Source organism: Streptomyces aidingensis, assembly GCF_900112355.1.
In the GTDB taxonomy this organism is placed as follows: Bacteria; Actinomycetota; Actinomycetes; order Streptomycetales; family Streptomycetaceae; genus Streptomyces; species Streptomyces aidingensis.
Genome location: NZ_FOLM01000018.1, coordinates 1 through 56,326 on the forward strand (window position 1 = coordinate 1; position 56,326 = coordinate 56,326).

Annotated in this window: 31 protein-coding genes and 1 pseudogene; 7 read left to right on the top strand and 25 right to left on the bottom strand. The window is 75.0% G+C overall.

Going from position 1 to position 56,326, the window contains the following annotated elements:
* Positions 1-319: cellulose binding domain-containing protein (locus BM242_RS24210; RefSeq protein WP_175541432.1), on the top strand; the 319-nt coding region annotated here is incomplete at its 5' end.
* A gap of 290 nt (positions 320-609) precedes the next feature.
* Positions 610-2,052 carry an endonuclease/exonuclease/phosphatase family protein gene (locus BM242_RS24215; protein WP_093841055.1) on the top strand — a complete coding sequence of 481 codons (1,443 nt, stop codon included), beginning with the start codon at positions 610-612 and terminating at the stop codon, positions 2,050-2,052.
* Positions 2,053-2,075: 23 nt separating this feature from the next.
* On the opposite strand, the gene BM242_RS24220 is transcribed toward BM242_RS24215, so the two are convergent.
* The 8 genes from BM242_RS24220 to BM242_RS24255 form a co-directional block, all read right to left on the bottom strand.
* Positions 2,076-4,082, bottom strand: a complete 2,007-nt coding sequence (locus BM242_RS24220; protein WP_245834478.1) for a glycoside hydrolase family 127 protein — start codon at positions 4,080-4,082, stop codon at positions 2,076-2,078.
* Positions 4,079-6,082, bottom strand: coding sequence for a glycoside hydrolase family 31 protein (locus tag BM242_RS24225; RefSeq protein WP_093841057.1), 2,004 nt, complete (start codon positions 6,080-6,082; stop codon positions 4,079-4,081). The genes BM242_RS24220 and BM242_RS24225 overlap by 4 nt, the downstream gene beginning before the upstream one ends.
* A gap of 56 nt (positions 6,083-6,138) precedes the next feature.
* Positions 6,139-6,981, bottom strand: a complete 843-nt coding sequence (locus BM242_RS24230; protein WP_093841058.1) for a carbohydrate ABC transporter permease — start codon at positions 6,979-6,981, stop codon at positions 6,139-6,141.
* Positions 6,978-7,958 carry a carbohydrate ABC transporter permease gene (locus BM242_RS24235; RefSeq protein WP_093841059.1) on the bottom strand — a complete coding sequence of 327 codons (981 nt, stop codon included), beginning with the start codon at positions 7,956-7,958 and terminating at the stop codon, positions 6,978-6,980. The genes BM242_RS24230 and BM242_RS24235 overlap by 4 nt, the downstream gene beginning before the upstream one ends.
* 24 nt (positions 7,959-7,982) lie before the next feature.
* Positions 7,983-9,248, bottom strand: a complete 1,266-nt coding sequence (locus BM242_RS24240) for a sugar ABC transporter substrate-binding protein (RefSeq protein WP_093841060.1) — start codon at positions 9,246-9,248, stop codon at positions 7,983-7,985.
* 26 nt (positions 9,249-9,274) lie between these two features.
* A complete protein-coding gene (locus BM242_RS24245) occupies positions 9,275-10,306 on the bottom strand; it encodes a LacI family DNA-binding transcriptional regulator (protein ID WP_093841061.1) in 1,032 nt (343 codons plus the stop codon).
* A 56-nt stretch (positions 10,307-10,362) separates the two neighbouring features.
* The gene (locus BM242_RS24250) at positions 10,363-13,983 is read right to left on the bottom strand and encodes a LamG-like jellyroll fold domain-containing protein (protein WP_093841062.1); all 3,621 of its coding nucleotides are present in this window, start codon (positions 13,981-13,983) and stop codon (positions 10,363-10,365) included.
* 566 nt (positions 13,984-14,549) lie between these two features.
* A complete protein-coding gene (locus BM242_RS24255; RefSeq protein WP_093841063.1) occupies positions 14,550-15,803 on the bottom strand; it encodes a cytochrome P450 in 1,254 nt (417 codons plus the stop codon).
* Between the two features lie 218 nt (positions 15,804-16,021).
* Here BM242_RS24255 and BM242_RS24260 point away from each other — a divergent pair, with 218 nt between their 5' ends.
* From BM242_RS24260 to BM242_RS24270, 3 genes are all read left to right on the top strand, one after another.
* The gene (locus tag BM242_RS24260; protein WP_093841064.1) at positions 16,022-16,987 is read left to right on the top strand and encodes an acetylxylan esterase; all 966 of its coding nucleotides are present in this window, start codon (positions 16,022-16,024) and stop codon (positions 16,985-16,987) included.
* 94 nt (positions 16,988-17,081) lie between these two features.
* Complete coding sequence (locus BM242_RS24265; RefSeq protein ID WP_139238428.1) at positions 17,082-17,462, top strand: hypothetical protein; 381 nt, start codon at positions 17,082-17,084, stop codon at positions 17,460-17,462.
* Between the two features lie 101 nt (positions 17,463-17,563).
* Positions 17,564-18,190: a DUF305 domain-containing protein gene (locus BM242_RS24270; RefSeq protein WP_093841066.1), complete on the top strand. Its 627-nt coding sequence runs from the start codon at positions 17,564-17,566 to the stop codon at positions 18,188-18,190.
* A 201-nt stretch (positions 18,191-18,391) separates the two neighbouring features.
* On the opposite strand, the gene BM242_RS24275 is transcribed toward BM242_RS24270, so the two are convergent.
* On the bottom strand, positions 18,392-18,982 hold the full coding sequence (locus tag BM242_RS24275) for a TetR/AcrR family transcriptional regulator (RefSeq protein ID WP_175541556.1): 591 nt from the start codon (positions 18,980-18,982) through the stop codon (positions 18,392-18,394).
* Between the two features lie 79 nt (positions 18,983-19,061).
* On the opposite strand from BM242_RS24275, the gene BM242_RS24280 reads away from it, so the two are divergent.
* Positions 19,062-19,388 (top strand): rhodanese-like domain-containing protein, encoded by a 327-nt coding sequence (locus BM242_RS24280; protein ID WP_093841067.1) that lies wholly within the window; start codon positions 19,062-19,064, stop codon positions 19,386-19,388.
* A 55-nt stretch (positions 19,389-19,443) separates the two neighbouring features.
* Here BM242_RS24280 and BM242_RS24285 read toward each other — a convergent pair whose 3' ends face one another.
* Positions 19,444-20,922, bottom strand: coding sequence for a flavin-containing monooxygenase (locus tag BM242_RS24285; RefSeq protein WP_175541557.1), 1,479 nt, complete (start codon positions 20,920-20,922; stop codon positions 19,444-19,446).
* A 308-nt stretch (positions 20,923-21,230) separates the two neighbouring features.
* Here BM242_RS24285 and BM242_RS24290 point away from each other — a divergent pair, with 308 nt between their 5' ends.
* Positions 21,231-21,803 carry a GNAT family N-acetyltransferase gene (locus BM242_RS24290; protein ID WP_093841069.1) on the top strand — a complete coding sequence of 191 codons (573 nt, stop codon included), beginning with the start codon at positions 21,231-21,233 and terminating at the stop codon, positions 21,801-21,803.
* Between the two features lie 182 nt (positions 21,804-21,985).
* Here BM242_RS24290 and BM242_RS24295 read toward each other — a convergent pair whose 3' ends face one another.
* The 15 genes and pseudogenes from BM242_RS24295 to BM242_RS30580 all read right to left on the bottom strand — a co-directional run.
* Positions 21,986-23,182, bottom strand: a complete 1,197-nt coding sequence (locus BM242_RS24295; RefSeq protein ID WP_093841070.1) for an alpha-hydroxy-acid oxidizing protein — start codon at positions 23,180-23,182, stop codon at positions 21,986-21,988.
* Positions 23,183-23,234: 52 nt separating this feature from the next.
* On the bottom strand, positions 23,235-24,011 hold the full coding sequence (locus BM242_RS24300; protein WP_093841071.1) for a thioesterase II family protein: 777 nt from the start codon (positions 24,009-24,011) through the stop codon (positions 23,235-23,237).
* Complete coding sequence (locus BM242_RS24305) at positions 24,008-30,562, bottom strand: type I polyketide synthase (RefSeq protein WP_425443927.1); 6,555 nt, start codon at positions 30,560-30,562, stop codon at positions 24,008-24,010. Before BM242_RS24305 ends, BM242_RS24300 begins: the two co-directional genes overlap by 4 nt.
* An 84-nt stretch (positions 30,563-30,646) precedes the next feature.
* On the bottom strand, positions 30,647-39,382 hold the full coding sequence (locus BM242_RS30960) for a type I polyketide synthase (protein WP_107365174.1): 8,736 nt from the start codon (positions 39,380-39,382) through the stop codon (positions 30,647-30,649).
* A 61-nt stretch (positions 39,383-39,443) separates the two neighbouring features.
* On the bottom strand, positions 39,444-40,637 hold the full coding sequence (locus BM242_RS24315; RefSeq protein WP_093841073.1) for a cytochrome P450: 1,194 nt from the start codon (positions 40,635-40,637) through the stop codon (positions 39,444-39,446).
* Between the two features lie 144 nt (positions 40,638-40,781).
* Positions 40,782-41,915, bottom strand: coding sequence for a pyridoxal phosphate-dependent aminotransferase (locus BM242_RS24320; protein ID WP_245834480.1), 1,134 nt, complete (start codon positions 41,913-41,915; stop codon positions 40,782-40,784).
* A 103-nt stretch (positions 41,916-42,018) separates the two neighbouring features.
* Entirely contained in the window at positions 42,019-42,681 is a 663-nt protein-coding gene (locus tag BM242_RS24325) for an LOG family protein (protein WP_093841075.1), read from the bottom strand.
* A 59-nt stretch (positions 42,682-42,740) separates the two neighbouring features.
* Positions 42,741-43,916 carry a class-II aminoacyl-tRNA synthetase family protein gene (locus tag BM242_RS24330; protein ID WP_093841076.1) on the bottom strand — a complete coding sequence of 392 codons (1,176 nt, stop codon included), beginning with the start codon at positions 43,914-43,916 and terminating at the stop codon, positions 42,741-42,743.
* A gap of 12 nt (positions 43,917-43,928) precedes the next feature.
* Positions 43,929-44,747 (bottom strand): thioesterase II family protein, encoded by an 819-nt coding sequence (locus BM242_RS24335; protein ID WP_093841077.1) that lies wholly within the window; start codon positions 44,745-44,747, stop codon positions 43,929-43,931.
* A gap of 67 nt (positions 44,748-44,814) precedes the next feature.
* On the bottom strand, positions 44,815-46,149 hold the full coding sequence (locus BM242_RS24340; RefSeq protein ID WP_093841078.1) for an MFS transporter: 1,335 nt from the start codon (positions 46,147-46,149) through the stop codon (positions 44,815-44,817).
* A gap of 99 nt (positions 46,150-46,248) precedes the next feature.
* Complete coding sequence (locus BM242_RS24345) at positions 46,249-46,464, bottom strand: MbtH family protein (protein ID WP_093841079.1); 216 nt, start codon at positions 46,462-46,464, stop codon at positions 46,249-46,251.
* Positions 46,465-46,584: 120 nt separating this feature from the next.
* A complete protein-coding gene (locus tag BM242_RS24350) occupies positions 46,585-49,995 on the bottom strand; it encodes a non-ribosomal peptide synthetase (RefSeq protein WP_175541558.1) in 3,411 nt (1,136 codons plus the stop codon).
* Positions 49,988-51,793, bottom strand: a complete 1,806-nt coding sequence (locus BM242_RS24355) for a carbamoyltransferase family protein (RefSeq protein WP_093841081.1) — start codon at positions 51,791-51,793, stop codon at positions 49,988-49,990. Before BM242_RS24355 ends, BM242_RS24350 begins: the two co-directional genes overlap by 8 nt.
* 1 nt (position 51,794) lies before the next feature.
* A complete protein-coding gene (locus BM242_RS24360; RefSeq protein ID WP_175541559.1) occupies positions 51,795-53,690 on the bottom strand; it encodes a thioesterase domain-containing protein in 1,896 nt (631 codons plus the stop codon).
* Between the two features lie 89 nt (positions 53,691-53,779).
* Positions 53,780-56,314: pseudogene (locus tag BM242_RS30580) on the bottom strand (condensation domain-containing protein); the annotation flags it as partial.
* Positions 56,315-56,326 lie beyond the last annotated feature (12 nt).

Below are 56,326 nucleotides of genomic sequence, written 5' to 3' on the forward strand. Positions count from 1 at the left end.
CACCTGCGGTGTGGACTACCGGGTGGCGGGCGACTGGGGCAGCGGCTTCCAGGGCGAGATCGTCATCCGCAACACCGCCGCCACCGCCCTGACCGGCTGGACCCTGGACTTCGCCTTCCCCGCCGGGCAGAGGGTCACCAACATGTGGGGCGGCACCCCCGCCCAGAACGGGAACACCGTCAGCGTCACCCCCGCGGACTGGACCCGCACCATCCCCGCCGGCGGCTCGGTCACCCTCGGCTTCATCGGCACCAGAGGCACCACCAACCCCGCCCCCACCACCTTCACCCTCAACGGCACCACCTGCACCACCACCTGACCCACCCCCCCGGTCCGTGCGGGAGCCCACCCGGACTCCCGCACGGACCGGCCCTCAGAGCTGCCGGAGGCCGTACATGGTCCGGCTCCGGGTGCCGGTGCAGGTGCAGCCCGGGGGAACCGTGCAGGACCGGAACGCGGCAGCGGCGGAGGCATCCGCCGGGGGCGCGGCCGGCGCGCAGGCCGGATCCGGCCGTCCCCCGGCGTGCCCGGGGACGGATCGTGAGCGCGGTTCACCCCGACGGGGCAGAGCCGGATGCACCCCCCTGCCCCCTGTGTTCCCCTCGTCCCATGACGAATTTCCTCTGTCTGTACGACGGAAGCCCGCTCCGGCTGGGCGGTGAAATAAAGGCGCATTATCAGTCCGAAGCAGCCGACAACTGGATAGGACTTTACCGGGCGGGCAGCGAGAAGTGGCTGGCCTTTGAATACGCACCCGGCAGCAAGGGGGTGGTGTCGTTCTCGGGGAGGACACCACGGACCACAAAATCAAAATTGGCGGGCATTGTCCCCGGCCGTTATGTCCTCAAGCTTTTCTCGGGTCATGACCCGCCCGGACTTCTGGCCGAGTCCGATCCCTTTGTCGTGGAGCAGGCCCCGTACTTCCTGGCCGAGTCGATGACGGCTCCGGCCTGCGAGGCGGGCTCGGAGTGCCGGGTCCCGGTCCGGGGGGTCATCGAGAGTTTCGACGAGGAGGTGACGTTCTTCAAGGCCGGCGGGGACGGCTGGCTGATCGTCTCCGCCGACGGCTGGGTCACCGGCACCGCGCCCCCCGGCCTGGCCGGCGGCAGCGGGAGCGTTGTGGTGGGTGCCCGGGGCCCGCACGGCCACACCGCGGACATGACGGTCGAGGTCCCCGTGGGGCGGCCGGGCACCCCGCCCGTGGCGACCCTCCGGGTCGCGAGCTGGAACGCCTGGTACGACTTCAACCACGTCTGGAGCGCACGGGAGAAGGCCCTGCGGGTGCTGCTGGAACAGCGCGTCGACATCGTCGGCCTCCAGGAGGCGCGCGAGCGGAAGGGCACGGCCCGGGAGCTGGCCACCCGCCTGGGCTGGCACTACCGGGACCACCAGGACCGCGGCGACGTCTGCTTCGTCAGCCGCCACCCGATCGTGGAGGCGGCGGACTTCCCCGGCTTCGTCCTGGTCACGGTCGAGGTGAACGGCCGGCGCCTCACCCTGTGCTCGGTGCACCTGGACTACACGCACTACGGACCGCACCAGGCCCCGGTCGGGGAGAAGAGGTTCACCGCGCGGGTGCAGAAGGAGGAAATGGCCTCGCAGCGCGCCACCGAGATGGGGCGGATCCTGGCCGAGATCGCGCCGCGGCTGTGCACCGCCGACACCGTTCCCGTGATCCTGCTGGGTGACTTCAACAGCCCGTCCCACCGCGACTGGACCACCGCCGTGCAGAAGAGCGGATTCCGCAACTGGCCCGCGACGCTCCTGCTGGAACGGGCCGGGATGCGCGACACCTACCGCACCGCCCACCCCGATCCCCGGACACACCCGGGTGAGACATGGTCACCCACGGACCGCTGGTCGGGCGCCCGCCCGGAGCCGCAGGACCGGATCGACTTCGTCTTCTGCAAGGGCAGCGGCCTGTCCGTGGTGGACTCCCGGACGGTGCTCACGGGCAGGATCACCGTCGACGACGGCCACTGGAACCAGTTCGTCTTCAACGACTGGCCCTCCGACCACGCGATGGTGCTGACCACCTTCCGGCTTCGCTAGCCCGTCCGGCCGCCGGCCGGGGTTCAGGCCCCGGGCGCCGCGGGGAGCCAGACCCGCATCGCCGTGGGGCCGCTCTCGGCCCAGCGGTAGTACGGGGTGAGGGTCAGCGCGGCGGGCTCGCCGCCGGTCCCGCCGGTCTCCGCCGCGCCGCCGTAGGGCCAGGCCGGTTCCGGTCCGGGGCCGCCCGGGGAGGTGAGCAGCGCCCGGACCCGGACCCGGCCGCCGTCCCCTCCGTCCCCGCCGCCGGGTTCCGTGTCCGCCACGGGGGCGACGGAGGTGTCCACCGCCAGGCCGTCCAGAGCGGCCCCGTCGGGCAGATGGACGGACTCGGCGCAGTAGACCAGCGGGCCGCGTTCCACCGCGACGCAGCCGCGCAGCGCGTCGATGCGCGGATCCGGCCAGGTGAAGCGCGGCGCCAGGGGGAGCCGGAGCCGGATCTCCTCGCCCGCGGCGAGTTCCCGGTCGACCACCGCCCAGCCCGGCGCCACCGGGCGCCGCCGGCCGCCCTCCTCCAGCTCGGCGCCGCCGGCCCACGCCGGGATCCGCAGCCGCAGCCGCACCCGGCCCGGCGGCGCCTGCGCGACCCGCACCGTGACCAGCCCGTCGTACGGATAGCCGGTCTCGGTCTCCAGCCCCAGGGCACGCCCGTCGCCGAGCACGGTACGGATCTCGGCGGGGGCGTACTGCAGCAGGGTGAGGCCGTCCTGCCCGGCCGCCGCGAGACAGGTGTGCCAGGTGGCCAGGGTGCGGGCGACATTGGTCGGACAGCAGGAGACGTCGAACCAGGCGGCCCGGGTGCCGCCCTCGGCGCGCGGGCTGACCGCGTCGTCGTCGGACGGCTCCCCGGCCACCCGCTGCTGGAGCGGGTTGGCGTAGAAGAAGGCCCGGCCGTCGGAGCGCGGCGAGGCGGCGATGACGTTGTAGAAGGTGCGCTCCATGAGATCGGCGTAGCGCACCCGGCCGGTGGCCAGGAACAGGCGCCAGCTCACCATGACCGAGGCGACCCCGGCGCAGGTCTCGCAGTAGGCGCGGTCCGGGGGCAGTTCCCAGTCCTCGCCGAAGCCCTCGTCCTGGTGGCGGGAGCCCATGCCGCCGGTCAGATGGGTGCGCCGGGCGACGGTACGGGTCCACTGCCGCTCGATGGCGTCCAGCAGTTCCCGGTCCCGGTGCTCGACGGCGATGTCCACGGCCGCGGCGGACAGGTACAGGGCGCGCACCGCGTGGCCGCGCCATGCCACGGCCTGCCGGACCGGGATGTCGTCCTGGAAGTAGGCGCGGCCCAGCGGGATGTCCTTGAGCGTGCGGTGGCCGCGGCGGTCCAGGAAGAGCCGGGCCTGCGCCAGATAGCGGGGCTCGTCCAGGGCCCGGCCCAGCTCGGCCAGGCCCACCTCGATCTCCGGGTGGCCGCAGATCCCGGGCAGGCCCCGCGGCCCGAACACGGCGCAGACATGGTCGGCCGCCCGGCGGGCTAGCGCCACCAGGGCGTCCTCGCCGGCCGTGCGCAGGCGGGCGACCGCGGCCTGGAGCAGATGGCCGGTGCAGTACAGCTCGTGGCCGAACTCCAGGTCGCTGTAGCGGGGCGGCTGCCCCGGGTGGCCGAAGCAGGTGTTGAGGTAGCCGTCGGGGTCCTGGGCGCGGCCTATGCGGGTGGTCAGGCGGCGGATCGCCGCCTCGTGCCGGGGGTCGCCGGTGCGGCCGTGCTCCCAGGCCAGGGCTTCGAGAAGCTTGTAGACCTCGGAGTCGGAGAAGCACCAGCCGGGCCGGTCCCCGCCCGTGGTGCCCTCGGCCACCCGGTCGAAGTTGGCCAGCCAGCCGACGCGTTCCATCCACCGCTCGCAGTGGTCCAGCGAGGCGGTGGCGTTGGTCCGCTGGAGGGCCGCCCACGGGCCGCCGGTGAGTGCCGCCTCGGCCATGCCCAGGGGCCGCAGCGGGCCCCTGGTCGGCACCACGGGGCTGCCGCCCCGCGGTGCGGCGCCGGGGGTGCGGTGGGGGGCGTGCTCCGCCACGGTCATGTCGGTGTTCTCCCTCATGCGTGCAGCGGGATGTCGGCACCCTCGCGGGTGAGGACGGGGATGCGGTCCAGGGGTGCGGCCATGGTGACGGTGCGTCCGCCCTCGTACCGCCGGCCGGTGGCGGGATCGTGCCAGCGGGTGCCGGCCGGCAGGTAGACCTCCCGGCTGCGCAGCCCGGGCCCGGTCACCGGGGCGACCAGCACGTCCGGGCCGAACAGGAACTGGTCCTCCACCGTCCAGGCGTGTGCGTCGTGCGGGTGGTCCAGGAACAGCGGGCGCATCGGCGGCAGCCCGCTGCGGGCGGCCTCCCGCATCTGCTCGTGCAGATAGGGGCGCAGGCGTTCCCGCAGGTGGAGCAGGCCGGAGAGGATCTGGTACGCCTCCTCGCCGAAGGACCAGACCTCGTTGGGGCCGCCGGTCTGCGCATGGCCGGTGGGGGTGCGCGGTTCCCGGTCGCCGTGCAGCCGGAACAGCGGGCAGAAGACGCCGAACTGGAACCAGCGGATCATCAGCTCCCGGTAGGCCGGGGCGCCGGCGTCGCCGCCGTGGAAGCCGCCGATGTCGGTGGTCCACCACGGGATGCCGGACAGCCCGATGTTCAGCCCGGCGCGGATCTGCTGCCGCAGGGACTCCCAGGTGGCCGGGATGTCGCCGGACCAGACCGCCGCCCCGTACTTCTGCGCCCCGGCCCAGGCCGAGCGGCACAGCAGCACGGTGGGCGGCTCGCCGTCGGCGGCCATGCCCTCGGCGAACAGCCGGGCGTTGTCCCGGGGGTAGACGCAGGCCACTTCGGCGCCCGGACCGGCGTAGAGGGCGAGATTGCCGGGGTGGGCCGGGTTGAGCTCGGGCTCGCAGGCGTCCAGCCAGAAGACCCGGATGCCCAGGCTGCGGTAGTTGCGCCGGATCAGCTCCCAGACGAACTCCCGGGTCTCGGGGTTGGTGGGGTCGTAGAAGGCGACCGGCATGGGGGCCGCCATGCCCTTGTCGCGGATGGTCTGGTGGAACTCCACGCCCTGGTCCGTGCCCACCAGCAGGCCCCGGTCGCGGTAGTCGGCGAAGTGCTCGGACAGCGGGGAGACGGTGGGCCAGACCGAGACCATCAGTTCCACGCCCAGGGCGGCCAGTTCCTCCACCATGGCCCGGGGATCGGGCCATTCGGCCGGGTCGAAGCGGTAGTCGCCCATGGCCGACCAGTGGAAGTAGTCGGTGACGATGACGGACAGCGGCAGGCCGCGGCGCCGGTGCTCCCGGGCCACGGCGAGCAGTTCCTCCTGGTCGCGGTAGCGCAGCTTGGACTGCCAGAAGCCGCTGGCCCAGGCGGGGAGTTCGGGGACATGTCCGGTGGCGTCGGCGTACCGGGCGAGGACGGCCGCCGGGGTCGGGGCGGCGGTGAACCAGTAGTCGATCTCCCGGGCCTGGCCGGCCTGCCAGCGGGTGGCGTTGGCGGCGAACTCCACCCGTCCCACGGCGGGCAGGTTCCACAGCAGGCCGTAGCCGCGGCTGGAGAGCACGAAGGGGATGTTCACCTCGCCGTTGCGCTGCACCAGGTCCAGGGCCAGGCCCTTGAGGTCGAGCCGGCCGTGGGTGCGCTGGCCCATGCCGTACAGCCGCTCCCCGTCGTAGGCGGCGAACTGCTGGTGCACCTCGCCGGCGCCGGAACGGTTGCCGGTGATCACCCGGGCGCCGGGCAGCCAGAAGTGTTCCCGGCTCTCGGCGAGCAGTTCCTCCCCGGTACCGGTGCGCAGAAAGGTCAGCAGCGGCTCGGGGAAGGCCGCTTCGCGGTCGAAGTCCACCCGGACGGTGAGGTCGCCGTGCACCAGGACGGCGTGGTCGGCCGCCGTGGTGATCCGGGGCGGATCGCCCGGCGGCGGCTCGTCGAGCGCGCCGGGGCTGTCCTGCGGTATCCGGAACCGGGCCGCGCGCACCCGGACGCTGTCGGCCCCCCATGGCCGGATGGTCAGCACCTCGTGGCGGTGCCGGACCTCCAGGGCGTCCGGGGTGTGTCGGAAGATCACCATGAAAAGCTTTTCCTCAGTGTTTCTCAGGGTTTCTCGGTGTTGCTCGGGGAGGGGAGCTAGTCCTTGACGGCGCCCGCGACCACGCCGCCGGCGACGTAGCGCTGGGCGACCACCAGAAGCACGGCGGCGGGCACGGAGGCGACGACGGCCGTCGCCATGATCGAGTTCCACTGGGTGGTGTTGTTGCCGATATAGGCGTAGATGCCGAGGGTGACGGGAACCGCGTCGGCGTTGCGGCTGAGGGTGGAGGCGAAGATGAAGTCCGACCAGGCCCACAGGAAGGTGAACAGGGACACCGTCAGCAGGGCGTTGCGGCTGAGCGGCAGCACCACCGAGACAAAGGTGCGCCACCGGCCGGCCCCGTCGATGCGGGCGGCCTGGAGGAGTTCCCCCGGCACCCCGGTCATGAAGGCCGTCAGCACCAGCACCCCGAACGGGACGGCGATGGTGGAGTCGGCGAGGATCAGCCCCCACACGGTGTTGAGCCAGCCCAGCCGCACATAGACGGCGTAGAAGCCGATGGCCATCACCACCCCGGGGATCATCTGCACCACCAGCAGCACAAAGGTCAGCGGTCCGGCACCCCACGGGCGGAGCTTGGCCAGGGCGAAGGCGGCGGGCGCGGACACCAGCAGGGTGAGCGCCACACAGCCCACGCCGATGCCCAGGCTGGTGGTCATGGCCGGCAACTGGTCGTCCAGGACGTTGGCGTAGCCCTCCAGGGTGGGGTTCCACGGGAACCAGTGCGGCGGATCGGACCGCATGTCCTCGGTCCTGGTCAGGGAGACGTTGACCATCCAGTAGACCGGGAAGAGCATCGCGGCGGTCAGGGCGATGCCCAGGACGGTCTTCCACCGCGCCCGGTGCCGGCGCCGCACCGGCTGCGTCAGGGCTGTCATGTCCGTTCCTGTCGACGCTGGAGATGCAGGTAGAGAAAGCCGAAGGCCAGCGCGATGAGCAGCAGCAGATTGCCGATGGCCGCGGCGGGCGAGAAGTCGGGCAGCCCGGTGCCGAACGCCTCCCGGTAGGACCACACGGCCAGGGTGGTGGAGGCGCCGCCGGGTCCGCCGGTGGTCATGATCCAGATGACGTCCACGACCTTGAGCGTGTAGACCAGGCCGAGCAGCAGGGTGATGCCGGAGACCGGCCGCAGCAGCGGGAAGGTGATCCGCCAGAACTGCTGCCAGGCGTTCGCCCCGTCCAGGGCCGCGGCCTCGTACAGCTCCTCGGGGATGTTCTGCAGCCCGGAGTAGAGGATGACCAGGTTGAACGGGACGCCCAGCCAGATGTTGGCGATGATCACCGAGACCAGCGCCCAGCCCGGGTCGGTCAGCCAGTTGATCCGGCCGGCCCCGAAGGACTCCAGCACGGTGTTGACGATGCCGTTGTCGCTGTTCAGCATCCAGGCCCAGGTGGAGCCGGAGACGATCAGCGGCAGCAGCCAGGGCACCAGGAACATGCCGCGCAGCACCGCCGAGAGCCGGAAGTTGTTGCGGAAGAAGACGGCCAGGGCCAGGCCGATGGCGTACTGGGCGGCGATGGAGACAAAGGTGAACAGGAAGGTGTTGCGCAGCGCCGGGAGGAAGCCGTCGTCGGTGAGGACGTCCCGGTAGTTCTCCAGGCCGGCGAAGTCGGCGCCGCCCTGCACAAAGGACCGGACGGTGTAGTCGTGCAGGCTCAGGTCGATGTTCCGGTAGAGCGGGTAGGCGTAGCAGGCCAGCAGGTAGACGATCAGCGGGGCCAGGAAACCGAGCGCGGCCCACTGGGTGGACCGCACCCGGACGCGGGCCGGCGGGCGGGGGGCGGAGGCCGGCAGGCCGGCCTCCGCCCCGCCCGGCTTCCGCAGCCGTGGCGCGGATGTGGTGGTCACAGGCATGGAAGGCTGCTCCTGGGCTCGGCGTCAGCCGATCTCGTCCTCGGCGGCGGCCTGGGCCTCGGCGAGCGCGTCCGCCGGATCGGCGGCGCCGCTCAGCGCCTTCTGCACGGCGGTCCACAGGGCCTCGGAGATCTTGGGGTAGTCGGTGCCCAGGTTGTCGCTGGTGCGTCCGCGGGCGACCCGCACCGCGTCCACCCATGGCCGGAGGTCCGGGCTGTCCGCGAGCAGCTGCTGCTGGCCGTCCGCGGTCGGCGGGATGTAGTAGGCGAAGGTGGTGGCGGTCTCGACCATGCCCTCGGGCGTGGTCATGCACTCCACGATCTTCTTGGTGACCTCGTAGCGGGCGGTGTCGTCCTGCACCGGGGCGGTGATGAACTCGCCTCCGGTGGGCGCCGGGGCGGCCCCGCCGTCCTGGGCCGGGACGGGCAGCACGCCGGTGGGGAAGCCGGCCTCGGCGGCGCTGTTGACCTGCCAGGTGCCGTTCAGCGCGAAGCCGAAGTCGCCGGTGAGGAACTCCTCCCAGGTGGTGTTCTGGGAGTTGTTGATCACCGAGTTGGGGGCGTAGCCGGATTCCAGCCAGCCGCTCCACAGCTCCAGGGCCTCGACCGCGTCCGCCGAGGACAGATCCCGCAGATCGGCTCCGGCGCCCCAGAACCAGGGCAGGAACTGGAAGGAGCCCTCCTCGGTGCCGATGGCGGCGAAGGTGATGCCCTTGTGCCCGGCTCCGGTCACCTGCTCCAGGGCGGCGGTGAGCGAGTCCCAGTCGGTGACCGAGGCGGGATCGACCCCGGCCTCGTCCAGCACCTGCTGGTTGTAGTAGAGGGCCAGGGTGTTGGCGCCGATGGGTATGCCGTACGCCTGGTCGTCCAGGACCCCGGCGGCCAGCAGGTTCTCGTCGATGCCGGAGGTGTCCAGGCCGAACTCCTCCATGGTGGTGAGCATCCCGGTCTCGGCCAGGGTGGACACGGCCGGGTTGTCCAGCAGGATGATGTCCGGCGAGGTGCCCTCCTGGGCGGCCAGCAGCGCCTGGTTGGTCAGCGCGGTGGTGTCGTAGGCGGTGCGTTCGATGGTGACGCCCGCTTCCGTGCCGCACTTGGCGACGCGCTGCGCCCAGCCCGAGGAGTCGTCGTGCTGCGGGTAGGGGTCCCACCAGGTGTAGGCGCCGGCCGGGCCGCCGTCACCGCCCTCCCCGGAGGAGGCCGAGGAGGAGCACGCGGCGGCGCCGGCCAGGGTGCACAGGGCGGCGCCGAGCGCCAGGGAGGTGCGGGCGGGTCTGGGAAGACGGGTCATGGCAGTGTTGCTCCTTGTGCTGAGTATCAGTGCGTGACGCGGGGCGGCGGCGGGCCGCTGCTGCCCCGGTCGACCAGTTCGGGCGGAAGCAGCCGCACCACGTGCGGTTCCCGGGCGGCCCGGGGGGAGACGATGCGGTGCACGAGCTGCCGCACGGCCAGCTCCCCGAGGCGGTCGGGCGCGCTCTCGATGGAGGAGAACGGCAGCGAGAAGGTGCGGGCGAACTCGTCGGAGTAGCGGCCGACGACCGACAGGTCCCGCGGCGCCCGCAGTCCGCGCTCGTGCATCACCGAGGGCAGGGCAGCCGCCGCCGCCTCGTTGTTGAGCAGCAGGCCGGTGGCGCCGGGGTGGGCGTCCAGCACGGCATGCAGGCTGCGTCCGGCCGCGGGCTGCGCCGACTCGCCGTAGACGGCGTGCAGCCGGATGGAACGGGCCCGGGCCTGCTGCGCCACGGCGTCCTGCAGCCGCCAGACGTAGGCGCCGCCGCGCTGCACCACATGCTCGGGCTGCGACATCAGGATGAGTTCCCGGTGGTGCAGGGCGTGCATGTGGTCCACCATCATCCGGCCGGCCGCCTCGAAGTCGAGATCGAAGACGTCCACCCCGGTGCAGTCGCCCGGCATGCCGACCAGCGCGCCGGGCTGCGCGGCGGCCCGGAGGACCGGCAGGCGGGCGTCGTCCTGCGCGACGTTCAGCAGGACGACGCCGTCCACCATGCGGGAGTCGGTGATCCGGCGCAGGGCGCGCGCCCCGTCCGCCTCGGTGACCAGCAGGGTGTCGTATCCCAGCTCGCGGGCGGTGTCGGAGACGCCCAGGATGTACTGGAGCATCGCCGGGGCGAATTCGTCCGCCAGGAACTGGGCGAGCAGCCCTATGACCATGGTCTCCGAGGTGGCCAGCGCCCGGGCTCCGGCGTTGGGGGTGTAGCCCAGTTCCCGTACCGCCTGCTCCACGCGCTGCCGGACCTCGGCGGAGATGGACCGCTTGCCGGACAGTGCGTAGGACGCGGTGGAGCGGGAAACCCCGGCGGCGCGCGCGATATCGCCGATGGTGACCATGTGACTCCCTTCTCTTCCTGGTGCTTCTCTTCCTGGTGCTCTCCCTGATCGTCCGGTCACGGCCTGGCGGCCGAGAACCCGGCGATGGTGATCCTGTCGATCAGGGGCGCGAAGGACGAGCGCAGCAGCACCCCGGGGAAGGTGTCGGAGGCATAGCTCTCGCCGTCGAAGTTGGGCAGTTCCTCGGACCGGAAGGTCAGGGTGTTCTCGCCCTCGGTCAGCCGCACCGGGACGGTGAGTTCCCAGAAGTTGTTCTCGTGGAAGGAGTGCGGGAAGGTCACCCGGCTCGGCTCGCCGCCGTTGACGGAGAGGTCCGCGTGGCGCACCAGCGGGTCCGGGTTGTAGTGGGTGGCCTCGGACTGCTCGGGGTTGGCGTAGCGGATGCGCAGCGCGTGCAGGCCGGCCTGCTCGGCGGTGACCCGGAAGGTGAGGGTGTTGCCGTTGCCGGGCTCGCCGCCCACGCCGGTGACCGCGGCGCCGCCTTCGGCCAGGCTCAGTTCCGTGGTGGTGGCGGTGCCGCCGAGTTCGGCGTCCTCGGCCTGGTAGGACCGCTCGGGCAGGGCGCCGCCGGTGGGCCGGACGGTGAGCCGGTCGATCAGGGTCCGGCCGGTCAGGCCGGTGAGGGTGACCTTGTTGACCCCGCCGGAGAGGGAGACCGCCACCGTGGAGCGGGCGCCCCTGGCGTCCAGCACCTGCTGGCCGTTGACGGCGAGGCGGGCCTTGCCGCCGCCCAGGATGCGGACGTCGAGGGTGGATTCGGCGTCTGCCCGGGAGTAGACCCAGAAGGTGACGCCGTCGCCCTTGCCGAGCCGCGCGGCGCCGGAGCCGGAGGCCGGCCGGTTGCCCGGCAGGTCGTAGACCGGGCGGGCGCCGCCGCTCATGCCGGCCAGTTCGGCCTCGTGGACGGCGGTGTCCGCGCCGGGCGCGGGCAGCGAGAGCGTGATGCGGTCGACGATGGCGTCGCCCCGGGTGGCGCCGGTGCCGTCCAGGCTCCGCGCGGCCAGGGTGAGGGTGTGCTCGCCGGCGGTCAGTTCGACGGTGGTGTCGGTGTGGTCCCAGACCACCCACTTGTAGCCCAGCGGCAGGAACAGTTCCTGTTCGGCTTCCCCGTCCACGGTGAGGAAGACGTTGGTCGGTCCCTGTTCCTCGATCAGGCCGTAGGTGTTGAGGGAGTTGGCGAAGACGCTCAGGTCGTAGACGCCGTCCCGCGGCACCTCCACGGTGAAGTCGAGCCGCACATCGGAGCCGGTGCGCAGGCCGCCGACGTTGTGGCCGCCGGAGGTGTAGAACTTGGAGACGTCCGAGGGTGAGCCCTCGGGGCCGTTGCGGCTGTAGCCGCTGCCGGTGTGGGCCGCGTCCTCGGCCTCGTAGCTGCCCTGCCACAGCACGGGGGCGGTGGCGGTGCCGGTGGCGGAGCCGGCCGGGGTCAGCACGATCTCGTAGGCGGAGGACTCCTCCAGCGCCGGCAGGCCGCCCTCCTCGCCGCCGCCGAAGTCGACGGAGACCGCGCCGTCCTGGCCCACCGTCAGTTCGGTCTCGGTGAGCAGCCGGGGTCCGGAGGAGTCGCCGATCTGCCCGGTCCAGGGGATCTCCCGCACCCAGGCGTGCACGGTGCCGCCGGACAGGGCGTCCGGCACGTTCTCGAACCGGATGTGGCCCTTGCCGGAGGAGCCGCCGAACAGCACCCGGGCCTGCGCCTTGTCCTCGTCCAGGGTGGCCACGCCCTGGAGGGTGTAGTTCCGGCCGGGGAACGGCGGGGTGACCCGCACGGTGTGGCCGGTCATGGAGCCGTAGGCGTGATACAGCCACCACTGGCCATTGCCCCGGTTGGACTGCACGGCCGAGTCGGAGAGATTGCCGTCGATGTTCCAGTAGGCGATGTCGGCGTCGACCTTGGACTCCTCGATGGCGGAGATCCACTGGATCATCTGGCCGGGCACCGAGGTGTGGTAGTTGAAGGCGTACTCGTTGATGTTGATGGGCAGTTGCCGGCCTTCGTGGGCGGTGCCGGCGAAGACCTCCCGCTCCCAGTCGCGGTAGCGGGCGACGCTGGTGCGGACCTGCTCGGGGTGGCTCAGCTCGTGCCAGGTCATCACATCCGGCACGGTGCCGGCCTGCACGGTGTGCTCCAGAAAGCCCTTGACCTGGGCGTACAGCACACTGGTGTTGGGGCCGGCGATCCGGGCGTCCGGCATCTTGCCCTTGATCAGCCGGTAGAAGTCGTCCCAGGTGGCGAAGTAGTCGGTGGGGTCGGACAGCCAGCTCACCCGGCTGTGGCTCCACTCGCCGGTGCCGAACATGTTGCCCTCGGGCTCGTTGAACGGCACGAAGACGATGTTGTCCTGGTACTCCTCGGGGAGCTGGAGCACCTGGTCCACCTGTGTGGCGATCTTCTCCCGGTAGAGGGCGACCTTCTCCTGCGGGGTGTCGCCCTCCCACTGGTAGGGGAAGCCCCGGTGGATGTCGGTCATATAGATGTAGACGTCGCCGTCGGTGGAATCGGCCAGCGGCTTCACCACTTCCAGGGCGTCGGCGCCGGGGTGCTGCGGCCCGTCCTGCGCCTTGGTGGAGACGGTCCGCAGATGCATGCCCTCGATGAGGTTGTTGGTGGGCACGTCCTGCCCGTAGAGGCCGTAGAGGGTGCCGGAGGCGCCGCCGTGGAAGGCGCCGGTGTCCGTGGCCAGGTCGATCGTCAGCTGGCCCTCGCGGACCACGGTGACGGTGGCGGTGACCGGCCGCCCGGCGGCGGTGCCGGAGACGGTGAAGGCACCGGGCGCGGCGTAGTCGTCCGGGTCGGCGGCGTCCCAGGTGACGGGGACATCGCGGTCGTAGCCGTCGGAGAAGGCGGCGCGGACGGCGGCGGGGAGCGCGGGCGCGGTGCCGGTGGTGGTGCGGACCTCGAAGGCGGTCCGGGAGAGTTCGGTCATCCCGGGGGTCTTCCCCACGGTGTGGGCGATCTGCTCGGCCGTCAGCGCGGTGTGGTAGACGGCGAAGTCGTCCACCGCTCCGCCGAACAGCGGGTCCGGGTAGAAGGACTTGCCGAGGTATCCGGCGAAGGCGGTGGTGTCGTCCAGCAGGTCGGTGGCGCTCACCGTGGTGGCGGCGGAGGAGACCGCGACGCCGTCCAGATAGGTGGTGACCCGGTCGGCGCCGGTGTCGAGCGTCACGGTGAGGGTCCGCCACTGGCCGGCGGGCAGCGCGGCATACCCGGTGACCTGGGCCTCACCGCCGGCGAAGGAGTTGGTGACGGCGGTGCGCAGCCGGCCGTCCCCGTTGTAGGGGGTGGTGAAGAGGTAGCGGCCGGTGTCCTTGCCCAGGGCGTAGATCCACTGCCAGGGCGCGGTGCTGCCGTCCCACCTCACCCGCGCGGAGACGGTCAGATCGGCGGCCCCGGCCAGCACTTCCCTGGGCAGCCGCACATGGGCGCCGCCCGAGTCGGGACCGCCGCCGGGCAGCTGGAGGGCCGAGCCGCCGTCCGCCCCGTCCACCAGGGACGCCGTGGCACCGCCCACCAGCTCGCCGTCCAGTCCGTTGCCGGAGCTGTCGGCGACGGTGCCGGCGCCCGGATCGTCGCCGTCGAAGGTGTAGTGCACCACCGGTTCGGGTGTGGCCGGACTCGCCGCCGCAAGCGCCGGCAGCCCGGCCGCGACCAGACCGGCCCCCGCGGTGACGATCATCCCCGCCCGCAGGAGGGGGCCTGCCCGTCTTGTCCGAGATAGCACCATCGTTGCTGCTCCCTGCCTCTCTTCACGCGGAGTCGAATCGGTTCGACGCCGCTCTGCCGCGAGGGTCGAACCGGTTCGACCGAACCGGTTCGACTCCGTTGTTGTGCTGCTGTGCCGTCACCTGCCGGGTGATGTCACGGCGCCCCCGGACCCGAGGCCCGGCGAGGCCGCCGCCGGCCCGGTACCGCCCTGGCCCCACGGACGCCGGGCGCGGTCGGCCGCGGAGATCTCCGGGTACCGCACCCCGCCCATGGTTCGGGATACCGAACGCGAGACGAGATTTCGTGCCGCTGAGAATGTCCTGCCCGGTGGCCGAAGTCAACACCCGCGGCACGGGAAACTCCGGAGGCCGCCGGAGGAGGGCCGGGCCGGTGCAGCGGCGTCCGCGCTCCATGGCCGCCCGCCCGGGCCACCGGGGCCCGGGCGGACACGGCTCGGCCGCCGGGCAGGCCGCAGACCGAAGTCCCCCGGAAAGAGGGCGGGGACCGGCGGCACGGACGTCACGGACGTCACGGACGTCAGGGAGCGACGTGGGGAGCGAGCTCGATCAGGACCCCGCTGCGCGGCCGGCTCGGCACCCGCCGCAGGGGGATGCCGAGATCCTGCGGCGGTAGCCGGTACTCCAGGCGGGCCAGCCGGACGACAAGTGTCTCCAGCACGGCGACCGTGATCGCTTCACCGGGGCACCGGTGCCCCGCCGAGGCGTCACCGCCGCCCTGGGGGATGAGTTCGTCGCGTTCCGCGGGCCGCTCCAGGAAGCGCGCGGGACGGAACGCATACGGGTCGCCCCACAGCCCGGAATCGTGGTTCTGCCCGTAGATGTCCAGCAGGACGACCCCTCCGGCGGGGACGGCCGTGCCCCGCCAGCACAGACCGGTGGCCGCCCGGCCTCCGCTGAAGGGCGCGAAGGGGTAGAAGCGGCGCAGTTCGTGGACGAAGGCGGCCGGGTACGCCCGGTCGCCCGCGCGCAGCCGGTCCCGGTTGGCGGGCCAGCGGTGCAGGGCGTGCGCCGCGAAGGCGACATACCAGGCGATCGCCACCGTGGGGCGCAGCACGTTCAGCAGCTCGACCGCGGCCGTGCGGGGGCCGGGCATCCGGCCACCGGCGTCCCGGTGCCCCGCCACCGCGGCGAGCGCCGAGCCCTCCGGAGCGGTGCGCACGCCCGACCGCACCTCCTCGACCAGCGGCGCCAGCCACGCCTCGCACCGGCGGCGGGCCCGGCGGGCACGCCAGTGGCGCGGCCCGAGCGTGGCGAAGCCGTCGACCATGGCCACCAGGTCCCCGGCCACCGCTCCCACCCGGCCGGCCCCCGGCGGCACCCCGGCCCAGCGGCAGACCGCGGCGGTCAGGACCTGCGCCGCCTCGTCGAACAGCACCACGGCCCCGGGGCGCCGGGCCCACGACGCCACCGCCTCGTCCCATGCCGCGGCGGCGTGTGCGGCGACATCCGCCACCCGGTCCGGCGGGGTGAGGAGCGACAGGAACATCCGCTTGCGGACCCGGTGCTCCTCCCCGTCCAGGGTGTGCACGGCCCCGTGGCCGAAGAGGGTGCCGAGCACCGGCTCCGGAACGGCCCCGTGCCGGCGCACGTGCCGTTCGTCGTAGAAGAACCGGACGGCTTCCGGGCCGCGCAGCGCCAGCGCCTGGCGCCCGAGCACCCGGGTGCGCAGGGCGTGGTCCGGGGCACGCCGCATCCGGTCCGGAAGCCAGGCGTAGCCCTCCGCCAGCAGGGAGACCGTGCGATCGGCGAGCGGTCGGCGGTGATGACGCATGGCTCCCCGGTGCCCGTCGCGCCCGGAGGAAAACCGCGTGTCCGCCGCACGGCCGAAGGAAAGGCCGGCCCGGGGGCGGCGCCGGCCGCTTTCTAGACTGGCTCCGCCCGGGAGAGCCGCGGGTCCGGGACCCGGACCCATCGGCGGCCCGCCGCGGGCGCGGTTCCTCCCGACCACCGTGTGCGCACGCACACCAGCGACACCGAAGGCAGAACCCGATGGCCTTGTTCGACCTCCCGCTCGACCAGCTCCGCGGCTACCGCAGCACCGCCCCCGAACCCCAGGACTTCGACTCCTTCTGGGCCAAGACCCTCCAGGAGGCCCGGGCGCACCGGCTGGACGCCGTCTTCGAGGCCGTGGAGACCGGACTGTCCGCGGTGCGCGTCTACGACGTGACCTTCGCCGGGTTCGGCGGTCACCCGGTCAAGGGCTGGCTGACCCTGCCGGCCGGCGCCTCCGGCCCGCTGCCGGTGGTCGTGGAGTTCATCGGCTACGGCGGCGGACGCGGTCTGCCGCACACCCATCTGCTGTGGGCCGCCACCGGCCGGGCGCACTTCGTCATGGACACCCGCGGCCAGGGCAGCGGCTGGTCCCCGGGCGACACCCCGGACCCGGTCGGCAGCGCCCCCGCCTTCCCCGGCTTCATGACCCGGGGCGTCGAGGCCCCGGAGAGCTACTACTACCGCCGGGTGTTCACCGACGCGGTACGTGCCGTGGAGGCGGCCCGCGCCCATCCGCTGACGGACCCGGCACGCACCGCGGCGGTCGGCGGAAGCCAGGGCGGTGCCATCGCCATAGCGGTCGGCGGCCTCGTGCCCGACCTGGCGGCCGTCGCGCCGGATGTGCCGTTCCTGTGCGACTTCCCGCGCGCGGTCACGATCACCGACCGCGACCCCTACCGGGAGATCGGCAACTATCTCAAGTCCCACCGGGGCCGCACCGCGCAGGTCCTGCGGACCCTGTCCTACTTCGACGGCGTGCACTTCGCCGCCCGCGGCCGGGCTCCCGCGCTGTTCTCCACCGCCCTGGAGGACCAGACCTGCCCGCCCTCGACGGTGTTCGCGGCCTTCAACGCGTGGGCGCACGACGACAAGACGATCGAGGTCTACGACTTCAACGACCACGAGGGCGGCGGCCCCTTCCAGGAGGCCGCGAAGGTGCGCTGGCTGGCCTCCCGGCTGTGAACCCACCGGCCCCGGCCAAGGCCGCGCCGGCCCGGACGGCGCCCTCCGCCACCGGGCCGGCACAGCCGTTGCCGTCGCCCCGTACCATGTCGGCGTGAGTCCGCGGGCCGAGGGAGCACCGATACGGCCGCGTCCGGCCCGGATGCCGGCGCTGCCCGTGCTCGCCCTGCTTCTCGCCCTGCTGGGGCTCACCGGTCTGACGCCGCCCGCCGCCCTGGCCGGCGGGCATCACGGGGACGCCCACCGTGACGGACCCTCGCTGTGCCACCCGCAGGACGACGGACCCGGCCGCGGGGCCGTTCCCGCGGCCACCGCGAGGGCCGCTCACGGCGGCGACATGCCGGCGGCCGTACGGCCCCCGTCCGTCCGGGACCCCGCGGCGAGGTGCCCGGCAACCGCCGCCCTCACCCGGGGCGCTCCGCCCGTCCGGGGCATCCGGCCCTCCCTGGCCGAACTGCAACTCCTGCGCATATAGGCGGGCCGTCCACGGTGCCGTGCCGCCCGTACGGGTGGCCGTGCCCGCATGCCCGCTCATGTTGTCCGCGTACCCGCCTTCCCGCACAGGAGTGCCCCGCCATGAATTCCGCCCGCACATGCTTCCGTTCCGTCCGCCCGCGCTTCCGGCACGCGGTGCGCACCGCCGCCGTGGCCGCCGCCGGGGTCCTGCTGGCCGCCTGCGGCTCCGGCTCCGGCTCCGGTGGCGGACACAACGACGCCGATGTGCACTTCGCCCAGGACATGATTCCGCACCACCGGCAGACGATGGTGATGTCCGAGATAGCCGTGGGCAACGCCTCGTCCCCCGCCAAGGCCTCCGCCGAGGAGGTCAGGGCCCTCGCAGAGGAACTGCTCCAGGCGCAGCAGCCGGAGATCGACACGATGACCGGCTGGCTGGAGAGCTGGGAGGAAGAGGTGCCCCCGGGGATGAGCGGTGTGGACCAGGGCCACCACGGCGGGGTGGCACCGGCACCCGGCATGATGAGCCAGGAACGCATGGAGGAGCTGGTGGCCGCCACCGGGGACAGTTTCGACACCCGCTTTCTGACGATGATGACCGAGCACCACGAGGGCGCCCTGGAGATCGCCCGGGCCGAGCGGGACCAGGGCGATTACGGCCCGGCCAGGGAACTGGCCCAGGACATCATCGACTCCCGCACCGACGAGCTGACCCGCATGCGGGAACTGCTCGAAGACCTCTCCTGACCGGCGGTCGCCCCCGGCGGTGCCTGCAAGGCCCCTCCCGGACGCCCGGCTGTCCGGGCGTCCGGGAGGGAGCGGCATCCGCCCGGGCCGCCGGGGTCGGGCCTGCCCCGGCGCCCCCGGTACGGATGGCGCCCGGACCCGGCGACGTCCCGTACGGTCGGCCCGCGGGGGTGGCTCCCCCGCTCCGGGGCCGGCCCGGGGTCAGCGCCCGGCCTCGCCCAGCGCACGGGCGAGATGACGCAGACCGGCACGCATGCGCCGCGCGCCGAGCCCGGGCAGCAGCGCGGTGACATGCTCGGCCGCCATGGCCGCCAGCAGGGCATGCGCGGAACACTCGGGATCGGGGGCCCTGTCGCCGAGCAGGATCGTCACATGCCGGTGCCAGAAGCGGTATGCGCCGATGCGGTACCGGGCACCCGCCGCCGCCGTCTCCGAGGTGCGGACCAGGGCCAGGTGCTCCAGCAGATAGTCGAAGTAGGCGTCGATGAACGCCGCGAGGCGTTCCCCGGGCGCCGCACCCGGGCCCAGCGGCGGCGGGCCGTGCAGGATCGCCTCCTGCAACTCCCGTTCCCGGGCGTCCAGCAGGGCCGCGGCCAGCCCCGCCTTGTCCCCGAAGCGCCGGAACAGGGTCCCCTTGCCGACTCCGGCGGCGGCGGCCACTTCGTCCATGGAGACGGCCTCCGCACCCCGTTCGGCGAACAGCCGGGCGGCAGCCTCCAGCACCGCCGCCCGGTTGCGCGCGGCGTCCGCCCGCTCCCTGGGGGGCGGGGTGCGCAGGAGCTCCAGCGGCATTGCAGAACCGGACTGCGGTCCGCTAAGGTCGTCGTCAGTCATAACCGGACTATAGTCCGATTCCGAGAGGATGTCTGGCATGCCCGCACTCATCACCCGCGACGAACTCAAGGCCTCCCTCACGGCCGGCACCGTGACCGTCGTCGACACCCTCGGCGGCGAGTACTACGCCGCCCGGCATCTGCCCGGGGCCGTGGAGCTGACCCCGGGCCAGGTCGACGCCCGGGCGGCCACGGTCCTCCCCGACCGCGACGCCGCCATCGTCACCTACTGCTCCAACCCGGCGTGCCCCAACAGCGGGCAGGTCGCCGACCGGCTCACCGCTCTCGGCTACCGCAACGTCCGCAAGTACCGCGAGGGCATCCAGGACTGGGTGGCGGCCGGGCTGCCCACCGAATCCGCCTGAACCCGCCGCCCCGGGGCGGCGGGTTCCCCGCCGCCCCGGCACCGCGGTGGGCGCGTTACGCCGTCGGGCCGCCCGCCCGGCCCGGACGACGGGAGAGACCGGCGTAGCGGTGGGCGACTCCGCCGGGGAGCAGGTACTCGGCCAGCAGGTTTCCGGCCCGGCGGGAGGGCAGGCCCATGTCGTGCAGGAGCTCGTCCGCGCAGTGGATGTCATAGGGGCCGAAGTCGTAGCCGCCGGAGCCCGGCATCGCCCGCTCCTGCCAGGCCAGGCGGCCGTCGACGGCCCGGCGCATCTCCTCCTCGCCCGGGGCGGTGCGCAGCGTCCCCAGGAAGTGGCGGGTCAGCCAGTGGGCGGTGAGTTCCATGCCCATGATGTTGCTGAAGACCTGCCGGAAGCCGACGAATCCCAGGCGGTCGGCGCCGGGCGGCACGATGCCCCGGTAGAGCCGCAGCCGGCCGGCGGGATCGTGCACCGGCACCCCCGGGTCCAGGAACGGGAAGACCTTGTCGTGCCCGGTGGCGAAGACGACGACGTCCGCGGCCACTTCCGCGCCGGTGGCCAGCCGCAGCCCCCGGGCCGTCCAGGACTCGACGGCGGCGACCCTGGCCGTGATCCGGCCGCGGCGGACGGCCCGGACATAGCCGCGCGGCATCACACCCGCGTGGGCCAGGTGGAAGGGGAGCGGCTGCGCCGGCCGGAGCCGCCGCGGCAGCCGGTAGAGCCCGGTGGTGAGCAGGATGTCGCGGGCGATGAGCCACCACAGGGCCCGCTTGACCCGCTCGTCGATGCGGTCGACCGGACGGACGCAGGCCGGATCGTGGTAGCGGGGCAGCAGCGCCTCGCCGAGCCGGGTCATCAGGATCCACTTGTAGCCCACCAGTCCGAGCAGCAGCCGTTCGGGGACCATCCAGTTCACCTTGCGCTGCACCAGGGTGGCCGAGGCGGCCTCGGCCGCGGCACGGGTGACCAGGTCCAGTGCTGACTTGCCGCCGCCCACGACGACGACGTGCCGGCCGGTGAAGGTCCCGGCCCGCACCTCGTTGGAGTGCAGCACGGTCCCGCCGAACAGCTCCCGTCCGGGCAGTGCGGGCAGACGGGTGTGGTGATGGGCCCCGCTGGCGACGGCGACGCAGTCGAAGGCCTCGCCGCGGACCTGCGCCGCCGGGTCCCCGGCGGGCCGGGAGCGGATCAGCCAGCCATGGGCGCCGGGCCGGCCGGGCCCGTCAGCCGGGCGGACGGAGACCACCTCGGTGCCGGGGCGGAGCCGCTCCAGCACGCCGAAGGTCCTGGCGTAGTCCTCCAGATAGCGCTGGGTGTCCGCCGCGTCCGCGTAGTGCAGGCGGTTGGGCAGATCCGCGAACTCGAACAGGCGCCTGGACGCCTGGCTCGCCAGCCCGTGGTAGCAGCCCTCTGCCGACCAGATCCCGCCCACCTGCCGGTACTTGTCGAGGACCGTGACGTCGAAGCCGTTCTCCAGCAGCACCTTGGCGGTGACGATTCCTCCGGGGCCGGCCCCGATCACACACGCTTTCATCAACCGCCACTCCCCATGGGCGCTCGGCACGACAGGCCCGCCCATCATCCCGGTCCGGGCCCCGCCCGCCCATGCCCGGCGCCGGGCGGCTCTCCCCGGAAGGAATCCCCGGCGGCCGTCCCGGCGCGCGAGTGGCCGGGATCACCGGGTCCGGCCGCCGCGTCACCGGCTCAGGCGCTCGAAAATGGAAACCATTGCCATATGCTGTCCGTGCGGCCCGCGGACCCGCCCTCCGGGCAAGCACCGCGTGCCGCCGGTGCTACGCCGCATCCCGAATCCCGACCCCACCCCGACCCCACGGAAAGCGGATGAGCGACTACCCCCTCCCCCGCCGGACCGGCCCCTACCAGGTCCGTCCCGCCACCGCCGAGGACACCGAGGGCGCCCGCAGCGTCATGCTCGACACCTTCTACCGCGAGTTCGGCTACGGCTATGTGCCGGCCTGGCACGCCGACGTCATCGACCTGCACGGCACCTACCTGACCGACCAGCGGCACCTGCTGCTGGTCGCCGCCCACGGCGACCGGCCGGACCAGCAGATCGTGGCCACCGCCTGCCTGCACTCCCGCGGCCCCGCGCACCCCCCGCACCCGCGCTGGATCGCCGAGCGCTACCCCTCCGGCTCCACCGCCCAGCTGCTGCGCGTCTACGTCCGCCCCGAACACCGCCGCCACGGACTGGCCCGGACCATGGTCGCCATGGCCGCCGACTTCGCCGCCACCATCGGCTACGCCTCGCTCTACCTGCACACCAATGCCGACATCCCCGGCGCGCAGCCCTTCTGGAACAGCGTCGCCAAGGAAATCTTCGACGCCCGCACCACCGGCGAACACGGCCCCGGCTTCGCCACCGTCCACTACGAAATCCCCCTCCCCCACTGAGCGGCACGGCCCCCGCACATCCGTCCACCGCCATAAACCGCCGGCCTCTCCCGGGTGCCACGGACTGCCCGTGGCCGCCGCCGGGCGGGCGGCTGTGGAACGGACCGGCCCTCGTCCGCGGGGGTGTCCGCCGGCCAGAACGGTCCCGGTACGGATGGATACGGCGAGGGCCGGCGGCCGGGTCATGCCCCGCGGGGCGGCGGGGGCGGTGCCGGGGGGCCGGGCGGGGCGAGGAGGGCCGGGGTGATGTCGGCGACGGAGCGGCAGCCGGTGAGCGCCAGCGCCAGGTCGAGTTCCGCGAGCAGGCAGCGCAGCACATGGGCCACACCGCGCCGGCCGCCGAGTGCCAGCCCGTACAGGCAGGGCCTGCCGTACAGCACCGCGTCGGCGCCCAGGGCCAGCGCCTTGAGGACATCGCTGCCGGTCCGGACCCCGGAGTCGAGCAGCACCGGGATGTCGTCGCCGACCGCGGCCCGGACGGCGGGCAGGGCGTCCAGCGCCGCCACGGTGCCGTCGAGCTGGCGCCCGCCGTGGTTGGAGACGATCAGCCCGTCGGCCACGCCGAGTTCGAGCGCCCGGCGGGCGTCGTCCGGGTGCAGGATGCCCTTCAGCAGGACGGGCAGCGAGGTCACCTTCCGCAGCCAGGGCAGATCGTCCCAGTCCAGGGTGGGGTTGGCGAACACCCGGGTCCAGTGCGCGATGACCGCGCGCTGGTCCGGGTCCTCGGGCAGCGCGGCCATGAACACCGGGTCGGAGGTGAAGTTGGCGATTCCGGCGCCGTGCAGGAACGGCAGATAGCCGTGGTCCAGATCGGTGGGCCGGTATCCGAACGTCGGCGCGTCCACCGTCAGGACCAGGGCCGAGTAGCCGCTCCGCTCCGCGCGGCGCACCAGGGAGGCGGCCAGTTCCCGGTCGGAGGGCCAGTAGAGCTGGAACCAGCGCGGCTGCCCGCCGGCCACCCCGGCCACCTCCTCCATCGAGTGCGAGGCGGCCGTGGAGAGGATGAACGGGACCCCGGTGTCCGCCGCCGCCCCGGCCCAGGCCAGTTCACCCTCGTGGTGCAGTACGCACTGGGCCGCCGCGGGCGCCATCAGAACCGGCGCGGTCAGGCGCCGGCCCAGCAGGGAGACGGTCAGGTCGCGGTGGGCGGCGCCGCGCAGCATCCGCGGCACCAGCCGCTGCCGCTCGAACGCCTGCCGGTTGAGGCGGCTGGTCACTCCGGTTCCGGCGTCGCCGGTCACATAGGCGAACGCGGTCGGCGTCATGATGGTGCGGGCCCGCTCCTCCAGGGCGGTCAGATCGGTGGTCAGCCGTGGTGCGGGGCCGCCGGTGCCGGCGAGATAGATCTCGCGCACCAGGTCGGCGGACGTGGCCTGCATCGGGTCTCCATTCTTCTCCGTGGGTCGCGGTGCGCCCGGTGCCGGCGCGGGGTCAGCCGGCCGGGCGGGCGGGGGCGGCGGGGGCGGGGGCGGTGCGGAGCAGGCGGGTGAGCAGCCGGGCGGCCCCGGGGTCGCGGCCGGTGAGGGCGAAGTGGCCGCCGGACAGCACCGCGGTGCCGAAGCCGCCGGCCGCGTACCGGGCCCAGCCCCGCGTCTGGGCCATGGTGTTCTTGGGGTCGGCGTCGGCGTGCAGGGCGGTGACCGGGGTTGTCACCCGTGCGCCGGGCGGGCATCGGTAGCGCCGCAGGGCCCGGTGGTCGGCCCGCAGCAGGCGGAGGATCTCCCGCACCACATCGGCCTCGGCCAGCAGCGGTTCGGGCACTCCGCCCAGCCGCCGCAGCTCCGCGACGATCCGCTCGTCGTCCACCGTGTCGAGGTCGCGTTCCTGCCAGTCGTCCCCCGGGGGCCGGGCGGCCGAGACCAGCAGGCCGGCCACCGGGCCGCGCCGTTCCAGCAGCCGGGTGGTCTCGAAGGCGACCAGGGCCCCCATGCTGTGCCCGAGCAGGAACAGCGGCCCGCCGGTGTACGGCGCCAGGAAGTGCGCCGCCTCGGCGGCCAGCTCCGGGATGCCGGCGGCGCAGGGCTCCGGCCTGCGCTCCTGGCGGCCGGGGTACTGGAGGGCGAGCACCTCGATGTCGTCGGGCAGCGCGGCGGCCAGCGCCGCGAACGCCCCGGCGGTGCCGCCCGCGTGCGGGAAGCAGGCCAGCCGGGCCGCGGGGGCGGTCCGGGGGCGCGGCACCCGGACGGGGCTGTGTTCGGTGCGGGTCATGAGGCTCCGTCCTGGGTGGTGGCGGTGGCGGTGGCGGTGGTGGTGGCGGTCATGGCGCCGGGGGACCGGTCGCCGAGGTGGTCGGCCAGGTCGGCGGGGGTCGGCCAGTCGTAGATGAAGGTGGCGGGCAGCCGGGTGCCGGTCGCCGCGGCGATGCGGTTGCGCAGTTCCACCGCGGCCAGCGAGTCCAGGCCGATCCGGTCGAAGGGAACCTGCGGATCGACGGCCGCGGGCGAGGCGTGCCCCAGCACCACCGCGGTCTCCAGCCGGACGGTGTCCAGCAGGGTCCGGCGGCCGGGCCCGTCGTCGGGGGCGGCGGCCGGGCGGCCGGAACCGGGGGCCGGACGCCGCACCAGGTCCCGGAGCGGCGGCGGGACCGCGGCGGCGTCGGTCAGGCCGTCCAGTGCCCAGTCGGCGGCGACGGCCGCGGGGGCGTTGCGGCGCACCGCGGCGTCCAGCAGGTCCAGGCCCTGCTTGTCGGACAGCGGCAGCACGCCCATCCGGGCGATGCGGGCGGTGTCGGCCGGGGTCAGTCCGGAGCCCATGCCGTCGGCGCCCTGCCACAGCCCCCAGACGACCGAGATCCCCGGCTGCCCCTGGGCGCGCCGGAGCTCCATGAGGGCGTCCAGCACGGCGTTGCCCGCGGCATAGCCGGCCTGTCCGGCGGAGCCGAGGGTCCCGGCCACCGAGGAGAAGGCGACGAACGCGGACAGGCCCAGGTCCCGGGTGGCGGTATGCAGGTGGAGGGCCGCGTCCGCCTTGGGCCGCAGGGTGCGTTCCAGCTTCTCCGGGGTGAGAGAGGCCAGCACGCCGTCGTCCAGCACGCCGGCCGCGTGCACCACTTGGCCGATCCGGACGCCGTCGCGGGCCAGTTGGCCGAGGGCGGCGTCCAGGGCCGCCGGATCGGCGGCGTCGCAGGCGATGCTGCGGACCTCGGCGCCGAGTTCGGCCAGGTACTCGGCGGCGCGGGCGGCCGGACCGTCCGGCTCCGGGAGCCGGCGGCCCATCAGCACCACCTGCCGCATCCCGTGCCCGGTGACCAGGTGCCGGGCGACCAGCCGGCCGAGCCGCCCGTGGCCGCCGGTGACGAGGACCGCCCGGCCGGTGTCCCAGGCGGTGTCCCCGGCCGGGAGGGTGAGCACGATCTTGCCGGTGTGCCGGGCCTCGCCGAGGTGGCGGAAGGCCCGCGGGGCGTGCCGGATGTCCCAGGTGGACACCCGCGGCGGCCGGAGCTCGCCCCGGGCGAAGAGGGTGAGCAGGGCGGACAGCATCTGCTGGATCCGGTCCGGCCCGGGGTCGCGGACGTCGTAGGCGCGGTAGGTCACGCCGGGGTGGGCGGCGGCCACCGCCGCGGGGTCGCGCCGCTCGGTCTTGCCCATCTCCAGGAACCGGCCGCCGCGCGGCAGCATCCGCAGCGAGGCGTCGATGTACTCCCCGGCCAGGGAGTTGAGCACCACATCGACCCCACGGCCGCCGGTGCCCGACAGGAAGCGCTGCTCGAAGCCGAGGGACCGGGAGGAGGCGATGCGCTCCTCGGGCAGGCCCGCGGCGCGCAGCACGTCCCACTTGGCGGGGCTCGCCGTGGCATACACCTCGGCGCCCAGGTGGCGGGCGAGTTGCAGGGCGGCGGTGCCGACGCCGCCGGTCGCCGCGTGCACCAGCACGGACTCGCCGGGGCCCAGGCCCGCCAGGTCGACCAGCCCGTGATAGGCGGTCAGATAGGCCACCGGGACCGCGGCGGCCTGTTCGAAGGACCATTCGGGCGGGATGCGGCACAGCAGCCGGTGATCGGTCAGGGAGACGGGTCCGATGCCGGTGAACAGGCCCATCACCCGGTCGCCGGGACGCAGCCCGGTGACGCCGGGTCCGGTCTCCAGGACCACGCCCGCGCCCTCGCCGCCCTGGCCCGGGCCGGTGGCGTCGGCGTCGGCCGACGGCGGGATCACCCCGAGGGCCAGCAGCACGTCGCGGAAGTTGAGGCCGGCGGCGTGCAGCCGCACCCGCACCTGGCCCTCCGCGGGCGGGGCGCCCGCTTCGGGCCAGGGCTCCAGGGAGAGCCGGCCGAAGGTCTCCTTGCCCACGAAGTCCAGCCGCCAGTGGGGTTCTCCGGGGGGCGGGGTCAGCGCGCCGGGGTCCTCGGCGGTCAGCGTGGGCCGGTGGGCGGTGCCGGACCGCAGGGCGAGCTGCGGCTCGCCGGAGGCGAGCGCCGCGGCCAGGGCGCGCCGGGACGCGGGGTCGCCGTCCTCGTCCAGCAGGGCGAAGCGGCCGGGGTGCTCCGCCTGGGCGGCGCGCAGCAGGCCCCAGGCGGCGCGCTGGGCGAGGCCGGAGGGCTGCTGGTCGCCGGCCACGGCCACGGCGCCGCGGGTGAGCACCGTCAGCCGGGTGCCGGCGAGGCGGTCGTCACCGGCGAGGAGCCGGGCGACGGGCAGCACCCCGGCGAGCACCTCGCGCACCGCCCGCGGGCCGGGCGCGGGCGAGGGCGCGGGGCAGGCCAGCAGGACGCCCTCGGGGGCCGGGGTGTCCGCCGAGGGGTCCGCCGGGGTGTCTGCCGGGGTGCCGGTCAGCGCGCGGGTCAGGCCGGCCGGGTCGTGGTGGACCGCCACGTTCAGGCCCGCGTCCCGGAGGGTCTGCGCGAGTCCGTCGCCGGGCGGCGCGAGCAGCAGCCAGCGGCCGGACGGGGCGGTCCCCGGCAGGCCGTCCAGCGGGGTCCAGGACGGGATCAGCAGCCCGTCGTCGGTGCCGGGGTGCTCCGTGCCGGGGTGCTCGGTGCCGGGGTGCTCGGTGCCGGCGGTGGCGGAAGCGGCGGCCGGGGCGGGGTCCGGGCGGCCGGCCAGGTCGCCGGGCATCGGGCGCAGCGCCAGGGAGCCGACCGAGGCCACCGGGGTGCCGGCGGCGTCGGCCACGTCGACGGAGACCGCGTGCCGCCCGGCCGGGGCGAGGCGGACCCGCGCCCGGCTGCCCGGGGAGCCGGTGCAGCGGACCGCGGACCAGGCGTAGGGCAGCAGGCCGCGGCCGTCCTCCGCCGTCTCCCCCAGCGCCGCGGGATGGAGGGCGGCGTCGAGCAGGGCGGGGTGCAGCCGATAGCCGCCCGGATCCTCTCCCCGGGGCAGTTCCACCTCGGCGAAGATCTCCCGGCCGCGCCGCCACACGGCCCGCACCCCGCGGAACGCGGGCCCGTACTCCAGCCCCTGGGCGGCCAGGTCCCGGTAGAGGCGGCCGGGCTGTCCGGTGACGGGTTCCGTGCCGGGGGGCGGCCAGACGCGCAGACCCTCCGGCGGTGCGGCGGGAGCCCGGGTCACCGTGCCGTGCGCATGGCGGGTCCACTCCCCCGCCCGGGGGCCGTCCTCCCGGCGGGCGTGCACGGTGACGGCCCGCGCTCCGGTGTCATCGGGGGCGGTGACGGACACCCGCAGCCTCAGCTCCCCCCGGCCGGGCACCACGAGCGGGGCCTGGAGAACGAGTTCCTCCACCGTGTCGCAGCCGGCCGCGCGGGCCGCCCGTTCGGCCAGGGACAGCAGGGCGGTCCCGGGCACCACGACCTGTCCGGCGACGCGGTGGCCGGCCAGCCAGGGGTGCTCCGCCGAGGAGATCCGGCCGGAGAGCACCAGGCCGGAGTCGTCCGGGAGTTCGACCAGGGCGCCGAGCATGGGGTGGCCGGCGGGGGCGAGTCCGGCCGCCCGGAGGTCCGCCGGGCCGCCGGGCCCGGGCCGGTGCGGGGCGGGGGCGGGGGCGGGCAGCCAGTAGCGCTCGCGCTGGAAGGGATAGGCGGGCAGCGGCACCCGGCGGGCGCCCCGGCCGGCGAAGACCGCCGCCCAGTCCACGTCCTGGCCGTCCACGTGCAGCCGCAGGAGGGCGGTCAGCAGGGTCTCGGCCTCCGGCCGGTGCGGCCCGAGACAGGACACGGCCTCGCCGCGTGCCGGAGCGGCGGCGCCTCGGGTGCCGGTTTCCGGGCCCGGGTCCGCGTCCGGGTCCGCGTCCGGGCCCGGGCCGGCCAGGCAGGCGGCGGCGAGGGCGGCCAGTTCGCCGCCGGGCCCGAGTTCCAGGAACCGGGTGCAGTCCAGCTCCGCCAGGCTGCGCACACCGTCCTGGAAGCGGACGGTGGAACGCGCGTGGCGGGCCCAGTAGTCGGGGTCGGCCAGTTCGCCCGGCCGCAGCGGGCGGCCGGTCAGGTCGGAGACCACGGTGATCCGCGGCTCGCGGTGGGCCAGTCCGGTGGCCGCCGCGCGCAGTGGGGCGAGGGCGGGCTCCATCAGCGGCGAGTGGAAGCCCCGGCCGGCCGGCAGCCAGGACGCCTTGCCGCCCGCCGCCTCGAACTCCGCGACGACCGCGGCCAGCGCCTCCCGGTCGCCGGAGAGCACGGTGGACTCCGGTCCGTTGACGGCGGCCACCGAGAGCCGGTCCTCGCGCCCGGCCACCAGGGCGGCGGCCTGCCGCCCGGTGGCGCGCAGCGCCGCCATGGCGCCGCCGTCCGGCAGTTGCCGCATGGCCCGGCCCCGGGCGGCCACCAGCGCGGCGGCGTCCGCCAGCGGCAGGGCCCCGGCGACATGGCAGGCCGCCAGTGCCCCGGCGGAGTGGCCGAGCACCGCGCCGGGCCGCACGCCCCATGACTCCAGCAGCCGGAACAGGGCGACCTCGCAGGCGAACAGGGCGGCCTGGGCCCAGTCGGTCCGCTCCAGCAGACGGGCCTCCTCGGATCCCTCGGCCGCCGACGCCACCTGACGCAGCGGGCGGTCCAGATGCGGCTCCAGGGCCGCGCACACGGCGTCGTACGCGGCGGCGTAGGCGGGAAAGGTGTGGTACAGCTCCCGGCCGGCGCCGGGCCGTGGGGAGCCCTGGCCGGTGAAGAGGAACGCCGTCCGGCCCTCCCGGGCGGTGCCGGACACCAGGTGCGGCGCCGTGCCGCCGCCGGCGAGGGCGCGCAGGCCCGTCACCAGTTGCTCGCGGTCGGCGGCGAGCAGTGCCGCCCGGTCGGGCAGGGCGGCCCGGGTGGTGGCCAGCGAGAAGCCGAGGTCGGTGAGGCCGGCGGACGGGTCGGCGGCCAGCTGCTCCAGCAGGTTCGCGGCCTGTGCCGCCAGCGCGCCGCTGCCGCGCGCCGAGAGCGGAATCGGTACCGCGGGCAAGGGCGCCGCGGTTTCCCCGCCCCGGCCCCCGGCCCGGCTCCCGGCCGGGCCGGGGGCGTCGGACCCCGCGGGGGCGTCCCCGGCGGCTTCGAGGATCAGATGGGCGTTGGTGCCGCCGATGCCGAACGAGGACACCGCCGCCCGCCGCGGATGATCGTGCTCCGGCCAGGGGACCGCTTCGGTCAGCAGCCGTACCGTGCCGGCGGACCAGTCCACCAGCGGCGTGGGCCGCCCGGCGTGCAGGGTGGCGGGCAGCACGCCGTGCCGCATCGCCTCCACCATCTTGATCACCCCGCCGACTCCGGCGGCGGCCTGGGTGTGCCCGATGTTGGACTTCAGGGAGCCCAGCCGGAGCGGACGTCCGGGAGTGCGGGCCCGCCCGTAGGTGGCCAGCAGCGCCCCGGCCTCCACGGGGTCGCCCAGCCTGGTGCCGGTGCCGTGCGCCTCCACCGCGTCGATCTCCCCGGCCGGGACCCCGGCGGCGGCCAGCGCCTGCTCGATCAGCCGTTCCTGGGCGGCGCCGCGGGGCGCCGTCAGGCCGTTGCTGGCGCCGTCCTGGTTGACCGCCGAGCTGCGGATGACCGCAAGCACCGGGTGCCCGTTGCGCCGGGCGTCCGAGAGCCGTTCCACCAGCAGCAGCCCGGCCCCCTCCGCCCAGCCGGTGCCGTCGGCCGATTCCGCGAACGCCTTGCAGCGGCCGTCGGCGGCCAGCCCGCGCTGCCTGCTGAACTCGGTGAACGAGGTGGGCGTGGCCATCACCGTCACCCCGCCGGCCAGCGCCAGCTCGCACTCGCCGCGCCGCAGCGCCTGGGCGGCCAGATGCAGCGCCACCAGCGAGGAGGAGCAGGCGGTGTCGACCGTGACGGCGGGCCCGGCGAGATCGAAGGTGTAGGCGAGGCGCCCGGAGGCGACGCTGCCGGCGCTGCCGATGCTCAGATAGCCCTCGTACTCGGGCGGCGCGGGGACCAGCCGGGAGGCGTAGTCGTCGTACATCGCGCCGACGAACACACCGGTGCCGCTGCCGCGCAGCGACTCCGGGTCGATGCCCGCGTGCTCGAAGGTCTCCCAGGCGGTCTCCAGCAGCAGCCGCTGCTGGGGGTCGATGGCGCGGGCCTCGCGCGGCGCGATGCCGAAGAAGCCCGCGTCGAACCGGGCGGCGTCGTGGAGGAAGCCGCCCTCCCGGGCGTAGCAGGTGCCGGCGGTGTCCGGGTCGGGGTCGTACAGGGCCGCGAGGTCCCAGCCGCGGTCGTCCGGGAACGGGCCGACCGCGTCCACCTGGCCGGCGACCAGCCGCCACAGGGCGGCCGGCGAGTCCGCGCCGCCGGGATAGCGGCAGCCCATGCCGATGATCGCGACCGGCTCGCGCTCCTTCTCCTCGGCCGCACGCAGCCGCGTGCGGTAGTCCCGCGCGTCGGCGACCGCCTTCTTCAGATAGCTGCGGAGCGCCTCTTCCTTTTCCTTGTCTTCCTGGGCCATGCGTGTCTCAGCTCCCCGGCGTGGTGGTGGTGAGGCCGTTCAGTCGAATTCGTCGATCAGGGCGAACAGTTCCTCGTCGCTCGCCGAGTCGAGGTGCCGCGCGGCGGCGCCGGGACGGCCGCCGCCCCCGTCCGCCCCGGGTCCGTCCGTGCGGTCCCCGGCCGCCGGGTCCCCGTCCGTCCGGTCTCCGGCCGCCGCCTCGGCGGCCCGGAGCAGGGCCCGCAGCCCCGCGGTGATCCGTTCGCGGGCCGCGGGGTCCGCGGCGGCCCGGCGCACCGCGGCGTCGAGGCCGGCCAGCTGCTCCGCCACCGGCTCGCCCGCCGGAGCCGGTCCGGCCGGGAGCAGGTCCCGCAGATGCCGGGCCAGGCCGGCCGGCGTGGGATGGTCGAACACCAGGCTGGCGGGCAGCCGGAGTCCGGTGGCCCGGTTCAGCAGGTTGCGCAGTTCGACGGCGGTCAGCGAGTCGAAGCCCAGGTCCTGGAAGGTGCGGTCGGCGCCGACCGCACCGGGGTCGGCATGGCCCAGCACGGCGGCCACCCGGCCGCGCACCAGCTCGGCCAGGGCCCGGTCGCGTTCCTCCTCGGGCAGGGCGGCGAGCCGGGCGGCCAGCGCGGCCCCGCCGTCGGGGGTCACGGTGCCCGGCGCGCCGGCGGCTTTCCGGGCGGCGGCCGGCGGGACCAGGCCGCGCAGCAGCGGCGGCGGTTCGCCGCCCGCGGCCCGGGGGCCCGCGGTGTCCAGCCGGGTGGCGGCCAGCAGCGCTTCGCCGGTGGCCGAGGCCGCGTCGAAGAGTTCCAGCGCTTCGGCGGACGGCATCGGCCGCAGGCCCAGTCGTGCCAGCCGCCGCAGGTCGCCCTCGGTGAGGTGCGCGCCGAGCGCGCCGGCCTGCTGCCACAGCCCCCAGGCGAGGGACTGGGCGGGCAGGCCGTGGGCGGCCCGGAGCTGCGCCAGGGCGTCCAGGAAGGTGTTGGCGGCGGCGTACCCGGCCTGTCCCGCGGTGCCGAGCAGCCCGGCGACCGAGGAGTAGAGCACGAAGGCGGACAGGCCGAGATCCCGGGTCAGGTCGTGCAGATGCCAGGCGGCGTCGAGTTTCGCCGCCAGCACCGGCTCCAGCCGGTCCGCGGTGAGCTCGGCGAAGACGGCGTCTTCGAGCACCCCGGCGGCGTGCACCACCGCGGTCAGCGGGTGGCCGCGGGGGATGTCCGCCAGGACGGCGGCCAGCGCGCGGCGGTCGCTCACATCGCAGGCGGCGAAGTCGATGTCCGCGCCCAGGGCGGTGAGTTCGCCGGCGAGCTCCTTGGCTCCCGGGGCGTCGGCGCCGCGGCGGGAGACCAGCAGCAGCCGGCGCGCCGAGTGCTCGGTCACCAGGTGGCGGGCGATCAGGGCGCCCAGCGCGCCGGTGGCGCCGGTGATCAGGACGGTTCCCCGGTCCCAGCGGGGCGCGGCGGCCGGCGCGGACGGCGCGCCGGAGGCGTCCGGCGCGCCGCCTGCCGGGACCAGCCGGGGCACCAGCGTCCGGCCGTCGCGCACCGCGAGCTGGGGTTCGCCGAGACCGGCCAGGCCGTCGGGCACGGTGTCCGTGTCCAGGTCGGCCAGCACGATCCGGCCGGGGTTCTCGGTCTGCGCGGCGCGCAGCAGGCCCCAGACACCGGCGGCGGCCAGGTCCTCGACGTCCTCACGGCCGGTGGCCACGGCCCGCCGGGTGACGACGAGCAGGGTGCAGCCGTCGAACCGCTCGTCCGCCAGCCACTGCCGCACCGTGCGCAGGGTGCCGCCCAGCACCGCACGGGCCGCCGCGGGCAGCTCCGCGGTGCCGGGGCCGGCCGCGGCGGCCAGGATCACCGTCCCGGGGACGGGTTCCCCGGCGTCGAGTGCGGCGGAGAACTCCTTCGGGCCGTCGTACCGGGTGCCGTGCCGCGCCGTCAGCCCGGTGCCGATGACCGCTGCCCGGTCGCCGGGCGGCGGGCCGGTGCGGACGGCGGCGGGCAGTGGTGTCCAGGCGACCCGGAACAGGCCGTCCGCGGCGCCGTCCGCGGCCCGGCGCAGTGCGCGGCGGTCCAGCGGGCGCAGCCGCAGCGACTCCACGGTGGCGACGGGCGCGCCCGTCGTCCCGTCGGCCAGGGTGAGCGAGGCCCGCGTCTCCTGCGGGCCGGTCCCGTCCGTCCGCAGCCGCACCCGGAGCACGGCCGCTCCCGCGGCATGCAGCTGCACTCCCGTCCAGGCGAAGGGCAGCCGCAGCGGCTCCCCCTCCGCCGCGTCCAGCAGCAGCGGGTGCAGTGCCGCGTCCAGGGCGGCGGGATGCAGGGTGTAGCGGCCGGCCTCTCCCCGCTGCGGCTCGGGCAGCGCCACCTCGGCGAAGAGTTCGCCCGGGCCGCCGCGCCAGACCCGGCGCAGCCCCCGGAAGGCGGGCCCGTAGCCGTAGCCGGCGGCGGCCAGGGAGTCGTGGAGACCCTCCAGGGGAACCTCGGCGGCACCGGCCGGCGGCCAGGCGGCCGGCACCTCACCGGCAGCGGCGGCGGCACCGGCGGCCCCGGCACCGGGGGCCGGGGGCGCCAGGGTGCCCTCGGCGTGCAGGGTCCAGGGGCGGTCGGCGGCCGGTCCGTCGTCGGGCCGCGCGTGCAGGGTGAAACCGCGGTGTCCCGCCCCGTCCGGCTCGGCCACCGTGAGCTGGAGCTGCACGGCCGCGGACGGCCCGGGCAGCACCAGGGGGGCGGACAGGGTCAGCTCGCCGAGCCGCGGAGCCGCCAGATGCTCCCCGGCGCGCAGCGCCATCTCGGCCACCGCGGCGGCCGGCAGGACGGGCGTGCCGGTCACGGTGTGCTCGGCGAGCCACGGGTGGGCGGCGGTGGAGAGCCGTCCGGTGAACACATGGGTGTCCTCCCGGCCGGCCATGCTCACCGCCGCGCCCAGCAGCGGATGCCCGGTGCCGGACAGGCCGAGGCCGTCGGCGTCCGCGGGCCCTCCGGCCGGCGCCTGGAGCCAGAAGCGCCGGCGCCGGAAGGCGTAGCCGGGCAGGCCCTCGACGCGGCGGGCGCCCGGGAACACCGCTCCCCACGCGGGTTCGGCGCCGTGCAGCCGCAGCAGCGCCAGGGCCGCCGCCACGGACTGCGCCTCGCCCCGTCCGCGCCGCAGCGCCGGTACCGGGAGGACCGCCCCGGTCTCCGGCTCCGGCAGGCACTGCGGCACCAGGGAGCTGAGCACCGCGTCGGGGCCGAGTTCCAGGAACCGGGTGACGCCCTCCTGCCGCAGGCACCGCACCCCGTCCGCGAAGCGCACGGTGCCGCACAGCTGGCGTACCCAGTAGTCCGGTGAGGTGAGCTGCTCCTCGTCGGCGAGGCCGCCGGTGACATTGGAGACCACGGGGATGCGGGGCGCCCGGAAGTCCAGGCCCGCGGCGACCGCGCGGAACTCCTCCAGGATCCGCGCGTCCATGTGCGGGGAGTGGAAGGCATGCGAGACGGCCAGCCGGGTGGTGCGCACCCCCTTGGCCCGCCATGCCGCCGCGGCCTCCTCCGCGGCGTCGGCGTCGCCCGAGATCACCACGGAGCGCGGCCCGTTGACGGCGGCGACGGTGAGCCGGCCGGCGCAGGGGCCGAGGGCGGTCCTGACCTCCTCCTCGGCGGCCCCGACGGCGATCATCGCGCCGCCCGCGCGGGCCGATTCCATCAGCCGGCCGCGTTCGGCGACCAGCAGGCAGGCGTCGGGCAGTTCGAGCACCCCGGCCGCACAGGCGGCCGTGATCTCGCCCACCGAGTGTCCGAGCAGGCAGTCGGGGGTGATGCCCCAGTGGCCGAACAGCCGGTACAGCGCCAGTTCCAGGGCGAACAGCGCGGGCTGTGCGAACACCGTGCGGTCCAGCAGCCGTGCCTCGGCCGAGTCCTCGGCGGCGAACAGCAGCTCCTGGAGCGGGCGGGGCAGATGCGGGTCCAGATGGCGGCAGATCTCGTCCAGCGCCGCGGCGAAGGCCGGGTGTGCCGCGTACAGATCGCGTCCCATGCCGGGCCGCTGGCTGCCCTGGCCGGTGAACAGGAACGCGGTCCGGCCCGGTTCGCCGCGCCGGGCCCGGACGACTCCGGGGGCGGTGTCGCCCCGGGCGATGGCGGCCAGGTTCCGCAGCAGCGTCTCGCGGTCCGTGCCGATCGCCGCCGCGCCGTGGTCGAGCAGGGCGCGGCCGGTGGCGAGCGAGTGGCCGAGGTCGGCGGCGGACAGGCCCGGGCGGTCCGCGACAAACCGTTCCAGCCGGGCGGCCTGCGCCCGGAGCGCCTCCTCGGTCCTGCCGGTCACGATCCAGGGCAGGGGGGTTGCCGGGGCGGTCGGGGTGCCGGGGTCGGATGGGGCGCCGGGGTCGGGGTCGGGGTCGGGGTCGGGGGCCTGTTCGAGGATGACATGCGCGTTGGTACCGCTGATCCCGAAGGAGGACACCCCCGCCCGCCGCGGCCGGCCCGCCCCCGGCCACTCCCGCGACTCCACCAGCAACGACAACCCGCTCCCCGCCCAGTCCACATGCGGCGACGGCGCATCCACATGCAACGTCCGCGGCAACACCCCCTCCCGCAACGCCCCCACCATCTTGATCACACCACCCACACCCGCAGCCGCCTGCGCATGCCCGATGTTCGACTTCAACGACCCCACCCACAACGGACCCCCACCACCACGCGCCCGCCCGTACACCGCCGCCAGCGCCTCCGCCTCGATCGGATCCCCCAGCACCGTCCCCGTCCCATGCGCCTCCACCGCATCCACCTCACCCGCACCCAGCCCCGCATCCGCCAGAGCCGCACGGATCACCCCCTCCTGCGACGGACCATGCGGAGCAGTCAGCCCATTGGACGCACCGTCCTGATTCACCGCCGAACCCCGCACCACCGCCAGCACCCGATGCCCCCGCCGACGCGCCACCGACAACCGCTCCACCAGCAGCAGCCCCACCCCCTCCGACCACCCCGTACCATCCGCCCCCGCCGCAAACGACTTGCACCGCCCATCCACCGCCAACCCCCGCTGCCGCGAAAACTCCACAAACATCCCCGGACTGCACATCACGGTCACCCCGCCGGCCAGCGCCAGATCGCACTCCCCCGAACGCAGCGACCGGATCGCCAGATGCAGCGCCACCAGCGACGAGGAACACGCCGTGTCCACCGTCAGGGCGGGTCCGGTCAGGCCGAGCTGGTAGGCGATGCGCCCGGACATGACGCTGCCGGTGGTGCCGGTCAGCACATGTCCGTGGGCACTCCCGGCCGCCTCGGCCATCCGCGGCCCGTACTCCAGGGCCGTGGCGCCGACGAACACACCGGTGCCGCTGCCGCGCAGCGTCCTCGGGTCGATGCCGCCCCGCTCGACCGCCTCCCAGGCGGTCTCCAGCAGCAGCCGCTGCTGGGGGTCCATGGCCGCCGCCTCGCGGGGCGAGATGCCGAAGAAGGCCGCGTCGAACTCGCCGGCGTCGTACAGGAAGCCGCCGTGCCGCACCGCGCTGCGGCCGGGCGGGGCCGGTGCCGGGTGGTACAGGTCCGGGTCCCAGCCGCGGTTGGCCGGGAAATCGCCGACCGCGTCGGTGCCCTCGGCCACCAGCCGCCACAGCTCCTCCGGCGAGCCCACCCCGCCGGGAAAACGGCACGCCATCCCCACAATCGCCACCGGCTCCTCCGACCCGGCACCCGGCCCCGCACCCCGCCCGGGCCGCGGCGCCGGCTGCGAAACGGGCCGTTCCCGCCCGGCCCGCAGCAGCGACTCCACGAACCCGGTCAGGGCCGCGGGCGTGGGGTGGGCGAACAGCAGCCCGCTGGGCAGGGACAGTCCGGTGGCCCGGGCCAGGGCGGTGCGCAGTTCGGCGGCCATCAGTGAGCTGAAGCCCAGGTCCCGGAAGGTGGTGTGCCGGGCCGGCCGTTCGCCGGGCGGGCTGCCCAGCACGGCGGCGATGTGCGCGTCCACCAGTTCCTCGGCGGTACGGGAGCGGTCCGGGCCGGGGCCGGGCGGGGCGTCGGCGGCCGGGGGCGGCCCGCCGCTGCCGGCGCTGCCGCCGGCGCCTTCCTCGGCACCGGCCCCGGTGTCCGCCTCGGTCCCCGGGTCGTGCTGCCGGCGGTCCTCGGGGCCGGGGCCGAACCAGTGGTGGCGGCGCTGGAAGGCGTAGGTGGGCAGCTCGGCCGGGGGCGCGGCCGGGTCCTCGGGGCCGGCGTCCGCCAGCACCGCGGTCCAGTCCACCGCATGTCCCCGCACATGGGCGTGGGCCACCGCGTCCAGTGCCGCAGCCGTCTCCGGGCGGTCCGCGCGCAGCAGCGGGACGGCCACCGACGCGTCCGGGCGGCGCAGGCAGGCGGCGGTCTGCGCCGAGAGGATCCCGTCGGGCCCCAGCTCCAGGAAGGTGGTGACGCCCTCGGCCTCCAGCGTGCGCACCGCGTCCAGGAAACGGACGGGGAGCCGCACCTGGTCCGCCCAGTGGCCGGGGGAGGCGAGCCGGTCGGCGGTGACGGGCCCGCCGGTGACCGTGGAGACCAGCGGAACGGCCGGGGGCCGGGGGGTGAGGGAGGCGGCCACGGTGCGGAACTCGTCGAGCATGGGGTCCATGTGCGGGGAGTGGAAGGCGTGGCTGACATCGAGCCGCCTGGTGCGGTGTCCGCGTCCGGCGAGCACGCCGGCGACACGCCGCACGGCTGCCGCGTCCCCGGAAATCACCACGGCTTCGGGGCCGTTGACGGCGGCCACGGCCGGCTGTCCCGGTGCGCCGCGCAGCAGCTCGCGCACCTCCTCCTCGCTCGCCTGCACGGCGACCATGGCGCCGCCGGGCGGCAGGGCCTGCATCAGCCGGGCCCGCTCCGCGACCAGGCGGGCCGCGTCGGCCAGGGACAGCGCCCCGGCGGCGTGGGCGGCGGCGATCTCACCGACCGAGTGCCCGGCCAGCCGGTCGGGGCGCAGCCCCCAGGACTCCAGGAGCCGGAACAGCGCGACTTCGACGGCGAACAGCGCGGGCTGGGTGAAGCCGGTGCGGTCCAGGTCCGGCCCGCCGCCGGCGATCACCTCGGCCAGCGGCCGGTCCAGGAAGGGGTCGAGGGCGCCGGCGGCCTCGTCGAAGGCCCGGGCGTAGCGGGGAAACGCCTCGTACAGCCCGCGGCCCATGCCGGTGCGTTGGGCGCCCTGCCCGGTGAAGAGGAAGCCCAGCTTGCCGGGGGCGGCGGCGTCCCCGGTCACCACGCCGGCCGCGGGGGTGCCCCCGGCCAGGGCGTCGAGTCCGGCGAGCAGCCCCTCGCGGCCGGCGGCCGTGACGACCGCCCGGTGCGGGAACAGGCCCCGGCGGGTGACCAGTGCCCGGGCGACGGGCAGCACGGCCTGCCCGGGGTGCCGGCCGGCGAACTCCCGCAGCCGCCGGGCCTGGGCGCGCAGCGCCGCCGGGGTGTGGCCCGACAGCGGCCAGGAGACCACGCCGTGGCCGGGCCGGGCGGCGGCCGGTGCGCCGGCGGTGCCGGCCGCGGGCCCCGGCCCCGGCTTCGGCTCCGGCGGTTCGGTCACCACCAGGTGGCAGTTGGTGCCGCCCATGCCGAAGGAGCTGACCCCGGCCACCAGCGGCCGGTCCTCGTGCGGCCAGCCGGTCTGCCGCCGCTGGACCTCCAGGCCCAGGCCGTCCAGCGGGATGCCCGGGCCGGGGGCGGAGAAGTTGAGGCTGGCGGGCAGCCGGCGGTGGCGGATGCTCAGCAGCACCTTGATCAGTCCGGCGATGCCCGCGGCGCTTTCCAGGTGCCCGATGTTGGTCTTGACCGAGCCGACCCGCAGCCGGGCGCCCCCGGCGCGTCCGGTGCCCAGCACCGCGCCGAGCGCCGCGGCCTCCACGGGATCGCCGACGGGCGTGCCGGTGCCGTGCAGTTCGACGTACTGCACCTCTTCGGCGGCGATGCCGGAGGCCCGGTAGGCCTCGGTGAGCACCGCCCGCTGGGCGGCGGCGCTCGGTACGGTGAGCCCTTCGGTGGCGCCGTCGTTGTTGACCGCGCTGCCGAGGATCACGCCGTGGATGCGGTCGCCGTCGGCCCGGGCCCGGCCGAGCGGTTTGAGCACCACCACCCCGCCGCCCTCGCCGGGCACGAAGCCGTTGGCCCGGGCGTCGAAGGTGTAGGTGGTGGCGTCCGGGGAGAGCGCGCCGAACCTCCGCTCGGCCAGCACATGCCCGGACAGCAGGTTCAGGTTCACCCCGGCGGCGATGGCCAGGGTGGACTCGCCGGAGCGCAGGCCGGCGCAGGCCAGGTGGACGGCGACCAGCGAGGAGGACTGCGCGCTGTCCAGCGCCAGGCTCGGCCCGTGCAGGCCCAGGTGGTACGAGATCCGGTTGGCGATGACGGCCCGGCTCAGACCGGTCATGGTGTGCTGGGTGACGGACCGGCCGCCGTGCCGGTGCAGCAGCGCGGCGTAGTCGTCGCGCAGCGCGCCGACGAAGACGGAGGTGCGGCTGGCGCGCAGCGCGGCCGGCACGATCCCGGCATCCTCCAGGGCCTCCCAGACCAGCTCCAGCATCAGCCGCTGCTGCGGGTCCATGGCGGCGGCCTCGCGGGGCGAGAGGTGGAAGAACGCGGCGTCGAAGTCGCCCACGGCGTCCAGGAAGCCGCCGCGCCGGGGGCCGGGCACGTCCGCCCAGCGCCCGGGCGGGGCCTCGGTGACGGCGCTTCTTCCCTCGGCCAGCAGCCGCCAGTAGGCGGCGGGGCCGTCCGCCTGGGGGAGCCGGCAGGACAGTCCCACAACGGCGATGGGCTCCGGGGCGGCGCCCGGGGTGCGGTGGGTGTTCTCGGCAGACACGCGACTCCGACTCCTCACTCGACTGGCGTAACGGCACGGGACGGGGACCGGCGCGGGGCGGCTACCACTCCACGCTCAGACGGGCCAGGCCACGGGTGGACAGGCCCTCCTTCCAGACCGCCGGCTCGGGGCCGGCGGCGAGCCGCAGCGCGGGGAAGCGCCGCAGCAGGCGCTCCAGCACGACGCGCAACTGGAGCCGGGCCAGGGGCGCGCCCAGGCAGCGGTGCACACCGTGGCCGAAGGTCAGATGGGCGGCGTCCCGGCCGTGCGGGCACAGCCGCTCCGGCCCGTCGTAGACGGCGGCGTCCCGGTTGCCGTGCAGCAGGGAGACCACCACGGCCTCGCCGGCCTGGACGGTGACGCCGCCGAGCAGCACCGGTTCCAGCGCCACCCGCGGGAAGCTCAGCGGGGTGGCGGGGTCCAGGCGCAGCAGTTCCTCGGTCACCGGCTCCAGCAGGGCGGGACGGGCGCGGAGTTCCGCGAGCGCGCCGGGATCGGACAGCAGCGTGTAGACGGACAGCCCGATCTGGCCGACGGTGGTCTCGTAGCCGGCCATCAGCAGGGTGAGCAGCTCGGCCATGGACAGCGTGCCGCGGTCGTGGGCGGCGATCAGCCCGGTGAGCAGATCGGCCTCCTCCCCGGTGCCCGCCCGGGCCCCGTGCCGTTTGCGCTCGACCAGACCGCCCATGTAGTCGACGAGTTCCAGGCGGCGCCGGGACTTCTCCTGCGGAGTGCTGGCGGAGATGTCGAAGAGCACCTCCACCGAGTCGCGGAAGGCGGCGGTGTCCTCGGGCGGGATGCCCAGCAGCGAGCACAGCACGGCCAGCGGGAGCGGCGTGGCGAGTTCCGCGACGAGATCGGCGGGGGGACCGCAGGCGGCGAGCCGGTCCAGATGCTCGTCGGTCAGGCGTTCCACGGCCGGTTTCATGGCGGCGGCCCGGCCGGTGGTGAACGCGCCGCTGACGATGCGCCGCAGCCGGGCGTGTTCGGTGCCGTCCATGCTCATCATGGCGTCCGGCGCGGGCTGGGCGTCATTGAACCGGGGGGCGTGCGGCCGGGCCGCCTGCGCCCTGCTGAACCGCCGGTCGGTCAGCACCCGGCGGCCGAGCGCCCAGTCGCGCACCAGCCACATCTTGTCGCCCACCGGGGTGGTGATCGGCACCACCCCGCCGGTGCCGTCCCCGGCGACGCCGTCCCGGTGGGTCAGATATCCGGGGAGCGGCCCGAGGCGGTCCGCACCGTGCTCCGGTCCCATGCGTGTGCTCCTTCCGCTGCTTGCCCTGCTTGCGCCGGCCGTTCACTGCCGTCCGCGCTGCCGTCTGCGCTGCCGTCTGCGCTGCTCTCTGCCTGCCTGCCGTCGCCGCCGCCCGGGCCGGCGCCCGGGCCGGCGGTCCGGCCGTCAGCCGGCCGCCAGCCGGTGCTCCGCCTCGCGCAGCGTCTCCTCCGGCCGGTTGAAGGCGATGCGCACCCAGTTGCGTCCCTGCGCCAGGTCGGCGAAGAAGGGGGCGCCGGGGGCGAGCAGCACCCCCGACCGGTCCAGCAGCCGGCGGACGAAGGCGGTGCAGTCCTCGCGTCCGCCGGTCAGCGGGGAGATGTCGGCGAAGAGGAAGCAGCCGCCCTCCACGGGCGCGGACTTCATGCCCAGGCCGGAGAAGATGTGCTGCGCCAGATCGCGGCGCCGGCCCATCTCCCGGCGGATCTCCTCCGGGTCCGCCGACCCGGCGGCCCGGGCGGCAGCCGCCTGGAGCGGTGCGGCCGTGCCGTTGGTGGTCAGTTCGTGCACCCGCCGCAGGGCGGTGGTGCGCTCCGGGTCGCTGCGCAGAAAGCCCAGCCGCCAGCCGCTGACCGCGTGGCTCTTGGAGAGGGAGCCGATGACGATGCTCCGTCCGGCCAGTTCCGGCACCCGGGCCACGGAGAGATGCTCGTGGCCGTCGAAGACGAAGCCGCGGTACACCTCGTCGCAGATGGCCGTGGTGTTCCAGCGGGCGCACAGCCCGGCGATGTCGCGCAGTTCACCGGCGGTCAGGACCCGGCCGGTGGGGTTGGCCGGGGTGTTGAGCAGGACCGCCCGGGTCCTGGGGGTGAAGGCGGCGGCCAGTTCGGCCGGGTCGTGGCGCCAGTCGGGGGCGTGCAGCGGCACGAACCGGGGGCGGGCCCCGACCAGGGCGACGGCGGCGGCGAACTGCTCGTATCCGGGGCTGAACAGCACCACCTCGTCGCCCGGGTCCAGGGTGGACAGCAGCGCGACATACAGCGCCTCGGTGGCGCCGGCGGTGATGGTGATCTCCCGGTCGGGATCGGCGCCGTCGCCGGCCGTCTCGGCGATCCACTGCCGCAGTCCGGGGTCGCCGGCCGGGTGTTCGTACTGGTTGCGCCCGGCGCGCAGGGCCCGGGCGGCCTCCTCGACCAGGGCGTGCGGGGTGCGGGGGCAGCCGGGGGTGCCGACGGCCAGGTCGACGGCGCCGCGCGCCCGGGCCAGGGTGAACAGCCCGGTCAGGCTGTTGCCGGCGAGTGCCGCCGCCCGGGCGGACACCGGTGTTTCGCGGGCGGGGGCGGAAGTGGGGACAGAGGCGGGGGCGGGGGTGTGAACCATTTCCGGTCCTCCGGAGGGGTGGGGGGAGCGATGCGGCGCGGGATCAGCCGCCCAGCGTGCCGATGCGGGCCTGGGACAGGACGCCGGGCGCACCGCCCATCACCCCGTGCCGGACACCGCGCGGGCTCTCCGCGGCAGGGTCGGGCCGGGTGACGCCGATGGCGTCCAGGGCCGTGCCGCAGTCACGGGCCACCCGGATGACGGCCCGGTCGCGGGCGGAGAAGAACTCGTCGTCGAGCATGCGGTCGAGCATCCCGATGAGCGGGTCGAAGAATCCGCGGACGTTCACCAGGACCACGGGCTTGTCGTGGTATCCCAGCTGGTTCCAGGTGGCGACTTCCATGAGTTCGTCGAGAGTCCCGTATCCGCCGGGCAGCACCACAAAGGCGTCGGCGAGCCGGTACATCAGCGCCTTGCGTTCGTGCATTCCGCTGACCACGAAGATCTCGCCGCAGGCGTTGTCGAGCCGTTCCCTCTCGTGCAGGGCGTGCGGGATCACCCCGGTCACCGCGGCGCCGGCGGCCATGGCCGCGGCGGAGACGGCGCCCATGATGCCCACCCCGCCGGCTCCGTAGACCAGTCCGGCGCGGCGGGCGGCCAGTTCCCGGCCCAGGCCCCGGGCCGTGTCGAGGTATTCGCCCGCTCTGCCGGGGCGTGATCCGCAGAAGACGCCGACGCGTTTTCCCGGGGGTCGGACAGCAGTCATTCCTACTCCTTCGTCAAGGGCGGGCCCGGCGGGTGTGCTGAGGTGCCGGGGCGCGCCCTTCAGATCTCGGGCCAGTCGCGCGGATCGATGCCGTGGCGGCAGAGAAGGGCGTATGCCAGCCGTTCCAGCCCGATGCCGATGCAGCCGGAATGCGCGGGGGTTCCGTCCGGCAGGGTGATGCCGAACGCCTCCCCGAACTTGGTGCCGTGGATGTTGAACGACCCGACGGCGACGGTACGGTCGTCGACCACCGGCATCCGGAGTTCGTATTTCACCTTCAGGGCCCGCTGCACCATGACCCGCCGGGCGGTGGCGCCATTGCTGAAGAACGGGTCGCTGGCCACCTCCGTATGGCCCGCGAGCCGGAGCCGGTCGATCCATTCCTGGACCGCTTCCATGAGTCTGCGGCGCAGTCCGGCCACGGTTTCCCGGCTGCCGAGGAAAACGACTTCCCGCATGGTGAAGTCCCACAGCCGTTCCAGCGTGCGGTGGTAGTGGGACTCGAAGCGGAATATCTTGCCGCAGGCGGTGACCACGGCTCCCGACGGGGGCACCTCCCGCCCGGCGAACTGGTGAAAGGTGTGGTAGCACACCGTGGGCGGCAGACAGTATCCGGTGTGCTCGCTGCGGCTGTCGATGAACGCGGACTTGTCCGCCGCCTCCGCGAAACCGGCCGCGAATTCCCGGTAGGCGTCGACATCCGGGTGGAAACGGCTGGCCGACATGAGGAACTGCGGGAACGCCTCGAAATATCCCGCCCGGCGCAGCACTTCGGTGGGCAGCAGCGCGGGATAGGAGTGCCGGGCGGCGCCGAAGGCGTCCACCGCGATCCGCCGTATCCGCTCCTCCAGCCGGGACAGCAGATCGGTGAGCGCTCCCCCGGTGCCGTAGGTGCCCTCGCCCGCCCGGAACACCATCCCGGCCCGCTCCAGGTCGGCGAAGGCGATGCGGGACGGCCGCGGCACCGCCATGGACTGCCACTCGGCGGGGGCGGCGTCCGGAAGCGCCTGCCGCGGCAGCACTTCGCGCCGCACCACGGTGTTGAGCTTGCGGCCGAGCTCCGCCGGGTCGGTCTCGTCCTCGGTGAGGACCAGGATCTCCCGGACCTCGCCGGCCTGGCCCCGCACCAGGCTGAACCGGCGGATGTCGGCCGAGGCGTAGTGGACCAGCCTGGCGAATTCCTCCGCCACGCTCCCGGGCACCTGCGGGGACAGGGGTATCGAGTATTCCGGCATGGGTGACTCCTCTCAGGGGGCGCCGGGTGCGCCGGGTCGGCCGGGTCGGCCGGGTGCGCCGGGTGCGCCGAGGGCGCCGTGGACCGCCCGGAGCAGTTCCGCCTGCGCGGTGCGGAGGAAGAAGTGGCCGCCGGGCAGCACGTGCCGGGTGAACCGGCCGGCGGTCTCCTCGGCCCAGGGCGCCATCCGCTCGGGCGGCACCTCCGCGTCGTCGCGGCCGGCAAAGGCCACCACCGGGCAGTCCAGCGGCCTCTCCGGCCGGTAGCGGTAGGTCTCGCAGACCGCGAAGTCGGCCCTGATGACCGGCAGGAAGAGCCGGAGCAGTTCCGGCTCCGCGCGCAGTTCTTCGGGCAGGCCGCCCAGGGCGGCGATCCGGGCGGCGATCCGGGCGGCGGGCAGGTCGTGCACCCGGGGGCTGCCGCCGCGCAGCCGGGGGGCCGGTCCCGCGGAGACGAACAGCACCCGCGGCTCGCCGGCGCCCCGGCGGCGCAGTTCGCGGGCCAGTTCGAAGGCGATGAGCGCGCCCATGCTGTGGCCGAAGAGGGCCCAGGGCACGTCGAGTTCGTTCCGCAGCGCCGAGGCCAGCGCGTCGACCAGCGGTCCCAGACGGGTGTAGGCGGGGGTGCGCCAGCGGGTCTGGCGGCCGGGCAGTTCGATGGCGCAGACCTCGGTGTGCTCGCCGAGGGCGCCGCGCCAGGGCGCGTAGACCGAGGCGGCGCCGGCCACATAGGGCAGGCAGAACAGCCGCAGGGACGGCGGGTCCCGGCGCGGCGGGCCGACGATCCAGCCGTCGGCCCGCCCGGTCACCGAGCGGGGTGCGGTGGGGTTCATGCGGGTCTCCTGGTCCGGGCTCTGCCGGTGGGCGGGGGGTGGCACGGTGCGGCGGTGCGGCCGGGACTCAGGAAGCGCCGTCCCCGGCCCGGTTCTCGGGGCCGGTGCCGGTCCCGGTGCCCGCCCCCGTCCCGGTCCCGGGGCCGGCGGCCGGTACCGGCTTCCGCTCCGGGGCGTCCGCCGGGGCGGCGGCGGGGCCGTCCGTGTCGGCCACCGAGGTGGCCACCTCGGGCACCGGGGGCCGGGCGGCGAGGTTGGAGACGGCGCACACCACGGCCGTGCCGGCCATCACCAGGTACATGACGCGGTAGTCGATCACGCCGATCAGGGCCGCTCCGGCGGCGATGGACATCGCCTGCGCGGCCTCCGTGACGCTGCCGAAGGCCGCGTTGACCCGGCCCTGCATGCGCGAGGGCGTGTACAGATGCAGGGCGGTGCCCAGGGACACCACCACAAAGGGCAGGCCGAGTCCGAAGAAGACCACCCCGGCCAGGAACAGCGGCACCTCCCGGAACAGGCACAGCAGCAGGCCGACGGCCATCAGGGCGTATCCGGCGCTGCTCGCCCGCATCTCGCCGGACCGCTGCACGATCCGGCCGGCCAGGATGCCCCCGAGGACGGAGCCGCCTCCCTGGAGGGAGGTGATCACGCCGAGGAAGGCGGCCTGCTGGCCCAGTCCCTTGTCGTTCGCGGCGAACACGGCGGTCTCCAGCAGGCCGATGACCGCCATGAAGGTGATGGTCACCAGGGCGAGCCGGAGCAGCAGCGGCACCCGGCGGATGAAGCGGAATCCGGCGACCACCGAGGTGCGGAAGGGTTCCCCGGCGGGCTCCGGATCGGATTCGGTGATGTCGATGGAGGCCAGCAGGAGTACGGCCACCAGGAAGGTGCCGGCACCGAGCACGGCCAGGGCGTTGCCGCCGAACAGGGCGTAGATCCCGGCGCCCAGGGCCGGCGAGACGATGCGCACGCCTTCGCGCACCGTGATGATCAGCGAGCGGGCGGCGGCGGCGTCCGCCGAGGGCAGGACGTCCTTCAGCAGCGCCGGCCGGACCGGGGTCGCGGAGAACACCCCGTAGCCGAGCGTGACCAGGTAGATGATCCACACCTGGCCGGGGCCGCGTACCGCGAGCAGCATCAGGACAAGGACCGCCATGCACAGGTACATGCGCAGCAGCAGCAGCCGGCGGCGGACCCGGTCGACGACATGGCCGAGCAGCGGTGCGGCCAGCCCCGGCACCGTGATGACCAGGAAGACGAGGCCGGCGGCGGCGTCCGAACCCGTGAGGTCCTTGACCCAGATGGCGAGGGAAAGGTAGACGGCGGTCTCACCGAAGCTGGTCACCGCCTCGCTGAGAAACAGCCTGCGGAAGCGGCGGTTGGTGCGGAGCAGTCTCCACATGTGCTCTCTCCTTCTCGGCCGGCCGGCAGGTGCCGGGCGCGGCGGGCCGGCGGCGGCGCCGCGGCGGCCTGCCGCCGGCCGGATCCGCTCAGTCGGTGGTCAGCGCTCGCCCATGGCCAGGCGGAGACTCTTGGGCCGCATGTCCGTCCACACCTCTTCGATGTGGGCCAGGCACTCGTCGCGGGTGCCGCGCACCCCGGCGGTGTGCCAGCCGTCCGGGAGCGGCCGGCCCGCGGCCCAGATGGAGTACTGCTCCTCGTCGTTGACGACGACCTCGTACGGCTCGGCCGCGGTGGTGGTCGAGGACTCGCTCATGGTCGTTCCCTTTCGGTCGCAGGGTGCGTACTGATGTGACGCGGTGCTGTGCGGTGCTGTCTGCGGTGGTGCTGTCGTGCGGTGCGGTGCGGTACCGGGCCGGGCCGGGCGGGCCGGGGCTCAGCCGGAGGCCGCGGGGGGCCGGCCGGCCGGTCCGCCGTCCTCCTGCCGGACGGCCGCGATCAGCCCGCCCAGGGTGGGGTCGGCGAAGAAGTCGGCAAGGTCCACGGCGGTGCCGAACTTCTCGTCCACCCGGGCGAGCAGCTTCAGCGCCTTGATGGAGTGGCCGCCGCCGGCGACGAAGCTGTCGTCCGGGTGGGCCCGGTCCACGCCGAGGGCGTCGCACCACAGGGCGGTGACTCCCTCGGCGACGGGATCGGTGCCCGCGGCACCGCCGCCGGGGGCACCGGGGCGGGGGAGGTCGCGGGGCAGCCACGCCAGCAGCGCGGCCCGGTCCACCTTGCCGTTGGCGTTGAGCGGCAGCCGGTCGGTGACCACCACGGCCGGGACCATGTAGGGCGGCAGTGTGCCGCGCAGTTCCCCGGTGAGAGCGGCGGCGTCGGGCAGGCCGGCCCCGCCCGCGACGCAGGCCAGCAGTTCGGTGCCGTCGGGGGTGGCCCGGGCGAAGGCCACCGCGTCGGTGACGCCGGGCAGGGAGCGCAGCGCCAGTTCGATCTCGCCGAGTTCCACCCGGAAGCCGCGGACCTTGACCTGGTCGTCGGTCCGGCCGAGGAAGAGAAACGTTCCGTCGGGCCGCGGGCGCACCCGGTCCCCGGTGCGGTAGAGGCGTCCCCCGGCCCGGCCGCCGAAGGGGTCGGGCACGAACGAGGCGGCGGTGAGGGCCGGGTTGCCGTGATAGCCGTGGGCCAGGCCGTCCCCGCCGACATACAGCTCGCCCTCCTCGCCGGGCGCCACCGGCCGGCCGTCGGGCCCCAGCGCATGGGCGGTCGAGCCGGACAGGGCGCGTCCGATCGGCAGCGGGCCCGGTTCCAGGTCCGCCGCGGTGACCTGCTGCAGGGTGCTCACCGTGGTGTTCTCCGTCGGGCCGTAGACGTTCACCACCCGGGCCGGCGGACGGCCGGCCAGCAGCCGGGCCAGGCGCTCCTCGTCGGCCTTCTCACCGCCGAAGACCAGCAGCCGGACCCCGCCCAGGGCGTCCGGGGCGAAGTCGATGACGGTGTTGAGCAGCGCGGTGGGCAGGCCGAGGACGGTGATGCGGTGCTCCGCGAGGAAGGCCCGCAGCCGGGCCGGGGACAGCACGTCCTCCTTGTCGCCGACCACCAGCAGCGCGCCGGCGCCCAGCGCGCCCCAGACCTCCAGGGTCGCCGCGTCGAACGCCGGATTGCACACATGGGCGACCCGGTCGTCCGCGCGGATGGCCAGGCCCTCGGCGTCGGGGACCAGCCGGCTGATCCCGCGGTGCGGGATCACCACCGTCTTGGGGCGCCCGGTGGAGCCGGAGGTGGACATCAGATAGGCGATGTCCTCGCCGGTCACCGGCACCGGAACGGTCCCGGCGGCCCGCCCCGCGGGGTCCGCGGGCATATCCTCCAGGCGGAGCAGGGGCAGCTCCGGCGGCAGCCCGGGCGGGGCCTGCCCCGCCACCAGAGCCGCGTCCGCGACCCCCCGCACGGCGGTGCGGAGGCGGTCCGGCGGCTGGTCGGGGTCGAGCGGAAGATAGGCGCAGCCGGCGTAGTGGATGCCCAGGCAGGCGAGGACGGTCCCGGCGCCGCGCGGCATCGGCACGGCGACCACCGAGCCGCGGCCGAGTCCGGCCGCCCGCAGCCCGGCGGCCACGGCCAGGGCCCTGGCGTCGAGTTCGCGGTAGCTGAGCTCGGTGTCCCGGTGCCGCAGGGCCGGGGCGTCCGGCCGCTGCCGGGCGTGCAGCCGGACGAGTTCCGGCAGGGGCCGCCCGCCGGCGGCCACGGGGCCGGAGACGGGGGCGGGCACGGGGCCGGGCACGGGCACAGGGGCGGGGCCGGGGGCGCGCAGCGGCTCGTCCGGACGGGAGAAGGCCGCCTGGGCCGCCGCCATCATGACGGTGTGCGCCTCCGCGGCCCGCTCCGCGGAGAACAGCCCGCTGAGGTATTCGAACTCGGCGACGGTGCGGTCCGCCTGCCGGGTCACCGACCACAGCAGCTCGTACTTGGCGGTGCCGGTCGGCAGCAGTTCGCGCCGTGCCCGGAGCCCGTCCAGCCGCAGCACGCAGCCGGAGGCGTCGAGATAGGTCAGGCCGGTCTGCACCAGCGGGGCCCGGCCGGGCTCGCCCTGCGCGCCGAGTTCCGCGACGATGGCCTGGAAGGGCACGCCCTGGTGGGCCAGCGCCTCGGTGAGGCCCCGGCGCACCTGGCGGGCCAGGTCACGGGCGGTGACGCCCTCCGGGAGCCGCAGCCGCAGCGGCAGCGGGTCCACGAACATGCCGATCTCGTCCCGCTGTTCGCCGCTGCGGGAGGAGACCGCCACGCCGGCCACCAGATCCCGCTGGCCGGTCAGCGCCAGCAGGCCGGCGGCATAGGCGACGGTCCAGGTCATGTAGGGGCTCAGCCGTTCCCGGGCGGCCATCTCCGCCATCCGGTCCAGCAGCTGCGGGTCGCAGACCAGGGTGTGCACCGCGCCGGCGCCGTCCGGCACGGCGGGCCGCGGCAGGTCGTGCGGCAGGGCGATGCCCCGGGGACAGCCGGCCAGGGTCCGCCGCCACCAGGCACGGGACTCGTCCCGGTCGAGCAGCCGGGAGGCGGCGGCGGAGGGCCGCTCCCGGGGCGGCGCGGCCTGCTGCCCGCCGGGCCCCGGCGCCGCCGAGTACAGCCGCCCCAGGCCGTCCTCCAGCAGGGCCAGCGAGGCGCCGTCGCACACCAGGTGATGCACGGTGAGCAGCAGCAGGGTGCCCTGGTCGCCGCGGTCCACCGCCAGGGCGCGCAGCAGCGGCGGGCGGGACAGGTCGAAGGGCGCGCGGGCGTAGTCGTCGATCAGCTCCCGCAGCGCGGGCTCCGGCACGCCGCGGGCGTCCAGCCAGCGGCAGGGCACGCTCACCCGTTCCGCGGTGACGGCCCGGCCCGGCGCCTCGAATCCGCGGCGCAGGGCGCCGTGGCGGGCGGCGAGGGCGTCCAGCGCGGCCCGCAGCCGCAGCACGTCGATGCCGCCGGGGAAGCGGTAGAGCGCGGCGATGTGGTACTGGGGCGAGCCCGGACGCAGGCGTTCCGCGATCCACAGCCTTTCCTCGGCTGGGGTCAGCGGGCGCTGTTCGCCCGTGGCCGTGGCCGGGGGCCCGGTCAGCGCGGCGAGCAGCTCCCCGAACCGGGGGTACTGGTACAGGATGTCCAGGTCGAGTTCGGTGCCGGTGAGGGCGCGCAGGCTGAGGGCGGTCTCCACGGCCAGCCCGGAGTCGCCGCCCTCCAGGAAGAAGTCGTCCTGCGGGCCGACATGGTCCACGCCCAGGACGGCGCACCAGATCCCGGTGACCGCCTCCCGCAGGCCCTCCGCGGTGCCGTCCCGGTCCCCGGCCGGGCCGGCCGTTCCGGTCGGCTCAGCCATCGGTGCCTCCGGTTCCGGCCGGGCCCGCGGGCTCCCGGACCACCAGCCAGTCCCCGATGGCCAGGGCGTCCAGGGTGGAGCGGGCATAGGTGGCGACGGCGTCCAGCGGCGTCCGGACGATCGGCTGGCCCTTCAGATTGAAGGAGGTGTTGAGCACCATCGGGATGCCGAGGTCGTCGCCGAGCCGGCGGATCAGCGCGTGGAAACGGGGTGCGGAGTCCCGCTCGACGACCTGCACCCGGGCCGAGCCGTCCACATGGGTGATGGCCGGCAGCCGGTCGCGGTACTTCTCCCGCACCTGGGTGACGAACAGCATGTGCCGGTAGAGCCGCTCCCGGCCGGGCTCGATCTCGAAGTACTCGCCCGCTTCCTCCGCCGCCACCGCCGGGGCGAAGGGCCGGAACTCCTCACGCTGCTTGACCACCGCGTTCAGATGGGCGCGCATGCCGGGCGCGGCCGGGTCGGCCAGGATGCTGCGGTTGCCCAGGGCCCGCGGGCCGAACTCCATGCGCCCCTGGTACCAGGCGACCACCGCTCCGGAACCGATCAGGGCGGAGACCTCCTTCAGCAGCTGCCCGTCGGCAAGGCGGCGCACCCGGTGGCCGGGCCCCAGGGTTTCCAGGGCCCGCTCGGTCTCCGCCTCGCCGAACTCCTCGCCCCAGTACGGCATGGTCATGCTCATCGGCCGCGGGGCGGACGGCACATGTTCGCGCAGCACATGCAGTGCGGCGCCGAGCGCGGTTCCGTCGTCACCGGCGGCGGGCTGGACGAAGACGTCGTCGAACAGCCCGCTGCGGGCGATCAGCCCGTTGGCGGTGCAGTTCAGCGCCACCCCGCCGGCCATGCACAGATTGCGGGACGGCTCGGCGCCGGTCGCGGCGAAGCCCTCGGTGAGCACGAAGAGCAGGCTCCGCTCCAGCGCGCGCTGGAGCACCGCGGCGATATCCATGTGCCGCTGCTCGACCGGGGCGTCGGGGTGCCGGGCGGGCCCGAACAGCTCCTCCAGGCGGCGGATGGCGCCCCGGTGGGTCTCCCGCTCCTCCGGCGTCCGGTCGTGGGCCAGCAGCGGCACCGTCAGCCGGCCGCCGGGCCGGTGCGTCACCAGCGGGCCGGCGTCCGGGAAGGCGCCGGGGTCGCCGTAGGGGGCGAGCCCCATCACCTTGTACTCGTCCATGCCGGGCAGAAAGCCCAGATACTGGGTGACGACGCTGTACAGGATGCCCAGGGAGGCGGAGACCGGGTAGCCGCGCAGGGAGCGCAGCTGGCCGCCGTCTCCGCGGAACAGCGAGGTGGACTCCGACTCCCCCATGGCGTCGGCCACCAGGACGGTGGCGTCGGCGAAGCCGCTGAGGTGGTAGCTGCTGGCGGCGTGGGCCAGGTGGTGCGGGACGCGGACCAGCTTGCGCCGCCAGTCCTGGTCCGGGTAGTGCGCGCCCAGCACCTCCCGCTGGACCTCTTCGCTGTAGACCTCCCGGTACCAGCGGCGCAGGTAGTCGTCGAGCTCGAAGGTCGGGGAGGGCGTGTAGCGGAAGCCGTGGGCGACGAGGTCCACATCGTCCAGGGTGGCGCCGGCCATGCGCAGACAGGCGGCGACGGCGTCGGCGGGGAACGCCCCGGTGCCCTTGTCGCCGTCGTGCCGCTCCTGCGCGGAGGCCGCGACGACGCCGTTCTCGTCCACCAGGGCGGCGGCCGAGTCCAGGCCCTGCACCAGGCGCTGCTCCCGCCAGTCGAGTCCGGGCAGCATCTTCTTCTTGAGGGCACTCGCCCGGTCGAGTCCGCTGATTCCTAGGACCAGCACGTCATTCTCCTGTCTGTCCGGTGGGGCCGCGGAGGGCGTCGGCGACGGCCTTCACCCAGGGGCGGCGCAGAAGCTGGAAGTGGTCGCCGTCGGCGCGGGTGACCGTGAGGGTGCCGGTCAGCTCCCGCCAGGCGGCGATCACCGCGCGGTCGTCCACGGGGCCGTTGCCGTCCCCCCGGGCGAGAAGCAGTTCCGCCGGGCCGGCGAAGGCGGCCGGCCGGTGGGCCGTGAGGCCCGCGAGCATGTCGCGCCAGAAGCCCATCAGCGTGGCGGTGGTGGCGGCATCGAGTCCGGCCACCTCCTCCGGGTCGACGCCGAGGGTGGCGAAGAGGCGGTCGGCGTCGTCGGCGCCCAGCAGCGCTCCGGGCCCCTGCGCGGCGACCCGGTCGCGGAGGGCGTCCAGCGCGGCGAGGTCCGCCGCGGCGGCCTCGGCCGCCTCGGTGTCCTCGGTGTCCTCGGCGGCCTGGGCGTGCTGGGGGTGGGAGTCGATCAGCACCAGGCGGTGGGCGTGCACGCCCCGGCCCGCCAGTGCCCGGGCGAGTTCGTGGGCGAGCACTCCGCCGGCCGACCAGCCGGCGATCACCGGGGCCCGGTCGCCGAGGACCGGCGCCAGTTCCCCGGCGTAGCGGCCGGCCAGGGCGGCGAGGTCGGTGGCCGGCGGGCCCGCGGCGCCGCCGACGTCGCCCTGCACGCCGTAGACCTCGAAGGGGGCGGTCAGGCCGTCCAGCAGGTCCCGGTAGCAGAACAGGGTGCCGCCCAGGGGGTGGACCAGCACCAGGGGGCGTTCGCCCGGGGTGCCGCCCAGGGGGACGACGCTGCGGCCGTCCGGCGCCTCGCGGTGCGGCGGCAGCTCCGCCACCCGGGCCGCCTGGCCGGCGACCGTGGAGGCGGTGTAGAGGTGGGCGAGCGGAATCCTGGTGCCGAACTCCTTGCTCAGTTGCAGGGCGAGGCGGACGGCGAGCAGCGAGTGGCCGCCGAGGGCGAAGAAGTCGTCGTGCACGCCGATGCCGGTGATGCCCAGCACCTCCTGCCAGACGGCCGCGACACGCCGCTCGGTCCCGGTGCGCGGGGGCACGAGATCCCGGTGGGGCGACGGCCCGGCCGCCAGGCCGTCCGGCACGGTCAGTGCCCTGCGGTCGAGTTTGCCGCCGGGGGTCATCGGCAGTGCCTCGACCGGGACCAGCAGTGCGGGGACGGCCGCGGCCGGGAGCCGGCCGGCCAGATGGTCCCGGATGCTGTCGTGGTCCGGGGCGGCCTGCCCCTCGGCCATGACGAGATGGGCGACGAGTTGCAGCCGCCGGTCGGTGCCGAGGCGGTGGGCGCTGACCGCGGCGGCGGTCACCGCCGGGTGGCCGCGCAGCGCCGCCTCGACCTCCTCCGGCTCGATCCGCTGGCCCAGAATCTTCACCTGGTGGTCATTGCGCCCCAGGAACTCGATCTGCCCGTCCGCCGTATAACGCCCCAGATCGCCGGTGCGGTACAGCCGCTCCCCCGGCGCGCCGAACGGATCGGGCACAAACACCCCGGCCGTCACCCCGGGCCGGTTCAGATACCCCCGCCCCACACCAGGACCACCGATGACGATCTCCCCGGCCGTGCCCGGCGGCACCGGCTCCAGCCGCTCGTTCACCAGATGCACCCGGGCACTGCCGTAGGGCCGGCCGATCACGGGGGTGCTGCCGGCCGTCATCTCGGCGCGGGTGGCGTCGACCGATGCCTCGGTCGGGCCGTAGGTGTCGTAGGCGGTGACGCCGGGGTGGGCGGCCAGTGCCCGCCACAGGTCGGGCGGGCAGGGTTCGCCGCCCGCGGTGACGATCTGCGGCGGGTGGGGGGCGTCCAGCAGTCCGGCCTCGACGAGAAGCTGGATCTGCGAGGTGGTGGCGCCGATGTTGTCCACCGCCCGGTCCGGGTCCTGGGCGCGCTCCACCAGATGCCGGGGGTCACGGCCCTCGGTGCCGGAAAAAAAAAAAATCCCAGGAAGAAGTCGGAGATGAACGCGGAAGTGCCTGTGACCACCCGGGCGTGGGGCCGCAGGCCCGCCTCCCGCAGGCGGGGCAGCAGCCGGCTCTCGGCGTAGTGGGTCAGTCCGCCGTGGTCGGTCATCACGCCCTTGGGGCGGCCGGTGGAGCCGGAGGTGTACATCACATAGGCGAGATCCCGAGGCCCGACCCGCGGCAGCACCACCCCCCGCCCCTGCGCACCGAACCCCGGTTCCGGGGACAGGCAGCGCCGCGAACCGGGCAGAACCCCGGCATCCCTGGTCACCACCACGGCGGGTGCGGCGTCCTCCAGCATCAGCTCCAGCCGGGCCCCCGGCAGCTCCGGATCCAGGGGCACAAAGGCACCGCCGGCCTTCCAGACCGCCCACACCGCCGTCACCGCATCGGCCCCCGGCGGCAGATGCAGACCCACCACCGCACCACGCCCCGCACCCGCAGCCACCAGACGACGGGCCAGCACCTCACTGCCCGCATCCAGCTCCGCAAAACTCAGCCGCCCCGCACCCGACTCCACCGCCACCGCATCCGGCCACCGCGCCGCCGCCCGCCGGAACAGCTCATGCACCGGAAGACCGGACACCGGGTGCTCGGCGCTGTCCCGGGTCCAGGGGGCCATCCGCCGCTGTTCACGCTCACCGGCCCGCAGCAGCTCCGCCACGGCGGTACCGGGCGCCCGGTCGAGGGCGCGCAGCAGATCGGTATAGGACCGCAGCAACTCCCCGGCCGTCTCCTCGTCATAGACCCCGGTACTGAACTCCAGGTCGAGGCGGAGTCCGTCGGCGGTGCGCGTACTGCCGAAGGAAAGGTCGAAGTGGCTGCCCGCGCCCTCCAGCGGCAGATCACCGAGGGTCAGACCGTCCGGTGTGCCATCGGCGGGCCGCCCCCCGGAGGAGAACGAGAACATGGTGTGGAACAGCGGGTTGGCGCCTTCGGCGCGGTCCGGCGCCACGGCCCGGACCACCTGCTCGAAGGGCGCCTCCTGATGGGCGAACGCCTCCAGGACCGCGGTGCGCACCCGCTCCAGATGAGCGGGGAAATCGTCCTCGGGCCGCACGGTGAGCCGCAGCGCCAGAGTATTGACGAAGAACCCCAGCAACGGGGCCGTGTCCGGATGGGTCCGCCCGGAGACCGGAACCCCCACGGTGATGTCCCGCTGACCCGAATGACGGGCCAGCAGAAGGGCGTAGACGGCCAGATAAAGCATGAACTCGGTGGCCCCCGCCCGGGCACGCACCCCCTCCAGCCCCGCCAGCTCCGCCGCCGGGACAGTGCCGGAGCACGCTCCGGCGCCCGCCTCCGTGTCCGGCGCGGTGGCCGGCGCGGTGGCCGGCGCGGTGGCCGGCGTGCGCGGCTGCGGCCTGGTGGGGGTGGCGCCGTCCAGGGTCCGCCGCCAGTAGGCCAGGTCCTCCTCCGCCCGGTCCGCCACCTGCCGGCGGTGCCAGAGCGCGTAATCGGCGTACTGCACCTCCAGCTCCGGCAGCCCGGCACCCGCCGCATCACCACCGGCCCGGTACAGCGCCCACAACTCCCGCTCGAACACCCCCAGCGACCACTCGTCAACCGCCACATGATGCGCCACAAACACCACGACGAACCGCTCCGGCGCCGTACGCCACACACGCACCCGCAGCACCGGACCCGAACCCAGGTCAAACGGCTCCCGCACCACCCGGCCGATCAGCCCGGGCAGATCCCCCTCCGCCGCCTCCTCCACGGACAGAGCAGTACGCCACGGGACACCCACCCGCTGGACCACACCCCCGTCCTCGGCCGCCTCCAGCGTCGTCCGCAACACCTCATGCCGCTCCACCAGGGCATCCACAGCAGCACCGAACACCGCCACATCCAGATCGCCCGCGATCTCATAACCCCACGGAACGTGATAGTCCGCGCTGTCCGGATCGAGTTGCCACAGGAACCACTGGCGTTCCTGGGCATGCGAGGCCGGCAGGACGCCGGTCTCCCCGCGCCCGGCCCGGGGGATGGCCTGGCCGGCCGGACCCTCTGCGGTACGGCTGTCGATCAGCCCGGCCTGTTCGGCGACGGTCGGATGGGCGAACACCTCGTGCAGGGGCAGGTCGGCTTCGAGTTCGGCACCGATCCGCAGGGCGAGGCGGACGGCGAGCAGCGAATGCCCGCCGAGGGCGAAGAAGTCGTCGTGCACCCCGATGCCGGTGATGCCCAGCACCTCCTGCCAGACGGCCGCGACACGCCGCTCGGTTTCGGTGCGCGGGCCCACCGCCTCCCGGCGGTGCGGAAGCTGCTGCCCGATGTCGTCGGGCACGGTCAGGGCCTTGCGGTCCAGCTTGCCGCCAACCGTCCTGGGCAGGGCGGCGACCGGGACCAGCAGCGTGGGGATGGCCGCGCGGGGCAGCCGGCCGGCCAGATGGGTACGGATCTCCTCGGCATCCGGGACGGCGCCGTCACCGGTCACCAGGTGGGCGACGAGTTGCAGCCGCCGGTCGGTGCCGAGGCGGTGGGCGCTGACCGCGGCGGCGGTCACCGCCGGGTGGCCGCGCAGCGCCGCCTCGAC

Bases quoted from the DNA above. Each gene is read 5' to 3' on its own strand.
- BM242_RS24255 (WP_093841063.1), bottom strand. From the start codon at position 15,803: ATGCGTCATCACCGCCGACCGCTCGCCGATCGCACGGTCTCCCTGCTG.
- BM242_RS24315 (WP_093841073.1), bottom strand. From the start codon at position 40,637: ATGGGACCGGAGCACGGTGCGGACCGCCTCGGGCCGCTCCCCGGATAT.
- BM242_RS24290 (WP_093841069.1), top strand. From the start codon at position 21,231: ATGAGCGACTACCCCCTCCCCCGCCGGACCGGCCCCTACCAGGTCCGT.
- BM242_RS24235 (WP_093841059.1), bottom strand. From the start codon at position 7,958: ATGCCTGTGACCACCACATCCGCGCCACGGCTGCGGAAGCCGGGCGGG.
- BM242_RS24220 (WP_245834478.1), bottom strand. From the start codon at position 4,082: ATGAGGGAGAACACCGACATGACCGTGGCGGAGCACGCCCCCCACCGC.
- BM242_RS24325 (WP_093841075.1), bottom strand. From the start codon at position 42,681: ATGACTGCTGTCCGACCCCCGGGAAAACGCGTCGGCGTCTTCTGCGGA.
- BM242_RS24345 (WP_093841079.1), bottom strand. From the start codon at position 46,464: ATGAGCGAGTCCTCGACCACCACCGCGGCCGAGCCGTACGAGGTCGTC.
- BM242_RS24260 (WP_093841064.1), top strand. From the start codon at position 16,022: ATGGCCTTGTTCGACCTCCCGCTCGACCAGCTCCGCGGCTACCGCAGC.
- BM242_RS24340 (WP_093841078.1), bottom strand. From the start codon at position 46,149: ATGTGGAGACTGCTCCGCACCAACCGCCGCTTCCGCAGGCTGTTTCTC.
- BM242_RS24230 (WP_093841058.1), bottom strand. From the start codon at position 6,981: ATGACAGCCCTGACGCAGCCGGTGCGGCGCCGGCACCGGGCGCGGTGG.
- BM242_RS24225 (WP_093841057.1), bottom strand. From the start codon at position 6,082: ATGGTGATCTTCCGACACACCCCGGACGCCCTGGAGGTCCGGCACCGC.
- BM242_RS24245 (WP_093841061.1), bottom strand. From the start codon at position 10,306: ATGGTCACCATCGGCGATATCGCGCGCGCCGCCGGGGTTTCCCGCTCC.
- BM242_RS24280 (WP_093841067.1), top strand. From the start codon at position 19,062: ATGCCCGCACTCATCACCCGCGACGAACTCAAGGCCTCCCTCACGGCC.
- BM242_RS24270 (WP_093841066.1), top strand. From the start codon at position 17,564: ATGAATTCCGCCCGCACATGCTTCCGTTCCGTCCGCCCGCGCTTCCGG.
- BM242_RS24285 (WP_175541557.1), bottom strand. From the start codon at position 20,922: ATGAAAGCGTGTGTGATCGGGGCCGGCCCCGGAGGAATCGTCACCGCC.
- BM242_RS24295 (WP_093841070.1), bottom strand. From the start codon at position 23,182: ATGCAGGCCACGTCCGCCGACCTGGTGCGCGAGATCTATCTCGCCGGC.
- BM242_RS24350 (WP_175541558.1), bottom strand. From the start codon at position 49,995: ATGGCTGAGCCGACCGGAACGGCCGGCCCGGCCGGGGACCGGGACGGC.
- BM242_RS24275 (WP_175541556.1), bottom strand. From the start codon at position 18,982: ATGCCGCTGGAGCTCCTGCGCACCCCGCCCCCCAGGGAGCGGGCGGAC.
- BM242_RS24240 (WP_093841060.1), bottom strand. From the start codon at position 9,248: ATGACCCGTCTTCCCAGACCCGCCCGCACCTCCCTGGCGCTCGGCGCC.
- BM242_RS24300 (WP_093841071.1), bottom strand. From the start codon at position 24,011: ATGACCCGCACCGAACACAGCCCCGTCCGGGTGCCGCGCCCCCGGACC.
- BM242_RS24215 (WP_093841055.1), top strand. From the start codon at position 610: ATGACGAATTTCCTCTGTCTGTACGACGGAAGCCCGCTCCGGCTGGGC.
- BM242_RS24250 (WP_093841062.1), bottom strand. From the start codon at position 13,983: ATGATCGTCACCGCGGGGGCCGGTCTGGTCGCGGCCGGGCTGCCGGCG.
- BM242_RS24335 (WP_093841077.1), bottom strand. From the start codon at position 44,747: ATGAACCCCACCGCACCCCGCTCGGTGACCGGGCGGGCCGACGGCTGG.
- BM242_RS24330 (WP_093841076.1), bottom strand. From the start codon at position 43,916: ATGCCGGAATACTCGATACCCCTGTCCCCGCAGGTGCCCGGGAGCGTG.